The organism is Bacteroidales bacterium (assembly GCA_013141385.1).
In the GTDB taxonomy this organism is placed as follows: Bacteria; Bacteroidota; Bacteroidia; order Bacteroidales; family Tenuifilaceae; genus UBA8529.
In genome coordinates this window covers 1-52,816 of record JABFRB010000036.1, presented here as the reverse complement: position 1 = coordinate 52,816, position 52,816 = coordinate 1, and the positions used below count along the sequence as shown (strand labels likewise).

47 protein-coding genes and 1 tRNA gene are annotated in these 52,816 nt (G+C 35.2%); 33 read left to right on the top strand and 15 right to left on the bottom strand.

Annotation, left to right across the window (positions count from 1 at the left end; genetic code table 11):
• Positions 1-670 precede the first annotated feature (670 nt).
• A complete protein-coding gene (locus tag HOO91_18220) occupies positions 671-2,908 on the bottom strand; it encodes a hypothetical protein (GenBank protein ID NOU19495.1) in 2,238 nt (745 codons plus the stop codon).
• 682 nt (positions 2,909-3,590) lie between these two features.
• Between HOO91_18220 and HOO91_18215 the strand changes: the two genes are divergently transcribed.
• The 4 genes from HOO91_18215 (at position 3,591) to HOO91_18200 (ending at position 11,668) form a co-directional block, all read left to right on the top strand.
• Positions 3,591-5,048 carry a DUF4458 domain-containing protein gene (locus HOO91_18215; GenBank protein NOU19494.1) on the top strand — a complete coding sequence of 486 codons (1,458 nt, stop codon included), beginning with the start codon at positions 3,591-3,593 and terminating at the stop codon, positions 5,046-5,048.
• A 132-nt stretch (positions 5,049-5,180) separates the two neighbouring features.
• The gene (locus HOO91_18210) at positions 5,181-6,317 is read left to right on the top strand and encodes a prolyl oligopeptidase family serine peptidase (protein ID NOU19493.1); all 1,137 of its coding nucleotides are present in this window, start codon (positions 5,181-5,183) and stop codon (positions 6,315-6,317) included.
• 216 nt (positions 6,318-6,533) lie between these two features.
• A complete protein-coding gene (locus HOO91_18205; protein ID NOU19492.1) occupies positions 6,534-10,283 on the top strand; it encodes a DUF3857 domain-containing protein in 3,750 nt (1,249 codons plus the stop codon).
• Between the two features lie 953 nt (positions 10,284-11,236).
• Positions 11,237-11,668 carry a protease inhibitor I42 family protein gene (locus tag HOO91_18200; protein NOU19491.1) on the top strand — a complete coding sequence of 144 codons (432 nt, stop codon included), beginning with the start codon at positions 11,237-11,239 and terminating at the stop codon, positions 11,666-11,668.
• Between the two features lie 156 nt (positions 11,669-11,824).
• Here the strand turns inward: HOO91_18200 and HOO91_18195 are convergent, their stop codons facing one another.
• The 5 genes from HOO91_18195 to HOO91_18175 all read right to left on the bottom strand — a co-directional run bounded on the left by HOO91_18195 (position 11,825) and on the right by HOO91_18175 (position 16,902).
• The gene (locus HOO91_18195) at positions 11,825-12,802 is read right to left on the bottom strand and encodes a DUF4340 domain-containing protein (protein NOU19490.1); all 978 of its coding nucleotides are present in this window, start codon (positions 12,800-12,802) and stop codon (positions 11,825-11,827) included.
• Positions 12,795-14,306 carry a hypothetical protein gene (locus HOO91_18190; GenBank protein ID NOU19489.1) on the bottom strand — a complete coding sequence of 504 codons (1,512 nt, stop codon included), beginning with the start codon at positions 14,304-14,306 and terminating at the stop codon, positions 12,795-12,797. The genes HOO91_18195 and HOO91_18190 overlap by 8 nt, the downstream gene beginning before the upstream one ends.
• Before the next feature lie 32 nt (positions 14,307-14,338).
• Positions 14,339-15,073, bottom strand: coding sequence for an ABC transporter permease subunit (locus HOO91_18185; GenBank protein ID NOU19488.1), 735 nt, complete (start codon positions 15,071-15,073; stop codon positions 14,339-14,341).
• A 210-nt stretch (positions 15,074-15,283) separates the two neighbouring features.
• Positions 15,284-16,213: an ATP-binding cassette domain-containing protein gene (locus HOO91_18180; GenBank protein ID NOU19487.1), complete on the bottom strand. Its 930-nt coding sequence runs from the start codon at positions 16,211-16,213 to the stop codon at positions 15,284-15,286.
• 44 nt (positions 16,214-16,257) lie between these two features.
• Positions 16,258-16,902: a hypothetical protein gene (locus tag HOO91_18175; GenBank protein ID NOU19486.1), complete on the bottom strand. Its 645-nt coding sequence runs from the start codon at positions 16,900-16,902 to the stop codon at positions 16,258-16,260.
• A gap of 588 nt (positions 16,903-17,490) precedes the next feature.
• Here HOO91_18175 and HOO91_18170 point away from each other — a divergent pair.
• The 9 genes from HOO91_18170 (at position 17,491) to HOO91_18130 (ending at position 26,645) form a co-directional block, all read left to right on the top strand.
• The gene (locus HOO91_18170) at positions 17,491-17,931 is read left to right on the top strand and encodes a hypothetical protein (GenBank protein NOU19485.1); all 441 of its coding nucleotides are present in this window, start codon (positions 17,491-17,493) and stop codon (positions 17,929-17,931) included.
• Between the two features lie 3 nt (positions 17,932-17,934).
• Positions 17,935-19,002, top strand: a complete 1,068-nt coding sequence (locus HOO91_18165; protein ID NOU19484.1) for a nucleotidyl transferase AbiEii/AbiGii toxin family protein — start codon at positions 17,935-17,937, stop codon at positions 19,000-19,002.
• A 207-nt stretch (positions 19,003-19,209) separates the two neighbouring features.
• Positions 19,210-20,319 carry a hypothetical protein gene (locus HOO91_18160; GenBank protein NOU19483.1) on the top strand — a complete coding sequence of 370 codons (1,110 nt, stop codon included), beginning with the start codon at positions 19,210-19,212 and terminating at the stop codon, positions 20,317-20,319.
• 228 nt (positions 20,320-20,547) lie between these two features.
• The gene (locus HOO91_18155) at positions 20,548-21,651 is read left to right on the top strand and encodes a Fic family protein (GenBank protein ID NOU19482.1); all 1,104 of its coding nucleotides are present in this window, start codon (positions 20,548-20,550) and stop codon (positions 21,649-21,651) included.
• A gap of 10 nt (positions 21,652-21,661) precedes the next feature.
• On the top strand, positions 21,662-22,129 hold the full coding sequence (locus tag HOO91_18150; GenBank protein NOU19481.1) for a hypothetical protein: 468 nt from the start codon (positions 21,662-21,664) through the stop codon (positions 22,127-22,129).
• Positions 22,130-22,168: 39 nt separating this feature from the next.
• A complete protein-coding gene (locus tag HOO91_18145) occupies positions 22,169-23,200 on the top strand; it encodes a hypothetical protein (GenBank protein ID NOU19480.1) in 1,032 nt (343 codons plus the stop codon).
• Positions 23,157-25,427 carry a hypothetical protein gene (locus HOO91_18140; GenBank protein NOU19479.1) on the top strand — a complete coding sequence of 757 codons (2,271 nt, stop codon included), beginning with the start codon at positions 23,157-23,159 and terminating at the stop codon, positions 25,425-25,427. Before HOO91_18145 ends, HOO91_18140 begins: the two co-directional genes overlap by 44 nt.
• 16 nt (positions 25,428-25,443) lie before the next feature.
• Positions 25,444-26,046, top strand: coding sequence for a class I SAM-dependent methyltransferase (locus tag HOO91_18135; GenBank protein ID NOU19478.1), 603 nt, complete (start codon positions 25,444-25,446; stop codon positions 26,044-26,046).
• Between the two features lie 119 nt (positions 26,047-26,165).
• On the top strand, positions 26,166-26,645 hold the full coding sequence (locus tag HOO91_18130) for a hypothetical protein (protein NOU19477.1): 480 nt from the start codon (positions 26,166-26,168) through the stop codon (positions 26,643-26,645).
• A 309-nt stretch (positions 26,646-26,954) separates the two neighbouring features.
• Here HOO91_18130 and HOO91_18125 read toward each other — a convergent pair whose 3' ends face one another.
• The 5 genes from HOO91_18125 to HOO91_18105 all read right to left on the bottom strand — a co-directional run bounded on the left by HOO91_18125 (position 26,955) and on the right by HOO91_18105 (position 30,150).
• Entirely contained in the window at positions 26,955-27,539 is a 585-nt protein-coding gene (locus tag HOO91_18125) for a cysteine hydrolase (GenBank protein NOU19476.1), read from the bottom strand.
• Between the two features lie 119 nt (positions 27,540-27,658).
• On the bottom strand, positions 27,659-27,892 hold the full coding sequence (locus HOO91_18120; protein ID NOU19475.1) for a hypothetical protein: 234 nt from the start codon (positions 27,890-27,892) through the stop codon (positions 27,659-27,661).
• A 142-nt stretch (positions 27,893-28,034) separates the two neighbouring features.
• Positions 28,035-28,108: transfer RNA gene (locus HOO91_18115), tRNA-His, on the bottom strand.
• A gap of 73 nt (positions 28,109-28,181) precedes the next feature.
• A complete protein-coding gene (locus HOO91_18110; protein ID NOU19474.1) occupies positions 28,182-28,724 on the bottom strand; it encodes an acyltransferase in 543 nt (180 codons plus the stop codon).
• 142 nt (positions 28,725-28,866) lie between these two features.
• Positions 28,867-30,150 (bottom strand): oligosaccharide flippase family protein, encoded by a 1,284-nt coding sequence (locus HOO91_18105; protein NOU19473.1) that lies wholly within the window; start codon positions 30,148-30,150, stop codon positions 28,867-28,869.
• A gap of 145 nt (positions 30,151-30,295) precedes the next feature.
• Between HOO91_18105 and HOO91_18100 the strand changes: the two genes are divergently transcribed.
• From HOO91_18100 to HOO91_18070, 7 genes are all read left to right on the top strand, one after another.
• A complete protein-coding gene (locus HOO91_18100) occupies positions 30,296-30,952 on the top strand; it encodes a DNA alkylation repair protein (protein NOU19472.1) in 657 nt (218 codons plus the stop codon).
• An 80-nt stretch (positions 30,953-31,032) separates the two neighbouring features.
• Positions 31,033-31,812 carry a Bax inhibitor-1/YccA family protein gene (locus HOO91_18095; protein NOU19471.1) on the top strand — a complete coding sequence of 260 codons (780 nt, stop codon included), beginning with the start codon at positions 31,033-31,035 and terminating at the stop codon, positions 31,810-31,812.
• A gap of 122 nt (positions 31,813-31,934) precedes the next feature.
• On the top strand, positions 31,935-32,198 hold the full coding sequence (locus HOO91_18090; protein NOU19470.1) for a type B 50S ribosomal protein L31: 264 nt from the start codon (positions 31,935-31,937) through the stop codon (positions 32,196-32,198).
• Between the two features lie 125 nt (positions 32,199-32,323).
• Positions 32,324-33,520: a glucose-1-phosphate thymidylyltransferase gene (locus HOO91_18085; GenBank protein NOU19469.1), complete on the top strand. Its 1,197-nt coding sequence runs from the start codon at positions 32,324-32,326 to the stop codon at positions 33,518-33,520.
• Between the two features lie 175 nt (positions 33,521-33,695).
• Complete coding sequence (gene lon / locus HOO91_18080) at positions 33,696-36,152, top strand: endopeptidase La (GenBank protein NOU19468.1); 2,457 nt, start codon at positions 33,696-33,698, stop codon at positions 36,150-36,152.
• 74 nt (positions 36,153-36,226) lie between these two features.
• On the top strand, positions 36,227-36,706 hold the full coding sequence (gene coaD, locus HOO91_18075; GenBank protein NOU19467.1) for a pantetheine-phosphate adenylyltransferase: 480 nt from the start codon (positions 36,227-36,229) through the stop codon (positions 36,704-36,706).
• A 10-nt stretch (positions 36,707-36,716) separates the two neighbouring features.
• On the top strand, positions 36,717-38,135 hold the full coding sequence (locus HOO91_18070; protein ID NOU19466.1) for a TlpA family protein disulfide reductase: 1,419 nt from the start codon (positions 36,717-36,719) through the stop codon (positions 38,133-38,135).
• Here HOO91_18070 and HOO91_18065 read toward each other — a convergent pair.
• Positions 38,132-38,755: an NUDIX domain-containing protein gene (locus HOO91_18065; GenBank protein ID NOU19465.1), complete on the bottom strand. Its 624-nt coding sequence runs from the start codon at positions 38,753-38,755 to the stop codon at positions 38,132-38,134. The two genes, HOO91_18070 and HOO91_18065, sit on opposite strands and share 4 nt — an antisense overlap.
• Between HOO91_18065 and HOO91_18060 the strand changes: the two genes are divergently transcribed.
• Positions 38,754-39,380 (top strand): orotate phosphoribosyltransferase, encoded by a 627-nt coding sequence (locus tag HOO91_18060; GenBank protein NOU19464.1) that lies wholly within the window; start codon positions 38,754-38,756, stop codon positions 39,378-39,380. The genes HOO91_18065 and HOO91_18060 overlap by 2 nt on opposite strands.
• A gap of 84 nt (positions 39,381-39,464) precedes the next feature.
• Positions 39,465-39,878, top strand: a complete 414-nt coding sequence (locus HOO91_18055) for an SRPBCC family protein (GenBank protein ID NOU19463.1) — start codon at positions 39,465-39,467, stop codon at positions 39,876-39,878.
• Here the strand turns inward: HOO91_18055 and HOO91_18050 are convergent.
• Positions 39,875-40,618 carry a biotin--[acetyl-CoA-carboxylase] ligase gene (locus HOO91_18050; protein ID NOU19462.1) on the bottom strand — a complete coding sequence of 248 codons (744 nt, stop codon included), beginning with the start codon at positions 40,616-40,618 and terminating at the stop codon, positions 39,875-39,877. The two genes, HOO91_18055 and HOO91_18050, sit on opposite strands and share 4 nt — an antisense overlap.
• A gap of 204 nt (positions 40,619-40,822) precedes the next feature.
• On the opposite strand from HOO91_18050, the gene HOO91_18045 reads away from it, so the two are divergent.
• From HOO91_18045 to HOO91_18005, 9 genes are all read left to right on the top strand, one after another.
• On the top strand, positions 40,823-41,131 hold the full coding sequence (locus tag HOO91_18045) for a helix-turn-helix domain-containing protein (GenBank protein ID NOU19461.1): 309 nt from the start codon (positions 40,823-40,825) through the stop codon (positions 41,129-41,131).
• A gap of 300 nt (positions 41,132-41,431) precedes the next feature.
• Positions 41,432-43,069, top strand: coding sequence for a hypothetical protein (locus tag HOO91_18040; protein ID NOU19460.1), 1,638 nt, complete (start codon positions 41,432-41,434; stop codon positions 43,067-43,069).
• Between the two features lie 84 nt (positions 43,070-43,153).
• Positions 43,154-43,318, top strand: coding sequence for a hypothetical protein (locus HOO91_18035; GenBank protein NOU19459.1), 165 nt, complete (start codon positions 43,154-43,156; stop codon positions 43,316-43,318).
• A 530-nt stretch (positions 43,319-43,848) separates the two neighbouring features.
• Positions 43,849-44,028, top strand: coding sequence for a hypothetical protein (locus tag HOO91_18030; GenBank protein NOU19458.1), 180 nt, complete (start codon positions 43,849-43,851; stop codon positions 44,026-44,028).
• A gap of 446 nt (positions 44,029-44,474) precedes the next feature.
• The gene (gene rsfS / locus HOO91_18025; GenBank protein ID NOU19457.1) at positions 44,475-44,900 is read left to right on the top strand and encodes a ribosome silencing factor; all 426 of its coding nucleotides are present in this window, start codon (positions 44,475-44,477) and stop codon (positions 44,898-44,900) included.
• Between the two features lie 37 nt (positions 44,901-44,937).
• Complete coding sequence (hflB, locus tag HOO91_18020) at positions 44,938-46,980, top strand: ATP-dependent zinc metalloprotease FtsH (protein NOU19456.1); 2,043 nt, start codon at positions 44,938-44,940, stop codon at positions 46,978-46,980.
• A 1-nt stretch (position 46,981) separates the two neighbouring features.
• A complete protein-coding gene (locus HOO91_18015) occupies positions 46,982-47,188 on the top strand; it encodes a DUF2007 domain-containing protein (protein ID NOU19455.1) in 207 nt (68 codons plus the stop codon).
• Positions 47,185-48,012, top strand: a complete 828-nt coding sequence (locus tag HOO91_18010) for a phosphatidate cytidylyltransferase (protein ID NOU19454.1) — start codon at positions 47,185-47,187, stop codon at positions 48,010-48,012. The genes HOO91_18015 and HOO91_18010 overlap by 4 nt, the downstream gene beginning before the upstream one ends.
• 28 nt (positions 48,013-48,040) lie before the next feature.
• Complete coding sequence (locus HOO91_18005; protein NOU19453.1) at positions 48,041-48,703, top strand: phosphatidylserine decarboxylase family protein; 663 nt, start codon at positions 48,041-48,043, stop codon at positions 48,701-48,703.
• A 4-nt stretch (positions 48,704-48,707) separates the two neighbouring features.
• On the opposite strand, the gene HOO91_18000 is transcribed toward HOO91_18005, so the two are convergent.
• Together HOO91_18000 and HOO91_17995 are read right to left on the bottom strand one after the other, a co-directional pair.
• Positions 48,708-49,223 (bottom strand): hypothetical protein, encoded by a 516-nt coding sequence (locus HOO91_18000; GenBank protein NOU19452.1) that lies wholly within the window; start codon positions 49,221-49,223, stop codon positions 48,708-48,710.
• Positions 49,224-49,294: 71 nt separating this feature from the next.
• On the bottom strand, positions 49,295-50,218 hold the full coding sequence (locus tag HOO91_17995) for a DMT family transporter (GenBank protein NOU19451.1): 924 nt from the start codon (positions 50,216-50,218) through the stop codon (positions 49,295-49,297).
• A gap of 129 nt (positions 50,219-50,347) precedes the next feature.
• Here HOO91_17995 and HOO91_17990 point away from each other — a divergent pair, with 129 nt between their 5' ends.
• Both HOO91_17990 and HOO91_17985 read left to right on the top strand, forming a co-directional pair.
• Positions 50,348-51,448: an AI-2E family transporter gene (locus tag HOO91_17990; protein ID NOU19450.1), complete on the top strand. Its 1,101-nt coding sequence runs from the start codon at positions 50,348-50,350 to the stop codon at positions 51,446-51,448.
• Between the two features lie 48 nt (positions 51,449-51,496).
• Complete coding sequence (locus HOO91_17985; GenBank protein NOU19449.1) at positions 51,497-52,426, top strand: T9SS type B sorting domain-containing protein; 930 nt, start codon at positions 51,497-51,499, stop codon at positions 52,424-52,426.
• The last annotated feature ends 390 nt before the right edge of the window (positions 52,427-52,816 follow it).

Below are 52,816 nucleotides of genomic sequence, written 5' to 3'. Positions count from 1 at the left end.
CTCCAAAACTTCTTTTACCACATTTTTCTTGAATTCGTCCGTGTAGCGGTTTACTGTTCTCATGTTAATCCTGTTTTAAGTTGACATTTTGTTTGGTTTTTTGTCAACCTATTTTAGGACAAGACATACATTGGTTTCCTTTTACCCATTCACAGAAAATAAATCCATTCCCGATACTCAATTAGCCCTCCTTTTTAAGGAGGGTTGGGAGGTTTTTCTTTTAATTTACCCCCTGCTCCTAAAAATAGGGGGTTGAACAGATTTACGTATACACATTGGTTTCCTTTTACCCATTCACAGAAAATAAATCCATTTCCAGTACTCTATTAACTGTTTTCATTTACCCCCAACCCCCTAAAATAGGGGGCTTTAACAGATTCATGTATATTCCAAAACTTTCTTCAAGAAATTAGCCCTACCTCCAATACTCTATTAGCCCTCCTTTTCAAGGAGGGTTGGGAGGTTATTTCTCAAATTTCACCCCCTGCTCCTAAAAATAGGGGGTTGAACAGATTTTCGTATATCCCTTGATTTTTCTCCAACCCATTAACCAGAAAACAAACCCATTTCCAGTACTCAATTAGCCCTCCTTTTTAAGGAGGGTTGGGTGGTTTAATTATAAACAACCTCTACTCTCCAAACTTCCAAAAATCCAAAACTCTTATCACCACTACCTCACATACCCCTCCTTCAAATATTTCAAAGCCATTGCCTTTGCCTCGGGTCGGCTATTCATGGATTGGATAATTTTATTGTAGTAAAATATTGCTGTATCCCTCTGCTTTAGCAAATCGCAGGTTTTTCCTAGCTCTAAATAGATACTCGATTGCATATCCAACCGCTCAATAGTTGGATCGAAGCATTTTATGGCATTTTCGTAAGAGTTTTTAGCCTCAAGGAACTGGTTATTCTTTGCCTGATAATTGGCTTTCGCCTTATACCACTTCGATAGCGCTGGAGGTTTGGTTGAAATAATAGTATCGCAAAGTGCGATTATGTTGCTCCATCGCCCCTCTTTACTGTACTCTTTTTCCTTTGATGTAAAATCAATAATGCTTTTTACCCGTTTGGTTCTATAGGCCAGTAGCGAATTTGAAGGGTTTATGCCGATATTCCTCACTGGATGGGTGGTACTGAAAACAATTGTGGTAAGAGTATCTTGAATTTCCACAGCTTTGTAGGTTGTATCCACATCTGTGTAAACTGCAATATCTAAAGAGAATCTATATTTTCCTGATTTTTGATGGATGTTGCAAGTTACTTCATAATCCTTTCCTTGCCCTTTTGATGTGTAATTGAGGGTGTAAATTGGTTTTACGGTAGAATACCGCCATTGCTTAAAGAACCAATCGTAATCCTGCCCGGTTATCTCTTTAATAAGTGCCAGAAGTTCTTCATACGAGTACCGTTTCCTATCATAATTTATCTCAATAAGCTTTCGGCACATCCTTAAATAATTATCGCGCCCCATTTCGCACATCAAGTTGTAGTGCATTATCGGGCTGAGGTAGTAAACTAGCATGGGATTATTATTCAGCAATGCTCCGGGATTACTGGTGATATAAGCATAGTACTCATCCCAATACTTTGCCAATCTCTTATAAAGATTTTCATCGCCATATTTATTCTGGTAGAAAAGGGCAATGCTATACTCCGTTAACCCATGAAAAAACCAGTTCTGTTTTAGCGAGTACCACCAGTAATGTGCCATCTCGTGATCGATAATCCCCAAATTTGAAGTGATGTAATTTTCGCAATTCCAGTAAACGGGAGCATCAACAATTCTAAATGTTTTGTTGGATGGCTCACCAAATGTATTGCTATAAAAAGCTATGAGATTGCTTACCGTTCGGGTCAACGTATCGAGCATTGGCTCAGAATAATCCGTTAGGTAAATAATAGGCTTAATATTTCCAACCGATTTTATTTCATGCTTTTTCCATTTCCCATAGATAATTCCCAGATGATCACCCGCTGTGCTTTTCCATTGTTCTACCCGTTGGTTACCAATTATCTTTGAATCGGTTAGCTGCCCAAAATCAGCAATAGTGTAAAATTCCGATGGTATTGTAACCTCATAGTTCTGCTCAAAATCATCATCGCCATAAGCATTTTCGGTATTCAACCAGTATTCGGCAAGGTTATTCGCATTAGGAAGCCATGGTCTGAAGCATAGCATCCCTTCATCCTTGAGGATAAACATATAATCCTCGTCGTTAATCTTCCCTTCGTACGATATTTCTAAATGGAATATCTCTGAATTCGCAATATCATCGGGAATTGAAAGTATTAGGTTGTAGAAGCTATAGCTGTATTCAATTTTTCGATTATTCAGTAGTAATTCCTTTATTTTCAAATCTGGATAAAGGTTGAAAACGGCCTTTCGGTATCCGTTTCGCTTCCATTTAAAATTAAGAGAACATCTAACCTCAGCAAAGCTATTGGAGGGAGTAATCTTTACTTTTGTATCGTACTTAATATGATCGATTTCCCTGTTGATAAAAGAAACTTTACTAATAAATAGCGATTGATTTTTCCTTATCAGCTTATAGATTGGGCTATAGGATTCGAAAGACATTTCGATGGGTTTTGGGTTTGAGAAGTAAGGGATAAACTGTAGGTAAATTGTATCGTTATAATTTCCTAGGAGATTTACTTGAAGATTAATTCGTGAAGTGTCGCTGTACGGAATTTCATTGCATATTTTATTCCAGATATTTTTAATAATCTCAGCATCGTTTCCCGCACTACTTGATATTAAGGACGATACCGTATCGGGTTTATTGTTCTTTAAAGCGTATAGTAAAATGCCTTTTAGTTGATTAATCTGTTTGCTTTGCTCGCTCTGCGATAGTGAAACCAGATTAAACACAGTGCAAATAGATACTAGGATAATCCTTTTAATCATAGCTTTATTTTATACTAATTTTTTATAGGATCCTGATTAATTCTACTTTGCCATATTAACTTTGTACTTGATTTTCCTGCTTTTTTACCCCTTGCCCTAAAGGGAGAAAGCAGAAAAATCAACCTACACCCTTTAGGGATAGGGGTAAATTAGGTTGATTTTTCGTGTGTTTTGCTAATCTGTCAAAGTAGAATTAATACAAATTTATCAAAAAAGGTGAATGCATTACAAATGATTATTTCAAAACGCTCCATTCAATAATATCATTTTATTTATAGTAATCGCTTGTGCGACAAGAGGCATATCTACATATATTAAGAACTTAGAATCCGAAGTTCATTTGACAGTTTATAAAATGGATTATCTTTGATATAAAAATAAACTACGCCAAAATTTGGCGTGTATTTTAGAATATTCGAACAGATAAATGATTATGGGCAATATTTAATCATCATAATCCAATTTATTGTTACTTAAAAATCCCGCCTTTTATGGTAGCTCAGTAAATAAGTTTGTTATTTTTAAGTAACTAGTGACGGTTTAATTGGCTGCCAAATTTCTTAGTTTTTTGTTTTTGGAGGTTCTTTTAATTGTAGGCTAACTAACGCCTTTGGCGTTATCCTAAATATTAAAGACATCCTCTTTGAGGGTGGTTGTTTACTAACCTTAATAACTTAAAACCATGAAAAAACAAACTCTGACAATTACAGCATTAACTTGCCTAATTGTCGTCTCAACAATTTGGTACTCATGCCAAAAAGAGCCTGACAATCTTGAAAAAGTTGAAGTAAGCTTCAATGTTAGCTCTAATGGTAATGATTTAATAAAATCTCTCGGACTTAAGAGTTCCCAAACCTTTAGTTTAAATGATGCGGAAAAGGTAATTATTACTGTTCAAAAAGAGAATGGAAGTCCAACAGATTATACTTTATATGAGTTGGATTTATTTAAAATGGTTGATGCGTCAATTACAAAAAAAATAACTCTTCCAGTTGGTAATTATAAAGTAACAGAGTTTTATGTTATTGATGCTTTGGATAGTATTATTTATGCTAGCCCACTTGAAGGTTCATTAATGGCACAAAATGTCTCTGATCCCTTGCCAGTATTGTTTGAAGTAGCAGAAAAGAAAAGCAAATCTGTTAATATTGAAGTGATAAGCACTAAAAAACTTAAGCCTGAAGATTTCGGATTGATTCGATTTCCATTAGTAGAAGTTGAAACTTTCCAATTTTTAATTAATGCATCAGAATTTGGTACAGATCAATTGTTACAAGCAAATATGAATATCACCAGTGGTATTTACAGTTATACCCAAGAGCTAGACTCAATAGTTGATAATATTGCTACCGTTAAAGATGGATACACTGACTACATCCTAACTATTGAAAGCGAAGGGTATCAAACATTTATTGACACATTGACAAATAGTGAACTGAAAAAGTATGATAGTATTCCACTTATTGTGGAACTTGAAAAAACTTTATTTCCTACACAAGGATTAATAGCGCATTATCTATTTGATGGAAATCTTGATGATGAGTTGGGTAATTATAATGCTACAATGGGACCTTCGGGTAGTTTTACAAGTGGAAAAACAAATTATGGATTACATGGAAACATGGCTTGTTCTAATCAAGTAGGCGCAAGAGCAGATAGTTTCCCAAATCTCGAAACTTTTACTATCTCCGTTTGGATAAAACCAAGCTGTCCTCCCGGTACCTGGTCGCCAACTTATATAATAGCAAAATGGGGACTTCATCGTTATGGTCCAGGTTTTTATATGTGGTCACAACCAGACCCTGGTAACAGTTCAAATTATATTTTTGGATTTTCAATATCTGATGCTTTTTCGCCTCAAAAATATGTCTATACACAACAAACTTACCCATGTGATAGTTGGTATCATTTAGTTGGCACCTTAAATGATGGAAATCAATTAAAGTTTTATATAAATGGTATTGAAATAGGATCTGTTATGGATAGCGTGGGTTTAATTGCTAACTCACAACCTCTAACATTTCATGGAGCCTTACAAACCAGCTGCGATTGGGGTATGAGTGAAATATCGTTGGATGAAGTGCGCATTTATGATAGAGTTTTAAATTTACAAGAAATACAGGCACTCTATAATGAATAAATGTCAATAATATACTATAATTTCAAGCGGGTGGTAAATGTAGTTTCATAAATTTGAATAATAGAGCAATAATATTTTTCAGTACATTTATATGCCCACTTGAATTTACAACGTACAATTTGACCTTTTAAAATGAAGCACACTACCACAATCATATTATTGATATTTAGCTTAGGATTATTACAAGCTCAAGATATTGATACTCTTATTTTGAAACAAGGGGTTTCTAAAAATGATACGATTATTTATAAACGAATCATTGAGTTTAATAGGAATAGCAAACTATATCACGTAAGGGATTATTTTGAAAATGGACAAATTCAAATGGATGCTTTCTATAGCTCGTTTGACAAGAATGTTAAAGAAGATTATCAATGTAATTACCATTCTAACACAAAAGAGGGAAAATACATGGAATGGTATGATAATGGGCAGATTGAATTTACTGGAAATTATAAAAATGGATTACGCAATGGGCTATGTTTAAGTTGGTATAAAAGTGGACAAAAGGAGGCGGATGAGAACTGGTTAAATGGTCAGCTAAATGGTACAGTAAAATATTGGACAGAAAAAGGGGATTTGCAGTTTGATTTAACGTTCTACCATGGTATAAATCAAAATCCAAAGAATGTAAATTATCAATATTTATCGTACACACCGAAAGATTATAACAAGGATTCACTGAAGAAATGGCCTCTTATTATTTATTTGCATGGAGGATCACGCAGAGGAACAGATTTAACCAAATTATATGCCGATGGAATCCCAGACCAAATATACAGAGGCAGAGATTTTCCTTTTATTATCATTGCCCCACAATGCCCCGAACATATTAGGTGGTCTACAGATAATTGGTTTGAAAATCTTTATAAAGAAGTAAACGACAAGTTTAGGATTGACACCAATAGAGTTTACCTAACTGGTTTCAGTTTAGGAGGTGCGGGCACATGGTATATTGCAGCAAAGTATTCCAATAAATTTGCAGCCATTGCACCAATGAGTGGGTTTACAAGTCAAATGGATTATATAGATATTAATATTGACAGGCTAATTGATATGCCAATATGGGCTTTCCATGGGAAAATTGACATTGTTGTTCCATTTGAAGAAACTGAAAGAATAGTAAAGAAACTAGAAGGGAAAAACAAGGATTTAAAATTTTCAGTTGAGCCTAAAGCAGGGCATTGGATTAATTGGTTAGTGTATCCAAATCAAGAATTATATGATTGGTTTTTAAAATATGATAAAAGACTAAAAAAGAAAAATTAATTGCCTATAACCCTCTTCTACCCTCCCGCACTTTTCCTCATCCCACCACAATCCCAATCAATAATTGTATAACAATCATCCAAAAATCATTCTTTCAAATCGCACTAGGTGTCATTATTAAATCTTTGAGAAATTTTTTATCAATAAAATATTATCCCAATAAAAAAGCAATATTTATTTATATCTTCAATCCCTAAATATTTTAACAATTTTTATATGAAGAAACTGATTCTTTTTTCACTACTATTATTAAGCCTAAATATTCAAGCTTCAATAATTGATGATATTTATAAAGCACTAGAGACGGGGGATAGAAAACAGGCTCGTACTCTTATAGATCAAGCAATTCTTAAACCTGAATCCAAGGTAGATGCTCAGTTTATTTTAATGCTTTTGAATATAATTGATAATAAAAAAGATATTTATAAAGTGATGGAGAAAGCATACCCATCATTGTCCGATCCTTCACCTTACCTCTATTCCTTATGGTTTACCGATGCTCTAACAGGTGGTTATGGCAAAAAGGAAACCGGTAGATTGGAAACTATTAAAAAAATGCTTTTAGGGCCAAAAGCCTCGGGAAGTATTCAAGCAGCAGCTAAATACGTTATTGGAGCGCATTATCTTTTCTCGAACAATTTTGAGGAAGCTCAAAAAGTTTGGTCGGAGGTTGGTTCCATAAAAGAATGGCAAATGACAGGCCCATTCGATAATACCTCAGGGAGTGGATTTAATAAAAAGTACCCACCAATTGATCAACCACAACCCGATGCATCATTTATTTCGGCAACTAACTCAAAAATAGGCTGGTTTAGGTCAGCAGCGTTTCAAAAAGATCCTTGGACTGCAATAGGAAACCACGTTGTTGCAGGTCAGGCAATAGTTTACGCTCAAACATTTTTGAATAGCCCAATGGACATGGATGTTACCCTTAGCTTGGGAGGCAGTGGATCTTTAAAACTTTGGATTAATGATAATATGGTTATTGAAAATGAGGATGAATTTGTAACCGAACTCGACATCTATAATAGTAAAGTAAAACTTAAAAAGGGCAACAATAGAATATTAATTCAGCTTGGATACACCCAAAATACTGCATATCCAAACTATATTTTAAGAGTTGTTGATTCAAAATATCAACCAATTAAGGGTCTTACGTATTCAAGCATTTATAAGCCATACCCAAAAGCAAAGGAAGAAGTAACCAATCCAAAGATTGAACATTTTGCAGAATCATTTTTTAAGAAGAAAATAGCTGAGCAACCCAACAACATAATTAACTACATACTGCTCTCTAAGGCTTATTTCCGCAGAAGTGATGTAAATAAAGCTATTGATGTTCTCAATAAAGCGTTAAAGATTTATCCCAATAATATTCTTACCAACTATGAGCTGATATTAAACTACAATAAAATTGATAATAGAACTGAGCTGTTGAAGCAAATAGAACGATTAAGAAAGATTGATCCGAACCTCTATTTCTTTGCTGTTTATGATTATAATATCTCCTACAATAAAGGTAATTACGTTGAAGCCGAAGAACATCTTAATAAAATCAAGGAGTTATCGGGAGCATTTAATGAAGATTACATACAATGTCAAATGAAAGTTTTGGCAGCCAAGAAAGACTATCAAAAGCTTATTTCAGTTTTAAGGGATGCACTAAACAGCTACCCCGAAAATCAATATTTTACCACGGTTGGTTATTATCTAATAAAAGAGCAAAGTAAATCAACCGATGATGCTGCTAAGTTCCTCGAAGCGTACCTTGCTAAGAATTTCAATTATGAGATTCTAGAATTACTTGTAAAGGAATACGAGAACTTAGGAAAAAAATCAAAGATTGAACAGCTGCTGATTAAGCAGTACCAATTTTTCCCCGAAGAAACTAAATCAACAAATAATCTAACTTCATTTTACTATAAAAACGAAAAGTTTAAGAAAGGATTGGAAATTGTTGAGAAAGCACTACTGAATATACCCTATAGTCCATCATATTGGCACGATAAAGCCTTCTTTCAGGAAGCATTGGGGATGAAGGCTGAGGCTATCGCCGATCTTGAAAAGGCAATAAATTATAACCCTAATTTATTCGAAGCACGTGAAAAGCTAAGGGAATATCAAGGTAAGAAACCGCTTGTGTCCTATTTTAAAATTGAAGATGCATATAAAGACATCGAAAAGGCGTTGGCAGATCCTCTAAAAAGCGATGATAATTACGAATATATCTTCTACAATCAAAGCTTTGTTGTGTTCCCAGAAGGTGCTTCAGTTGAATATTCTAGCTCATCAATAAGGATGCTTAACAATAGTGGTATTGAAAAGTGGAAGGAAACTTCTATTCCGTATAATAGATCAACTGATAATCTGATTATTGAGAAAGCGGAAGTAGTAAAAAAGAATGGCGAAAAAGTTACAGCTGAGCAAAACTACAACGATCTTGTTTTCCCTTCGCTTGAGGTTGGCGATGCAATATATTACGAATACAGAATTGAACGATACACCTATGGCAAACTCAGAAAAGAGTTTTGGAACGATTTTGTTTTCAACGATTATGTGCCAACCCGCAAATCGATGTTTAAGATTTTTACACCTCAAGACTATAAATTCGAGATAAAAACCAATTTAATCGACACTAAGCCAAAAACTTATTCAGTAGATGATTACAAATGCTACGAATGGAGTTTTGCTGATCCTAAAAAATGTATTAGTGAATCATACATGCCAACGTTAAGTGAGGTTGGTATGACATTGAGTATTTCTACCGTTAAGGATTGGAAAACCATTTCGCATTGGTACAGCGATTTGGTTATGCCTATTGCCAAAGAGGATTATAACGTGAATGAAATCTACAATAAGATTTTTGAGAATAAGATTGAGCTAAGCAATTTTGAAAAAGCAAAGGCTATCTACGAATTCATCTGTACCAATATAAGATATAGCTCCGTAGATTTCCGTCAAAGTAGTTTCGTGCCTCTTAAACCAATGGTTACAGTAAGCACGCAGTTAGGTGATTGCAAGGACTTATCAACATTGTTTTTTACCCTTGCCCGAAAAGCAGGAATTAAAACAAACTTAGTGCTTGTTAATACTAGGGACAAAGGCGAGGAGGCGATAAAACTTCCATCCATTAATTTCAATCATTGTATTGTTAAAATTGATATCGATGGAAAAACCTTATTCCAAGAGCTAACCGACAACTATCTGCCATTTGGCTATGTACCAACAAAATTGCAAAACTCTCAGGCCTTAATAATACCTAACTCCGAAACGGATACCGTGGGTAACTCGCTGATACATATTCCTAATACCTCTATTGATAAGAGCAAGTATAAACGGGAAATTAACGTTAAAATTGAGGATGATCAATTAAAAGCCACTACAAAACTTACCGCTTTCGGAAATCTGGCTGAAAGCTATCGTTACGACTATTCTGGCCTAACAAACGATGAGATAAAGGAAAAGATAGTTAAAAGGATTAGTAATGAGTATTCTGGAGCACCTAAGCTAAATTCGTATAACATTGAGAATCTCGATAACAGAAACGAAACTGTAACCATTTCGAGTGATTATACCATTGAGAATAAGATAATTGAACTTGGAGGCCTTAAGGCAATTAAGCCCGTTTTCTTCGAGGATATTTTTACAACCAATGCCTTCCTTGAGGAAAAAAGAACACAACCAATTCTTTACTGGAAATACGAGGATTGCGATTACTATGAAACTGAGGTTACTTTAGAATTACCTAATGGCTTAAACTTTATGGATCTCCCAGCAAACTTTAAACTCGATAAATCTTACATAAAATACTCGCTGGAAATTGTAAAACTAGCCGGAAACAAGGTAAAACTTATAAGAAAAGTAAGTGTAAATAATGCCACTTTACCAGCAAGCATTTACACCGACTTTAAGCAAACAATGAAAGTAATATTAAAGGCCGAGGATATCTATTTGGCATTTAAATAATGTGCCCATAAAGTCAGAAACTTAAATCCAATTGAATATCGAACAAGGATTAACGATTTGAGATTTTAGAAGATTTCAGGAAACAAGCTGATTTTGCAAACATCAGAAATCGTAAATCGTTATTCCTTGTTCTTAAATCAAAAAAATATCACGTTAAAGACAAGCATTAAATAAATTCTGATTTAAGATCATTTACAGAATCACTCCTATTTCTAACATTCGGATAGGAGTGATTTTTTTAATTTTATTTAAATCTCCATATTTTGGAAAGAACCTAAACACAAGGGTATTTATAACTATCGCAAACTGCGATATATTTTTTTCTTCCTAATTACAATCAACCCCCAACCCCCTAAATAGGGGGCTTTAACAGATTTTTGTAATTTGTTTGATTTTTCCTAAATGGGAAAAGAGGGCTAATTGAGTATTGGAATTGGTGTTGTTTTTTGGTGAATGGGTGGAAAGAAAATTAATGCATACACGAAAATCTGTTTTACCCCCTATTTTAGGGGGCAGGGGGTAATTTTTTAAAAATTTAGCCGCAAAATATTATAAATTGCAAAAAGTCAATGTGTTTATACAATGAATATTACCCTTTGCGAACTTTGCAAAAACTTGGCGGTCTTTGCGTTAAAAACTCTTTTTGGTTTGTCTCTACCATAGAACCCCTCTTTAAAATCCCATTATTTTGATTTAAATGCAATCCTGTTAGCGAGGTAGAGTTATCATTATGCTTTGCTTATGGGTATTATACTGGATATGCTTAATTTATATATATCTTTAAAAAACAATAGTTCGGTAATCGTTTTGGTGTATTTTGGTGACTTGGTGATTTTGTGGCTATTATAAAACTTTGCCACCAAAACACGAAAACACAAAATATCACAAAAACAATTTGTTACAAATCAATAATAAAACTTTAACAAGCTATCGAAATATAATAATTAAAAAAAATGGAACTAAACCAGGAAGCAAACGATAAATTGGTTATCGCAATAAAAGCTGAACCAAATAAGCAAGTAGTTCAATTTGGTTATGAATCTTCAGACCAGAATAGTGCTAAGAATGTAGCAAATATTGAACTTACCATTAATAACATTTTGGTGGTAACTACAAAAGGAGTCCCCTCAACTGGATATCAGTGGATACTAAAATCGGGGTACGAAAGTGTTCTGGAATTGGCTTTTGAGGTTGTAGTTGCATCTCCAATGCCGGGTGCGGCAATGGAAAAAAGCTTTGTTTTTAAAGGAATAGCGGATGGGAGGACAGCCAATCTAAAATTTGTTTATAAAAGAGCTTGGGAAAACGTTGCACCTGTAAAGGAATATGATGTAAATGTTATATCAAAAGGTGCGTATAACGGGTCGTTTGAGTTTAAAGTTTAATCTTCGATTTATATAAAGATTTAACGCAAAGTGCACAAAGGGAAAACGCTAAGATCGCAAAGATTTTATTTAATGAATAACATCCTTTGCGAACTTAGCGAAAACTTGGCGTACTTTGCGTACTTTGCGTTAAATCTTTTTGCCTTTAAAAACTGATTACTTCTGCTTTTTCTTACCCGGCATAAATCCCTTCATACCTACAAAAACCTCCTTAAATAACCCTTTCGTATCCGATGTAAACCACGATTTTGGGTTTAGCGATGAGTTGATAACGAAATTACTATTATCCTTGGCAAACCCATCAACCGTAATATTGCTCATGTTGTTGCCCTCAATGGTTATCTGAAATTGTGAATTTCCTACTGGAGTATAATTATCATCAAAGGTAGATGCAGTCTTGTTTCCCAGCATCGCTAGGTAATTATTGAGTTTTATGGAATCAACTGGTTGATTGTTAACCGTCCATTTCTTAGCCTTTAACTCTGCAACAAAGCTGCTATCGCCCGGATATCTGAAAGTTATCTTGGTTATATCCGATTTGTTAAAGTGAACAAAGGATTGGTTACGCCAACTATTAAAGGGTTGGTTAAAACCGAATGATAAAAATCCATCAACGGCATAAACCTCTTTCTCATCGGCAAGCCTTACATAAGATGTTCCAACCACACCATTTCTCCCACTGCCAGAAGGATCACTAACCTGCTGGTAGGTGAATTTTCCGATATATAAGTTGAGTACCTCTTTCTCTCCTTCAAAAACCTTTACCCGTATTGCACTGGTATCAGTTACCTGATATTCAGCCCATTTATCCTTTGATCGCGAAGCCAATCGTTTTGGCTTAATATCAATAAGCTGATATAATAAATTCCCTAAAGTATTCTTCTGGGTTTCGGTAGTAATCTTACCATTACTTGCTTTCCACTCTTTTCCCTCCTTGGAGAATACTATCTCCATCCCCTTTTCGGACAATGGGTAGAGAAGAATTTTGCTAATCTTAACGGTATCAATTTTAACGATATCGGTTTTAAGGGTGCTTTCCGTTTTTACCGATCTGTAAAACTTTACAAAAACGAATAGTAGTATCAGCGCTGCAAAGGCAATTAGCAAATACTTATTGTTAAATTTTTTAGACATAACTTTCCTCCATGCGTTTAATACGTTTATTCCTGTTTACCTGCGATCTAACAAAGCCATAGCCCAATATCAGCAAAATTGGCAGTAGGAAGTTTAGCCATTTTAGAATGGCTTTGGTTGCATCCGATTTCTCATCGAGAGGGCGTGATGATATTCCCTTTGTTCTCAGGCCAATTAATCCAGTATCATCGGAAAGCCAATCCACGCTGTTAACCAAAAGGTTTACATTATCGGGTTGGAGTTGCTGCCGCCTTTCACCTGATCCATTTATGGCAAAATCGCCACTACCAATTACAACCATCTTTGAGTTGGAGTTACCAGACAGTTTCCCTTCGAAAATTGCTCCTAGAACAACACCCTTCTTTGGAAAATCGGTCTGTGTCCATTGGCGTTGGATGTTGAAATAAATAGGTGCCTTTTCAGTTCCCGATTTATCCGACGAAAAAGCTATTGGAGTGTAATTTATGTTTGAATCGCCTGTATAAGTTATGGTACTGGGGAATTGCATTACAACATTTTCGAGACCACTACTTATCGGATGTTTGGCAAATTTCGATACAATTGGAATGTATGGAAATTGCATACTTGTTACAAAACTAAAAGTACCCTGCTGTTGCTGCACCTGAACCGAAGCGCAATGGGCATCAACTACAACATTATCGTCAACAACAATTCCTTTATTTTTCAACCACGATTCAAGCCCAGTATTTTTAACCAATCCATTGCCATTCTGCAAATCGGCTTTTACCCTACTAATGGCAACAGCCATTTTGCCGCCTTTTGCTATGAAGTTATCGAGTTGAGCAAGATGTCGTGGTGAAATGCTATCCTCGGGACGCATAACGATAATGGTTTTAAATCTATCGGGGATTTTGGTTGTATCGGTTAGAGTCAATGGCTCAACATGATACAAAATGGATAGCTCGTTATATGCTTGGGTGATATCCCCAACTCCAGGTTCTCCATGTCCCTGCAAAAGACCGACTGTTGGTTTATCAGCAATAGAAACCTTTTTAATGGCAGTTGTAAGGGTATATTCAATTGCGCTTCCAGGTTGAATAAATGGAACAACCTCTTTCCTTTCGCCAATTGATACAACAACGCCCATGTAGGCTTTCTGCTGCTTTACCTGATCCTTCTCCCTAACGTTTATCATCACTGGGCGAACACCAGCCTGTGTAGCATCACGCTCGGAGTTTTCATCTTTATTTGGGTTGATAAATTCGTAAACAAGGTTACCCTTCGATATATTATTGTACTCAATCAGAATCTCCTTGATATCCTTTTTTCCTCGTGCCACATCGGGTGGAAGATTTTCGGAATAGTAGGCCTTAACCGTTACTGGTTCTGGAAGATTCCTTAGAATATCCTTTGTTGCTTTGCTCAAAGTGTACTGTCCATTTTGGGTAAAATCGAGTCGGACAAAAAAATCTTGCGATATCAGATTTACTATCAGCACTATCGCTACTACCAATAGTGTGGTGATATATAGTTTATTTTTCATTTTCTCCATGATTATAGATTGATTATTCGGTCTTATCCTGAAATTTTTCGTTTCGATAGCGACACCTCGGTTAGGAATAGCCCAAGGATGATAATGGATAGGAAGTAGATGATATCCTTGCTATCGACCACACCTCGTGCGATACTCTCGAAATGGGTGGAAAGGCTGAGCATACTAAAGAAATCGCCAATAAAGCCTGTTGCAGCACCTTTCAAAAGGTCAAAGATGATGTGGAAGAAGAGACCGATAAAGAGAGTTGCCAGAAAAGCAACAATCTGATTACTTGTAATACTGCTAGCGTAAAGACCAATGCTGATATAGGTTGCGCTCATCAGGATCAGCCCTAGATACCCACAAATTACTTCGCCTAAATCCAAATTTCCAATAGAAGCGATTGTAATAACGTATGGCAGTGTAAGCAGCAATGCAATACAAATCAGAAGTAACGTTGATAAAAATTTGCCAATAACAACCTGTCTGTCCGAAATTGCTTTGGTCAGAAGGAGTTCTATTGTACCCGTTTTTTTCTCCTCAGCAATTAGTCGCATAGTTAATGCAGGGATAATAAAAAAGAGTGTCCAGTATGCAACCCCAATAAATTGAGCAAGGGTTGCTTGATTTAGCATAAATACATCCGAATTACCAAATCCTCTAATCCAAGTTAGGAATCCAGTAAAGCCCAGTAAAAGAGCCAGAATTATGTAGGCAATCAGCGAATCGAAGAATGAATTTAATTCTCGTAGTGTGATTATTAGAATAGATTTCATTTTATTTACTTCTATTTAAATTTATAATTGATTTAAGAACAAGGAATAACGATTTCAGATTTTTGAAGTTTATAGAATCCTTAAAGCGAACTTTATTGTTTTTTACATCTTCATAAATCAATATTCGTTAATCATTATTCGTTAATCATTATTCGTTAATCATTATTCGTTAATCATTATTCGTTAATCATTTTTTATAAAAACACATTATTAGTTAAGAGTTAGTTCCCTGAAAATATCCTCAAGTTTGGTTTCGGATGGGGTCATTTCGGTGAGAACCCAACCATTCTTAACGCATACATTGAAGATCTCTCTTTTCGAGGAACTACCCACGCTGCTCTGAATTTCAAATCGATTTTTGGATCGATCGGTAAAATCAACAGAATCAATAGTTGATATTGCCTTTAGGGTTTTGTAGATAGCATCGGCATCTCCATCCTCAATTCGAACAGAAAGCACCTCATTGCCCTTGGCCTTTTTACGTAGCGATTCGGCTGTTCCATCGGCAACAATTGCACCGTTGTTAATAATCAAAATCCTATCGCATGTAGCCTCAACCTCCGAGAGGATATGGGTGCTTAGGATAACCGTTTTCTCCTTTCCCAGCTCACGGATCAACCGACGGATTTCAACAATCTGGTTTGGGTCAAGACCCGTTGTAGGCTCATCGAGGATTAGGATTTCGGGATCGTGAATCATAGCTTGCGCCAATCCCACCCTCTGACGATACCCCTTGCTGAGTTCGCCAATTTTTTTGTGCTTTTCGGCGTTCAACCCGCAAACTTTTACCATCTCCCTTACACGTCCGGGGATGAATTTATCCTCAATCCCTTGTAGTGCTGCGCAGAATTCGAGATAATCGATAACTGGCATATCGTTATACAGCGGGTTGCTTTCGGGCAGGTAACCAATGTGTTTCTTGATCTCCTCAGCATTGGTCTTAATCGATTTTCCACCAATTGTTATCTCACCCTCCTCGCAATTCAGGTAGTTGGTGATAATTTTCATGGTGGTGGTTTTCCCGGCACCGTTTGGGCCAAGAAAACCGACGATTTCGCCCGTCTTTACGTTGAACGAGATATTGTCAACGGCTTTCTGGTAACCATACTTTTTGGTTAGATTTTCAATTTTAATATCCATAGAAAATTGGGTTTGTATTTTGATTGTAGATTTTTAGGGTGTTCCTATACGGTAATTATCTTTTCGGTTTTTTTAATGCGATTACTATTTTGATTTTCAGGCTTAACCTTCTCTTTTGGCAATTGCTTCTGAGGAATTGTGTCATCGGGTGCAGGGATCAATGGCTGCCGATTTTGGTGAAGTTGCCTAAAGAATTGCTCCATTCTTTGCTGCTGCTGTTTTAAGATCTCCCTATAATCCTTACGAAGAAGATCGTTCGGGTTATTCCCAGAGGAAGAATCGGATGGGAACATATTACCACCCCTAAAAAACTCTTCGAATTGCTTATTAAAGTCATGTGAAAATGGATGGTTGAAAAAGGGATCATCCTCCATTGGCCAGCCAAACCCCATACCGTTGAACAATGAATCGGAATTGCTCCTAAAAAAGAAGTTTTTATTAAACCCTCTTAGTATCGAATCTACATCCGTGGGCATCTGTCCATTGCCCGACCATGAGTAGGAATAGGTTGAATCGTAGCGGGTAACATTACCCTTATCGTCAAACTGCTTGTTGACCTTAATTTTTACATCGGGTTTGTTGGGTTTTTTTGTAACCTCTTGAGCATTTATTTGCTGTGCAAAGCAGCAAAATCCTGCAATAACTATTATCAGAGCCAAGATTGCCCGAAAAGATTTTTTTGTTTCCATAGCCATTAATTTTTTCAAAAAAACAACTTCAAAACAAACTTCATTAACTAGATATACTTTACGAATAGCAAAATAAAAACAGTATTAGCCAACAATCAATAGCATTAAAAACTACTTAACAGTTTTTAACCAAGTTTAACGGATGGGGAAACTATAGTGCTAAATATTTTGAGGAGTAACATCTTTTTTCTTAACTATATATCGGCAGCAATTTATTTTTAGTGCCGATATATAGTTTTTTATTATATTTGTTCCCAAACTAATTTCAATATCGCAATCAATAAATTATATATTGACCAACTTAAAGATTATTTCAAAGATGAGAAAGTCTTTGAAACATCTGATATTAGCGTATTTTACGAAAAAATTGAACCTCAAATTAAAACTACAACCACAAATTGGAGGGTTTATAATTTAGTTCAAACCGGGATTTTAAAAAGAATTGGAAGAGGAAAATTTGCGATAGGTACGGGTAAAAAATATATCCCAACAATTTCAACCAAAATAAAATCAATTCACTCTAAACTCAAGAAGGAATTTCCATATTTAAAGATATGTATTTGGAGTACATCCTCCTTCAATGAATTTATGATTCATCAACCTGGACGCTTCTATATACTTATTGAAGTTGAAAAAGAAGCAACTCAATCCGTTTTCTTTTATTTAAAGGAGAATAAATACTCTGTATTCATTGAACCCACTAAGGATATTATTGAAAAATACTTACCTAATGAGAAAGAAACTTTAATTGTAAAATCACTGGTTTCCGAAGCCCCCGTACAGATAATAGATCGTATCAATACCCCCACCATTGAGAAAATGTTGGTCGACATTTTTTGTGATGATACAATCTTTGCTGCTCAACAGGGTTCAGAGATGAGGAATATTTTTCAGGAGGCAATGAGTAAATACGCCGTAAATGAAAACCGTATGCTACGTTATGCCGACAGAAGAAGAAAAAAAGACAGTTTAATAGAATACTTAACAACAAATTTACGGCAGCAAAACCGATTTGCTGCCAATATATAGAATATGATTGACAAAGAAAATTTAACGATTGACTGGATAAACAAGGTTTCAAAAGCAAATCGTAATGCCGATAAAATACTGGTTGAAAAGGTAATTCGTGCCCTTTTGCTATTAGAAGGGCTTGTAAAACAAGAACTGTCGTTTGTATTTAAGGGTGGTACAGCGTTAATGCTTCATTTTAATTCATACAAAAGATTATCTATAGATATTGATATCATAATACCTGAGAAACCTAACAACTTGGATAAGTTGCTGGATATACTTGCAACCGAACAAGGTTTCTTAAGAAAAGAGTTGCATCACCGAAATGCAAATTCGAAGATTGATAAAACCCACTATAAATTCTTTTACAACCCCTTACATAAGACCAGTAAAGACGAAGAATTTGTTCTGCTCGATATCCTGTTTGAGGATATACATTATCAAAACATTGTTCAAATTAATATTCAATCACTATTTGCACCTGAGGTTGGCACTCCCTTAACCGTTAAATCGCCTAGTTTGGATGATATTACAGGAGATAAGCTAACTGCTTTTGCACCGAATACCACAGGAATTCCCTACTTCAAAAACGGGGATAGCATGAGTATGGAGATTATTAAACAGCTATACGATATTGGCAACCTATTTGATAGTGTTAATGATATTGAAACAATTAAAGCAACATTTAAAAAATTTGCATCAACCGAACTTGATTATAGGGCAAACAATACCATTTTGGAACAGGATGTACTGGAGGATATTTTTCAGACTGCTCTATGCATAGTAACAAGAGGAGTAGACGGCAAAGGCGACCTCAACCAATTACAACAGGGTATTCAAAGAGTTACACGGTTTGTATTTTCCGAAAGTTACCATTTGGAAAAAGCCATAACGCATGCCTCAAAAGCAGCTTATCTTGCCACTTTAATAAAGAACGATGCCAAAACCATTGAAAAATATGGTAATCCATTACAAATGAAAGATTGGATTATAGGTGAATCCCTGAATTCAAAATTGAATCGATTAAAAAAATCAAACCCCGAAGCCTTTTTCTATTGGTATAAGATTTACGAAATTTCTAAAAATTAACTTTATTACTTACAGTCAACTATATTTCATTTTTTTGTTTAGGTTTTTGGACTGGAAGGATGAAATTAATTGGTAACTTAGTAGGTGAAATATCAAGAACTCATATACATTCTTTCAGAATGGGAGTGTTGTATGAAAAAATAATTTGTTAGCAGGCATTAAAAGGCAATTTGGCAAAGTATTATAACTACAAAAGATTACATCAAGATGAATAAAACAATCTATATCCTAGGAGCAGGTTTTTCTAAAAGCGCAAATGCTCCATTGCAATCTGAACTCATAGATGAAATATTCAAGATTAAAAATGATAAACTACCTTCTGATTATCGACAAATATTTATACAATATAGAAATGATTTTAAAAATTTCCTTTTAGATACAATGTTTATGGATGAAAATAACTTTGGGAAAATAAGTCTTGAAGATATATATACACCAATAGACAGATGTATTATTGATAATCTGGCGTTTAGAAATATTTCTCCTAAAGATTTGATTGATCTAAGGCAAAAAATTAATGGTCTAATCATTATGATGTTGAATAATAAACTTCATTTTACTCGAACAAAAGGTGGACATATTGAAAATTTCACTGACTATCTAATAACCTTGAGAAAATCACATAAAAAAAATGATCCTTTCGCATTAATATCAACTAACTGGGATATTTTAATTGATAATTCCTTTAAACGTAAAATAGAAAACTCCGAAGGCATAGTTGACTATTGTTGTTATACAACTCCATATGACAGAAACGAACAAGTAATACCTGGCTTACTTGCTTTAGGCATGGGATTATATAATATAAAATTGCTTAAATTACATGGTTCAATGAACTGGTTACATTGTAAACGTTGCCAAAGATTATTCGTAACATTTTTTGAAAAAATAGCAATTGACGAATATGTAAATAAACCTATTTGTAGAATATGTGAACGAAATTTCAGCAATGAACATACTAGTGATGGTGGCGCATTATTAGGTAGTCAATTGATAATGCCAACATTTCTAAAGGATTTAAATAATGTCCAGTTAAAATTAATTTGGCAAAATGCTGGTATTGAACTTTCGGAAGCTTCAAAAATAATTTTCATGGGTTATTCTTTCCCAATGGCAGATTTTGAGTTAAGGCAATTGTTAGCAAGAAATGTTAGGCATAATGCTAAAATTGATGTAGTATTACATTCTACTGATAAACCTAAAGACAATAAAGATAATTTATCTGCTGAATATCGATTTAAATCATTTTTTGGTAAAAGAGAAATAAATATGTTTTACGATGGAGTTGAAGGTTATATAAAGAATTTAAAAAACTAACGCCCGCTCATTATCTAGAAAGCCGATAGACAAAAAGCCTTCATAATTTATTTAAGAAAAATACAAGCACAACCAAGATGCATCAATATTCCTTATGGTCAACCATTATAAATTATTAAACCAAAGTTCACCTTGCGGAGAATAATCCTCATTTAATCCGCAAAATTTGCGGAAAATATTTTGTGATGCGGAGAATAAGGTTTATATTTACCGCATATTTTGCGGAGAATAATCATGTATATACATCAACTTAAGGATTGGCCCAATTTTACATGGAATAATGATGTTTTACTATCAACCCTAAGTAAGGTAAGAAATTTACAGGGAAAAGTGATAGGTAAAATGGAAAACCTAGGTTTTGATTTAAGGAATGAAGCCATTTTGGAAACAATGACTTTAGATGTACTTAAGTCAACCGAAATCGAGGGGGAGTTTTTAAACCCAGAACAAGTTCGTTCATCAGTTGCCAAGCATTTAGGGATGGATATTGCAGGGTTGGTAGTATCCGATAGAAATGTTGATGGGATGGTCGATTTAATGATGGATGCAACACGTAATTTTAACTCTCCCCTATCCGACGATAGATTATTTGGTTGGCATTCGGCTCTATTTCCAGCGGGAAGAAGCAGTTTGCATAAAATAACTGTTGGCAATTGGCGTAATGATTCAACTGGGCCTATGCAGGTTGTATCTGGAGCAATGGGGAAAGAAAAGGTTCATTTTCAAGCTCCTGATTCATCAATCGTTGCAAAAGAGATGGATGCTTTTATCAACTGGTTTAATGCAAATGAGCATCTCGAACCAGTAATTAAAGCTGGATTAGGACATTTGTGGTTTGTTACAATTCACCCATTTGACGATGGGGATGGAAGAATTGCACGTGCCTTAACCGATATGCTACTGGCAAGAGCAGACGAAAGTCATCAGCGTTTTTACAGCATGTCGGCTCAAATCAGAATTGAGAGAAAAAGTTATTATAATATCCTAGAAAGCACACAAAAAGGTAATTTGAATGTTACCGATTGGCTTTATTGGTTCCTAAATTGTCTGCTGAATGCACTGAATTCATCGGATACTATACTTGCCAAAGTGCTCGGGAAGGCGCAGTTTTGGAAACAACATGCAACAACAATATTTAACGAACGCCAACAACTGATAATTAATCATTTACTGGAAGGTTTTGATGGTAAACTAACAACATCAAAATGGGCGAAGATTTCAAAATGTTCTCAGGATACCGCACTTAGGGATATTCAGGATTTAATGAGCAAAAGTATACTTCGTAAGGAACCATCAGGAGGAAGAAGCACTAACTATGAACTATATAACTAAAATAAAAAAAATGACAACAAACAACAAACTCGACAAATCATTCGGTCCAATTGGAATGGTGGCAGGAATAACAATATTTGTAACAGGAATAATACTGGTATTTTTTTCCCTATCTGGACTATTCTTAATTATCCTTGGTGCATTTGTTGGGTTTAGTTCAACAAGTACGCTTATTGATTTTGATAAAAAACGGATTAAGTTCTCAAATAACCTGTTTGGAATAATCAGCGTTGGGAAATGGTTAGAAATTTCAACAGATATGAAAATTGGAATCAAGAAATCGAATAAAACATGGAGAACATATAGTCAGGGCAGTAGATCCCTTGATATATCTAATCAAGATTTTAGAATAATCCTTTACGATTCAGCCAACAAACAGATAATGCCTGTAAAAAAATCAGAAACACTTGATTCTGCCAAAATCGAAATTGAAAAATTGAGCAAACAACTAGGGCTAGGAATCATTGAACATCCTTAAAATAAAATTGCATCTTTATTTTTACCGATTAATTAAAGGATGAACCGATACCGCTTAAAAATCACCATTACATTCATTACCATACTGCTTACCAATGCTTGTAAGCATGAAACGCATCGATCATTCTATTACTGGAAATCGGTTTACCATCTTTCCCAATCGGAAAGGAAATGCTTGGAAGAGCTAAACATCTCGAAACTCTACATCCGCTTTTTTGATGTTGATTTGGACGAACCATCGGGAAAAGCAGTACCAATTGCAAAAATTCGTTTTGTTGATGATGTATTGCCACGCTACGAAGTTGTACCCGTTGTATACATCGTAAATAAAACGCTGCAAAAATCAAAATATCAAGACATTACCGATTTGGCTATAAAAATCCTAACGCAGGTTCAAAATATAGCATCAAGCAAAAATATCGCATTTTGCGAACTTCAAATGGATTGTGACTGGAGTGATAATACTCATAGCAATTACTTCGCATTACTTGATGTTCTCAGAACGAAACTGCACGAACAAGGAAAAACACTTTCGGCAACTATTCGCCTACATCAGGTAAAATATAAAAATATTACTGGCATACCGCCCGTAGATAGGGGTATGTTGATGTACTACAACATGGGCAAAATAATCCCTGATGCCTCACCAAATTCTGTTTTTAATACCATGGATGCAGCCAAATACATTGATTATCTGCCAGACTATCCCCTACCCCTCAATGTAGCCTTGCCAGCCTTTTCGTGGGGCATTCATGTTCGCAATGGCAAGGTAATTGAGCTTTTAAACAGCATGAATTCATCGGATTTTGAAAATAACGCTAATTTTACACGGTTCAATTCTTCAACCTTTACCTCTTCTAAATCGTTCTTTTTCCGAGGTTTTTACTTTATGAAAAACGATGTGGTAAAAGTTGAAGAAATCACACCATCACAATGCAATACAGCTGCTCAACAACTCAAAAGCAAACTGTCTAAACATGTAGGATCTGTAGCCATTTTTCATCTCGACTCATTAATAATATCTCACTATGAAAAGCAAGATTTCGAAAAAATTTTTGGCACTTACCATTAGTGCTGCTCTTCTAGTAACCACTGGAATTGTACTGGCTTGTACTGGTGGAGAAGATTTTAGCGATTTCTACAACTCCTTTTTTGCGCCCGAAACCAGCAATACTCCCGAATCGAAACCTTTTTACAGATCCGTGCAAAACTTCTATAGTAGCGATTATTACCGGGATGCAGTGCATATAATGGATTCAACCAATATTGAAGAGTGGAAAACCTTTTTTGCTGATAAAGTCAAAGCCAAGGATTTGAATTCAATAGTCTACAAATCAAGAATTGGTGAAATTGATACTTGCATATTCTTTCTGAGAAACAATACATTTCCCATAAAAAGTGAACTGAAAAGCAATTCACTTCTAGCATTCGATGATAAAGCATTATCCAAAGAATTTCTTTTCTACCTTGGTTTTGCAAAACGCTGCGAACCCTTTACTACTTATGCTCCCGGATGGTGGACAGATGAAAACACAATTGACCCTCGAAATGATAAGGCAACAATGGAAAAACTTTTGGTTGGTGGGAAAAAGTCAATGACCGTTACCAAATCTCCTTTTATTAAAGAACGTTACGCTTTCCAGAATACACGACTGCTTTATCAGGCAGGTTTGTACGAGGATTGTATCAATTTTTATAATCAGAATTTAAATCTTTTCACATCAAAAAATACCATTGTTTACCGTGCAATGGGATACGTGGCAGCCTCAAACTATAAGTTAAAAAATTTCAGTCAAGCCAATTACCTGTATTCCATTATATTCGACCAGTGCGAGGTGATGAAGAAAATAAGTTTCATGAGTTTTCACCCGCAAGAAGAGTCCGATTGGGAAGGTTCACTGGCATTGGCACAAAACACTCACGAAAAGGAGGTTCTATGGCATCTGCTGGGTATTTATGTTGACCCATTGCGTGCAATGCAGGAGATTTATAAACTTAATCCAAAATCGAATCTACTTGATTTGCTTCTGGTGCGTGCCGTAAATATTAACGAGGAGTATTTCATTAAAAATCAAGACTATTGGAGCAAACCCGATTCGGGCTATGCTTTGCGCACAAAAAAGGTAGATATCGATCTGCTTAATTTCTCTCAGAAAGTAGCTAATGAGGGCAATTCCAATAAACCATATCTGTGGAATTTGGTGGCAGGTTATCTGAATCTAGCACAGGGAAGTTATAAACAGTCCGAAAAATATCTGTCAAAGGCAGAATCCACCTCAAAAGGCGATGAGCTTGTCAACGAACAAATTCGTGCTTTCCGAATAATGAGTAGAATTGAACAATACACAAAACCAGAAACTAAAACAGAGGGTGAATTAGCTAAAGAGCTAATCTGGCTTGGAAAAGAGAGTCATAACCCTTCGCTACGCAGTGGGTGTATTAATAGCTGGGCATTGAGTCGCCTAAGTGAGAAATACCGCAACTGGGGCGATTCAGTAAAAGCGCAATGTTTGGATTATAACCAAAATAAACTTTTTTACGATAATCAGGAAAACATAAATTCGCTGATTGTATTAATTGACAAACCCAACAAAACAGATTTTGAGAAGTTCATCATCGGTTTGCATCCTTACTCAAGAGCTACGCTATTTACCTACAAAGCAATTCGCTTGATTTATCAATACAAGTTTCAAGAGGCACTTGATATGATTGACGCTTGTCCAAATTCCGGGAATGGTGGTTTGCAAGCCGATCCATTTATAATTCATATCAACGATTGCCACGATTGTGATTTCCGTTTGGAAAATAACGAGGTGTTCTCGCAGTACACTTTTGTACAACGATTGCTAGAACTACAAAACAAGGCGATTTCAGATCCTAAAAATGCAGCCCAATACTACTTTTTACTGGCAAATGGTTTATACAATATGACATATTATGGTAATGCCCACGATGTTTTCTCATCACCAATACTAGGTTTGTCGGTAGGATATATTTATCGTGACGAGCAAAAATCACCTAGATATAAACCATACTTCGATTGTGCAAAAGCCTTGGAGTACTACAACAAAGCAATGGAAGCATCAACCGATAAAGAATTTAAGGCAAAATGCTGCTTTATGGCTGCCAAATGTGAGCAAAACCAATATTATTCATCTGATGAATTTACCTATCGAGCATCTATACGAAGCGGAGTCTATTTTAAGCAACTACGTGACACCTATTCAAAAACAAAGTACTATCAGGAAATTATCAGCGAATGCGGGTATTTTAGAAGGTTTATTGGTCTGAAAAAATAGAATAAACATACAAGTTATGCTTAGAAGTCTCGGATTGCAATTAAGAAAACCATCGGGTTTTTTCGGAAAAATTGTGTCAGCAATGTTGATTAAGTGGAATAGAAATCGTTATGAAGTCTTGATTAACGATCTTAAAATACAACCAAATGATAAATTATTTGAGATTGGATATGGTCCGGGACTAGGGATTAATTTGATATCGAAGGAGTATGAATCATGTCAGGTTTATGGAATAGATTTCTCTGAATTGATGTACTTAAGGGCAACAAAACGGAACAAGCAATTTGTTAATAGTAATAGGGTGAACCTAATGTTTGGTGATTTTCTTGAAACCGAAATTGATGCTAGGAATTTTGATAAAGTGTTCTGTCTAAACGTTGTTTACTTTTGGGATAATCTCCAAAAGCCATTTGAAAAGGCCAATTCACTTCTCAAGAATGATGGACTGTTTTACATTTATATGGATAGTAAAGAAGATTTATCAAAAGTTACATTTGCCGAAGATGATATTTTCAACAAATATACAATTGAGCAAATTCAAGATGCTCTGAAACTGGCTGGTTTCAAAGAGGTAGGTTATTATTTTGATAATGGATATTTTGTGAAAGCCAAAAAATAACCGTTATACCAATACTTGCTAGGTTGTTACGTATTTGTACTTTCTTTTGATACTTTGGATTCGAGCATCTACAACGCAACCTTTTATCATATAAAAATATCTTATAGAAAAACAATTCTATGCAAAGTATAATAAAAACAAGGACTATCCTCTTTTTCATTTTCATCCTGAGCCTTTTAACATGCTGCTCAAAAAATGAGAATAGTAGTGGATTAGTTCAAGTCAAATATGGCACCTCGTTTGGTGAGTGCATTGGATATTGCAAAAAGGATTTGACTTTGAAATCTGGTTCTGTTTCATATAAACGCTATGGATGGACAGAAACAATAGAGCCTATTACCTTTACAGATATTTTAGAAGAAAATAGTTGGGATCTTATTAAAGGAAAACTTGATATTGCTTCATTTTCAGCACTTCCAACCACCATTGGTTGTCCCGATTGTGCCGATGGTGGTGCAGAGTGGATTGAAATAGAACTAGCAAATGGAGAAATGCACAAAGTAACATTTGAATATTACAATGAACCTAATGCGGTTAAAAATTATATTAATGATTTAAGAGAAATAATGAATAGTTTTGAGAATAGGAGTAGTAATTAACCTGTGGTCAATATAGTTTTAACACAGAGATTTTAAGTTCTGTGTCTAACAAAAATGGTCGTTTTAATAAGATACAAACATGCCATAATAATATTTATTGGCACTAAGAAACACAGAGGATACAGAGATTTTTTTTGATTTTGCATAAATGCAAAATCAAAAATGTGTAATATCTTAAACTCTTAACTCTTCAATATAACTCCTTATTTCAAACTGACGTTAATTAAAAAATAATTTCCTACCGCTCCTTGTTAATGGAGTAAAAGAATATTAGAAGACTTAAGCAATAAAACCCTTTACCTTCTAAAACTATTTTCCAGCTAGAAACTCATTGGTGCTTACAATCTTAGCGTAACTTCTTAGTGTAGATAAAGTTGAAAGATGCACCATCTTTGCTGGAATAACCTCATCACCCCATCTCAAATCGCGGGTTGCACAGGCATCATGAACCAGTGTAATTTTATAACCTAAATCATACCCTGCTCTTACAGCACCCTCAACGCACATGTGGGTTTGCATGCCACATATAACAAGGTTTTTCACACCAATACTTTTTAAATAATCGTTTAACCCTGTACCATTAAAGGAACTTATCTCACTTTTAGTGAAAATTTTCTCTCCCTCTATAGGTTTAACCGTAGATTGTATATCGGTTCGTGCATCTGCAGCATGCTTAATATGAATAATAGGCATTCCCTTTTGACGGAATGATGCAAGAAGCAATGCCGCATTATCGGCAGCAGCCTGTGGGTTAACTAATTCCATATCGCCTCCAGGAAAATAGAAATCTTGAACATCAATGATTAATAATGCTGTTTTACTAGTATCGCTATTCTGTGAATATAGGTTTTGTGCAGCTAGAGCGATGACTATAAGGGTTAGAATTTTTTTCATTTGTCCTTCAAGTTTAATATTATGCGATTGGGAAACCTCAACTTAAAAACATCAGTACCATATAACAACAAAGGTAACCAAAAAAGGTTACCTTTTCGACTGATGTTGGGCTGTATAATTTAACTTTTAAAAAAAAAGCAGGCTTTAGTCCTTCTCAGATCTTCTTCCGATTGCTCCTCAAGAAGTTTTATATCAACCTGACGGACAAACATGTCATAAAATGAAAGAAACTCTGGATTAGGTCTAATTGGTTCTTCAAGGTTAAAAAAGATCACTTCCCTATAAAAAAAGTAGGGATTATGCATCATATAACTGCTGCAAATACGATCTACTAATGTTTTTGTCTTCTTCATTGTCTGTTTACTTTCAATAGACAAATTATGAAAATAAATGTCATAATACAACTATTTTTTCATTGATTTACATCAATAAAAAAAATGATTGAGAAGACCTTTTGGTTAAAATAAAAAAAACCCCGACTTTCGTCGAGGTTTGGGTGGAGAATGGGGCTCGAACCCACGACCCTCAGAACCACAATCTGATGCTCTAACCAGCTGAGCTACCCCCACCATTTAGAGGCTGCAAAGATAATAAAATTCGAATATATTTATCAAACTGCCTACCAAAAAGTTTTAAAATGTCTTATTTGCTTGTAAATGTGGCATAACTGGCTATTTTTTTTATCACTCCCGCTGGATTCCCAGCAAGAATTTGATTCCCTTCAGGAAAAGATTTAGTAACAACTGCTCCTGCCCCAACGACAGTATGAGGGCCAATTACAACCCCTGGAAGAATAATACAACCTGTGGCAAGCAGCGAATCGCGACCAATGCATATTGGTTCTTCGCTCTTGTATTGATTGTAATTTAGCAAATCATGATTCATGCTGATAATCGAAACCTTTGGCCCAATCCAGACATTCTCCTCCAACACAATGCCATTACGACCATCTATGTAGCATCCCAATGCTGAGCCAGGTGTTTCCGTACCCCTTACAATCTTTTCATGTCCCTTTATCTCCGATGTCCAACTAACAGGCCAAGGCACATGGCTATTTATCCTCATTATCTTTTGAGCAATAAAACATTTCATAAGTCTCCTAAAAGGGAATCGATGAAAATCAAATCCGGGGTAAGCCCAACGGAAGAAAAGAATCCCGAAGATTGAAACAATAAACCTTTTCATCTGTAGCGATTTTTCAATTTTATTTAACTGTTTTTACTTGCTACTTCATTCTATATAATCATGTTAATCAAACATCTATATATTCTTAACTCTTTCAATTTCATTATTTCGCTTATTTAAAAGGCTTACATTACTTATGCATTTAACACGATGATACAATCGATTTGTTAAAATCTGTCTTTTCTATATTTATAAAACCTATATAGGCAAGCAGTATATACATAAACGCCCCACCCAAAGAGTATATTTTTAAAAGAAAGTAGACATCAAATTCACGTGCAAAAACGATCCAACCAATCGCTAATACAAGATAAACAATTTGCCAAATTAACAAAAGTTGATTTTTTTTGATGATCGAAAAAACTGTGCTGACGCACTGCGTTGCAAAACTAAATATCGTTAAAGGAAGAATAAATCGAGAAATACGTCCTGCCACAGCCCAATCGTTCCCTAGCACAAAGCAGAAAATAGCTTCGCCCCAAAATGCAATGGGGAATAGAATCAATAATGCTAAACAGAGATTTCCAAAATATGAGTAAACGTAGAACCGACGTCGATTTGCTGTTCTATTCATCTTTTCGTAAAACACACTTCCAAAGGAGGAACTAATTAAGGATAGCGGAAAATTGATAACCCTCCATGCCCGCTCATAATGACCAACCAAAGCACTTGAGGTTATTAGTGATAAAGCGAACACCAATAGGTATGTTGAAAAGGTATTTAAAATCCCCATCGGCATTAGGTATAGCGGAAAGTTAAAGTATTCACGAAAGGATTTAAATGTAGTTTTTATTGACAGGTATTTAAATCTCCAAAACTCCCTTCGGAAAAGTTGAACCACCATTGTACCCCAAGAAAGAACTTCGCCAGCAATGAATCCAACAACTTGACCCCAATGTCCATTTGAAAACATTTCTCTACATAACCTTACTCCCGTTTGTCCAGCATTTTGAATAACCCGATTAACTCCAATCAATCTAAAAGAACGTGAGCGATTAAACCAATATGTAAGACTTTTATGACTTCCAAGTAGGAATATACATAAAGGTAAAAGCCATATTATTTTTTTGTAGATATGCGCCTCAAACATTCCAGTTAGCCTGTTGAAGAATAATAATACTATCAAAAGACTAATAATCGAAAAGATTAATGTTATGGCAATACTACCAATGAGTAAATGAAATGCTTGCCCATTCCTTTTAGGCAGAACAATAGCCATATCGTACCTGCCATTCGAAGCAATTGAAAAAACATTTACCATTCCAATAAATAGGGCTACAGCACCAAATTCTTCAGGCGTGTACATTCTTGTTAGGATTGGAATCGAAACTAATGAAATGCTTTGAGCCAATGCATTTCCCGTAAAAAGGGAAAACACATTTTTAACAAATTCATTCGAAAGAATTGATTTGATTTTTGAATTCATTGGCTAAGGTGCTGTTGAAAAACGGCTAATAATAAACTTCCTAAAGGTAAAAAAATAAACAACGCTCAAATAGCCATTTATAGTACTATCCTTGTTGGGTTTTAAAAAAAGTTGTAGGTTTGCCAATCCAAATTCTGCTTATGACATGGAAGAAAAAGTAATGGACATAATCATGCAGATTAAACATCGCATGAATGGAACAGTAGTTAACTCCATGCAAGAATCAGGTATTATATATAAAGTAAACTACGGGGTTACTATACCTGAACTACAACAAATTGCTCAACCATATAAAGGGGATCACCACCTTGCCATCCGTTTATTCGAGGAGGATATAAGGGAGTGTAAGATTATTGCATCAATAATTGATACCTCTGACAAGGTAACAGGGGAGCAGATTGATAATTGGAGTAATGATTTTATAAATATCGAAATTGTTGAGCAGGTTTGTAGTAATCTCTTCTGGAAATCCGATTTTGCTTTACCTCGTAGTGTAGAATGGTGCTTAGAGGACGACAATCTTCTTCAAAAAGCCGGATTACTAATTGCAGGTAATAGAGCCTCTGATAAAACAATTAAGGATTCAATTTTTGAGCCCTATATTGATATTGTTGAAAAACTTGTTGAAACCGATGATGAATTGGTTAGCAACTCTGCAATCTTCGCTTTGCGTGAAATAGGAAAAAAAAGCGAATCGCTTAAAGAAAAAGTATTAGAAGCCGCTGAACGGATGGCAGAATCAGACTTTGGAATTGCTGCTTGGATTGGAAGTCAATTAATATTTGAATTTACCGAAGAGTAGAGTCATGTCGCTTTGTCAGTTTACAGCTAAGGCATATTATTTGAATAATTATTAACCGCAAAAACTAAAAATAAATAAATATGGATTTATTTCGTTCTTCAAACCCAGCATTCTCCGAGAAAATTTTCTCTAAAGAAAGGGTTTTCACCTCTGATGAAACAATGACTGTTCAGGGGACTATGAATAAGGCATTGTTAATGCTGATTTTAGTTGTTTTAGGCGCCGCTTTCACATGGAGAGCTTTCTTTGAAAGTATTCCTGTAGATCCGTTACATCCATCCATCCCAACTTCTGTTATAATATGGATGGCCGTAGGCGGAATTGGGGGATTTATAACTTCATTAGTAGTTATCTTTGCCCCAAAAAGTTCTCCTATCGCAGCCCCTATTTACGCTGTGCTTGAAGGCCTATTCTTAGGCGGAATATCTGCAATATTTGCTGCTCAATATACTGGCAACATAATTATTCAAGCAGTTGGGCTAACCTTTTTAACCTTTTTCTTGATGTTTACAGCTTATCGCTCAGGTTGGATTAAGGTAACTGAGAAATTCAGAACAATTATACTTGCTGCAACAGGGGCTATTGCCTTGATGTATTTCCTAACCTTTATTTTAGGATTCTTTGGTGTAAACGTTGGATTTATCCATAGCAGTGGTCCTATCGGAATTGGCATCAGCGTTGTAATTATTGCAGTTGCTGCTTTAAACCTCTTGCTCGATTTCGATTTCATCGACAGAGCATCGGCTCAGGGTGCACCAAAATATATGGAATGGTTTGGTGCTTTCGGTCTCATGGTTACCTTAATTTGGCTTTACATCGAATTCTTAAGGCTTTTATCAAAACTCTATAGTCGCGACTAAATAGGAAAAGGTTCTGACTGGCATAGAAATTTTTTCGAGGTGTGGGTTTGTTATTTTCATAATAGTTAATAACTTTGCAGCCCGATATTCGGAATTTACAGTTAAATAAACAGATACAAACAATGAAAAAGGGAATACATCCGGAAAATTATCGACTGGTGGCATTCAAGGACATGTCTAACGAGCAAGTTTTTATCACCAAGTCAACCGTAGCAACCCGGGAAACCATCACCGTTGATGGCGTTGAATATCCTGTGGTTAAAGTAGAAATTTCGAACACTTCACATCCTTTCTATACCGGTAAGATGAAACTTGTTGACACCGCAGGTCGCGTTGATAAGTACTTGAACCGTTACAAGGATCATATCGACAAAAAGAAAAAGTAGGCATTTAATATCACCTACATTGTTAGGATATTGAAAGCTCCAGGAATGGAGCTTTTTTATTTGTATATTTATAACATTTTTAAAACTTTACAGTTTATTATTTATCTGCTTTAACGGATATAGTTATGCAAAGACACCACATATTATTTGATGATTCGCGTAGGCTAAACCTACTACCTTTGACCTTCACCCGCCCTGTTGCAGAAATTCGCATAGGAATTCTGACCATTAAGGAGAAATGGGAGAAGTTTCTAAACGCTTCCTGTTCCTACTTAACCGCCGATTATCTTCGTGAAAAGTTTCATCCCGCTAATGGCGAAATGGAATCGTGTTTAATTAATGGGGGTGTAATTCCTGATCAAGAATTATTCGATTCAATAATAAAACTAAGAGTTGGTGAAGCATTGGTGTGGAAGGAAATGGTTATAGCAGCCATTCTACCATCAACTCCAAATCCATCCTACATACCTTTATTTGAAGATTTTAAAGAAAGAAAATATCTTTTAGAGAAGCCCTTTATGGTCTTAAATCCCTGGGATATCTTTTCTCAAAACAAAAAAGCAATAGAGCAAGATTTTGAGTTACTAACCAAAAATCGAATATCAGAGCCAATATCAAAAACTAATCAGGTTATAAATCCCGAGAATGTATTTGTTGAGAAAGGGGCAAAAGTTGAGTGTGCTATACTAAATGCTAATAGTGGTCCTATTTACATTGGTGCTGACTCTGAGATTATGGAAGGTTCAATTATACGTGGCCCTTTAGCACTATGCAATAATTCAATTCTAAAGATGGGTGTCAAAATTTATGGACCAACTACCATTGGCCCACATTCTAAGGTAGGGGGTGAGATTAATAACTCAGTGTTTATAGGTTGCTCAAATAAGGCTCACGATGGTTTTCTTGGAAATTCGGTTATAGGAGAATGGTGTAATATTGGGGCAGACTCAAATAACTCCAATCTCAAAAACAACTACGCAAATGTAAAACTTTGGAACTATCAAAAGAAAAGTTTTGTGGATACTGGTTTACTGTTTTGTGGATTAATTATGGGTGATCACTCAAAATGTGGTATCAATACTATGTTTAACACTGGAACAGTTGTGGGAGTTAGCGCAAATATTTTTGGTAGTGGTTTCCCCCGAAATTTTATTCCCAGCTTTTCATGGGGAGGCGCTCAAGGATTTAGTACCTATAGTATAGACAAAGCCTTTGAAACAGCAAGATTAGTTTTTGAGCGTAGAGGGTTGTCCTTTAACTCTATTGAGAAAAGTATCCTTCAACGTGTCTTTGAACTTACTGAAGAGTTCAGAAAGTTTTAATTTATCAACTAATTGTCTCTAAAAGATATTTAACTTTAACGATAAAATTATTCCAAAAACTTGGGTTAATAGCCAATTACATTTTATTGGCACATACATTGCAGACCTATACTTCCTATTGTTGAAATGCTTGAGCGTGACATGTTGTCACCTCGTTTAGATGGAGATTTTTAAGATGAGTAGAAAATTTGAAATAAAAATTGGCAACCCAATATTTATTGATTCGATAGATCAAGATTCAGATTTTATTCCAATAATAACTGATGAAAATGCACCGACCATTAAAGATGCAGACATTCCAAGAGTAATACCAATACTTGCACTTCGAAACACGGTATTATTCCCCGGAGTAGTAATTCCAATTACCATTGGTCGTTCTAAATCGGTGAATCTTATTCGTGAACTGAGTACAAAGAAAAAAATATTAGGTGCAATATCCCAGATTGATTCTAAAATTGAGGAACCCGAGACTAAGGATTTATTTAAAGTTGGTACCATTGCTCAAGTTCTCAAGGTTCTTGAAATGCCTGATGGAAGCACTTCTGTTATCCTTCAAGGTATTCGCAGATTTGAGGTTGAGGAATTTCTTGGAGAAGATCCATACTTTACAGCAAAAATAAACTTTTTAAAGGATGTCTATCCTCATGATGATGATAGAGAATTCAAAGCAATTGTAGGATCAATCAGAGATTTATCTCTAAAGGTTATCAATCTATCACCCAATATCCCACACGAAGCTTCGTTTGCGATTAAAAACATTGAAAGCAACCATTTTCTTGTAAATTTTATTTGCTCCAACGCAGATATCCAAAATACCGAGAAACAAGGGTTACTTGAGAAAAATGTTCTTAAAGAGCGCGGAGTTCAATTACTTCAATATCTTACAAGAGAGGTTCAACTGCTTGAACTAAAGAACGACATACAAACCAAGGTTAAGCAGGATATGGATCAACAGCAAAGGGAATACTTCCTGCATCAACAAATGAAAACTATTCAGGATGAGCTTGGTGGAAACCCTACTGAAAAAGAGATTGAGGATCTTAAAAAGCGTGCTTTAGAAAAAAAATGGGGGAAAGAGGTTGCAGAAGTCTTCGAAAAGGAGCTCGAAAAATTACATCGTATGAACCCGATGGCTGGTGAGTATTCCGTACAACTCAATTACGTTCAGCTACTACTTGACCTCCCTTGGAATGAATATACAACCGATAACTTTGACCTAAAACGTGCCAAAACCGTCCTTGATGAGGATCATTTTGGTCTTGAACAGGTAAAGGAGCGAATTCTTGAACATCTAGCAGTATTAAAACTCAAAGGTGACATGAAGGCACCTATTATCTGCCTATATGGCCCTCCTGGCGTTGGAAAAACATCTCTCGGAAAATCAGTTGCACGAGCACTCGATCGTAAGTATGCTAGAATTTCACTAGGAGGTCTTCATGATGAAGCGGAGATCCGTGGTCATAGGAAAACATATATCGGGGCAATGCCCGGACGTATTATCCAAAACCTAAAACGAGTAAAATCTTCGAATCCAGTATTCATCCTTGATGAGGTTGATAAGGTTGGAAAAGATTTTCATGGAGATCCGGCCTCTGCCCTACTTGAGGTTTTAGATCCTGAACAAAATAACGCTTTCCACGACAACTATCTTGAGATTGAGTACGATCTATCCAGAGTACTTTTTATTACAACAGCCAATAATATTTCAACTATTAGCTCCGCACTTCGCGATAGAATGGAACTAATTGATGTTAGCGGTTATATAATGGAGGAAAAAGTTGAAATTGCTAAGCGTCATCTCATTCCTAATCAACTTACTGAGCATGGACTAACCCCTGATAATGTTGCTTTCAGCAACAAGGTAATTGAAACAATGGTTCAAAATTACACCCGTGAAAGTGGTGTCAGGAGTCTTAACCAAAAAATTGCAAAAGTTGTTAGGCAGATAGCCAAAAAGATTGCCTTTGAAGAGAAGTTTCATAAAAATCTAACCGTTAAAGAGGTACAAACAATACTGGGTATACCTAGATATGTTAAGGATCTTTATCAAGGTAATGATTTGGCTGGTGTGGTAACTGGACTTGCTTGGACCGAAACTGGTGGCGAAATTCTATTTGTTGAAACGAGCCTTAGCCGTGGAAAAGGGAATCTTACAATAACAGGAAACCTTGGCGATGTAATGAAAGAATCAACTGTTATTGCCCTTGAGTATATTAAAGCGCATTCAGATCTATTGGACATTAAACCTGAGATTTTTGAAAAATGGAACGTTCACCTACATGTTCCTGAGGGTGCAATTCCTAAAGATGGCCCTTCGGCAGGTATCACTATGGCAACGTCAATGGCTTCGGCATATACACAGCGAAAAGTTCGTAAAGGTGTCGCAATGACAGGCGAAATAACTTTACGAGGAAAAGTTTTGCCAGTAGGGGGTATCAAAGAAAAAATACTAGCAGCAAAGCGTGCAAATATAACCGAGATTATTTTATCAGAAGAGAACAGAAAAGATATCTCTGAAATAAAAGATATTTACATCAAAGGGCTTAAATTCGTTTACGTTGAGAATATCATGGATGTGTTTAAGTATGCTCTGCTAGAGGAAAAAACAGAAAATCCTTTAACCATCGATTAGAGCAATTTCGCTCAATCGGAGAAGGGTGGTGTTTTGGACTTATTAAAGTTATCTTTTATACAAATATTTACCGAATGGAAAAGGTTGCCGTATTCCCTGGATCATTTGATCCATTCACTGTAGGTCACGAATCGATTGTTTTGCGTGCCCTTTCTCTCTTCGATAAGATAATTATTGCCGTTGGCTATAATACTAACAAAAAATCGTTCTTTTCAATAGAACAGAGGCTTGCAATTATTAGAAAGGTTTTTGATAATGAGTCACGTATTGAAGTGATAAGCTACGAAGGGTTAACGGTTGAACTCTGTAAAAGAATAAACGTTTACTACATTCTCCGTGGCCTTCGTACTTCTGACGATTTTGAGTTTGAACGTGCTATAGGTCAGGTCAATAAAGCAATGCATCATGAAATCGAATCTGTTTTCCTATTAACAGCCCCTGAGCACTCATTCATCAACTCAACAATAGTAAGAGATATCTTAATACATAATGGGGATCCATCCCTATTCTTACCCAAATCTATCAATATAAAGGATTATTTCCCACACTCATAGTAATATATCGATGATTAAAATTCTTATAAAACCCCTTATAGTCTTTTCCTTACTTTTCTTTGTTAATGCTGTATTCTCGCAACAAGCAACCATCATTGGTAATTCAAAATTTTACTCAAACGACGAAATTGTTTTTTATCGATATTCAGATCTTATCACTATGTCTGAGGAAGAAATGGGTCGTTGTAAGGTCGATGATAAAGGCAATTTTAGCTGTCAGTTCAAAATAAACGAAACAACATTTCTATTTAGCCATCTTGGAATTTACCGAGTTTACCTTTTTATTGAACCAGGGAAAACTTACAATCTTGCTCTACCTGAAAAGGAAGATAAAACTGAAGCACAAAGGTTAAACCCCTATTTTAGGGAAACCGATTTATTTGTAGGAATCACCAACATTGTTAAAAATGATATCAACTTCCTTATTAACTCTTTCGATTTATCGTTTAATGAGAAGTTTGATGCTATTATAAATGATTCTTATAAGGGCAAAAGCAATATCAATATCGATTCAATGATAAATACTATCGAGAGTCGCTACACTAACCAAAAACAAACATACTTTGACACTTATAGGTACTACCGCTATGGATTGCTTAAGCAGATTACCTATATACAAAAGGCGAAAAGCACATCGGAGCATTACTTTCTTAACAAGCCTGTTCAGTATAATAACACCGCCTTCATGGAGTTATTCAACCTCGTTTACGATAAATACTTCATCTTTTTCTCACGAACAGAGACAGGAAATGCTGTTTTCAAGAATATAACACAGGAAAAAAGTTTATACAATTTGAAGAAAACGTTAGCCACAGACAATGTCCTTGCAAACGATACGCTTAAAGAACTAGTGATTTTAAAAGGTTTGCACGATGGCTTTTTCGACGATAAATTTTCGAGATCTGCACTTCTAACAATTCTGGATTCACTTTACTTTACTTCTAAAATACCCGAACATCTTGTCATTGCTCAAAATATTCGGACAAAAGTAACACACCTTTTAGCAGGATTTGTGCCAGCACCTTTTGAACTATACGATTCTAAAAGAAGTCTCATAAAACTTGATGATTTCAAAGGGAAATATATCTACCTAAATTTTTGTACAAGTACAAGTTATACCTGTTTGCAAGAATTTACTTTACTAAAAAAACTCTACGATAAGCATAAGCAAATGCTTGAGATTGTCACAATTTGTGTTGATAAGGATAAGCAAGACATGAGCAATCTGCTAAAAAATGCTGGTTATGATTGGACATTCCTCCACTATGGAAATAAACCGGAAATTGTGAAGGATTTTGATATTAGGGCTTACCCTACATATTTTCTTATTGCACCAGATAGGAAACTTTTGCTATCGCCCGCCCCCTCTCCTCGTGAAAATTTTGAGATCCAATTTTTTAAAATACTCCGTTCTAAAGGAGAAATTTAAACTATGCCTTTAGCAATTAGAACCTCACGAATTGTATCATAAGTATTATTCAATATTTCATCTAAGCGATTTGCAGGAAACCATTTTGCTACAGAAATATCTTCTGCCTGTTGAGGAACAAGTGGTTCATTGCCACTATATAGCATGTTAAACCAATGTGTTTCCTTTAAAATAATTGAACCCCCTTGCTTGTAGGTATGGTAGGTATTTTTAATATGTTCCCCTAAAATTAAATTGGATATTCCCGTTTCTTCAGAAACCTCACGAACGGCAGCGTCTTCAATTTTCTCATCAGGCTCTAACTTTCCCTTTGGCAAATCCCATTTCCCATACCTAAAGATGAACAAATACTCCCCTTTGCTATTCTGTACAAGTCCTCCTGACGCTTTAATGATGCGGAACATTTTACAAAAGTCCTTAAGCATAGATTGAACATTCTTTCCAGAAATAAAAACATTTTCTACTTGAACCGCTGATTGAAAAAATTCGAGTATTTTTGAGAGTTCTTGTAAAGAATTGTAACTGGTGAATAACCCATTTTGACTATTAAAATTCAACTCTACACTATTTGTGAGAACAATTTTACGTTTATCAAAATAAATTGAACACTCTTTCGACATGATACAAAATTCAGTTGTGCTTAACCTTCTCCAAATTAATGCAATTAAACTAAATCCTGCAAATCCTTTTACATGGGCTTCGGGTTGGAAATCGCCAATTTACTGTGATAACCGAAAAACACTCTCATATCCAGTGGTTCGCAATCTAATCTGCGAAGGGTTTAAGCAACAGATTATAGAAAAATACCCAGATGTTGAAATAATTGCTGGAGTAGCTACTGGTGCAATCGCACATGGAATGCTTGTAGCCGATAGACTTAACTTACCTTTTGTTTACGTTCGCTCAGCACCCAAAAAGCACGGGCTTGAAAACCTTGTTGAGGGGGATGTTAAAGCTGGGCAAAAAGTGGTTGTAATTGAGGATTTAATATCAACCGGGCAAAGCAGTTTAAATGCGGTTGAAGCCCTGAGAAATGCTGGTTGTGATGTCCTTGGAATGCTAGCTATATTTACTTACGGATTCAATCATGCAGCCGACAATTTTAAAAAATCTGATGTTAAAATTGACACCCTCGCTAATTACTCTCAACTTATTGATATTGCAATAGAGCAAGGATTTGTCAGCAAAGATCATTTAAATCTTCTCAAATCGTGGCGCAATGACCCCGAAAATTGGGGAATGTAAATTGCAATTTGAATATCCTTTTTTTTACATTATTTTCAAAGTTTTTAACAGCTCATAACAAACAACCATCAACCCTAATAACCCATGACCGAATTTGAAAGTAAAATAGTTTCCATTCAAAGAACTCCACAGGATATTTTTAGAGTAATATCTGACTTTAGACTATTTACCCCTTTTATCCCCCAAGATAAACTGGAGGGATGGGAGGCAGAAGAGGATTGCTGCCGCTTTAACGTTAAAGGAATTGGGCAAACAGGATTAAAAATTGTAGAGAAAGATCCTTACAAAACGGTAAAAATTACTGGTGATGGTAAACTACCATTCGAATTCTTTCTGTGGATTCAACTTAAAGAAGCAACTCCTTACGATACAAGAATGAAACTGACTCTTAAAGCGGATCTTAATGTAATGTTTAAAATGATGCTTCAAAAGCAGCTTGAGGAAGGAATAAATATGTTGGCGGAGCAAATTGCAGCTGCGTTCAATCGGGGTATCTAAATTTCGAAGGCTATCTCTTTGAACCCAAATGATTTTTTTTGACCATCCTCCATTTCGAGGATAATTTCGCCTGTTGGTTTTATGCCAGTAATTCTGGCCTTAAAGAAGCCATCCACACTGCTATAATTATAAAAGTTCTGAAATCGATAAAGAGATTTTAAATAATCTTCAGATATTTTTTCTTTTAACCCGCATTGTAGCTGAAGATATCTCATTTGGATTGAAACAACAAGTTCACTTAGCACAACCTCAGGACGATACTGCAAACCTGTTAAAAGTGTCATTGATATAGGGTTTGGGATGTTAGAAGAAAACACAACTTGGTTCAGATTTATACCTATACCTATTATTGAGACATCTAGAAACGGTGTGCTAAAACTATTCTCGATTAAAACACCTGCTATTTTTTTCTCACCAATATAAATATCGTTAGGCCACTTAACACAGGCATCAACTTTATTATTTTTAAGCCAATCGCAAATTGATAGTGCGATTGCTTTTGAAATCATGAATTGCTCCTCAACCCTTAAAAAGTTAGGACGAAGCAGTAAACTAAATGTAAGATTCTCACCTCTTTTGCTCTCCCAAGTGTTACCCCTTTGACCTCTACCTTTCTCCTGAAAAAAAGCAGCAACTGCCAACCCCTCTTGCTCCCCTTCTTGAGCCAATTTCATACAATAGCTATTTGTTGAATCTACACTTTCGAGCCAAATATACTGAGGTTCAAATACCCTATCCATAGTAAATTTTATTTAGCAAAGGTAATGGTTGTTTAATGCTAACAACAATGATCAACCCTATTATCATTGATAAAAATATAATACTACTTATTAATTACGCCTAAGCACTTACTATTCTTATAATATATTTTAACAATTCATAGAATAAATATCTGTTTTTTTTGTTTAATTTTATATAAGATATTAGTCTAATATAAAATCATTATGGAACTCACGAAGTTTAAAACCTACATTGAACATTTAGACTCTCTAATAGGAAAGGAATGCACTGGTACCGCCGACGAGTTTGCACAAAAACTTGGGATAAGCGAACGCACTCTTCAAAACCATCTACAACAACTTCGTGGGATGGGAATAGATGTAATTTATGATCATTACAAAAGAACCTATAAGTACTCACAAAAAGGCAGGATTTTCTTTGGCTTCGATGCCAAGGAGATGTCAGAAATAAAAGGTGGCAGAAGCATTTCTCAAAATAAAATCACTTCATACTTCCAAATTCTATATAATTAATACATGTTCTACAACATCTATTTTCTCATTGAAGTGCAATGAGGTTGCACTCCTGCTCTTTAATTTTGGCTAAAACAAGTTTGTATTTAACTGATAAATGATTGACAATATATTGCATTGCAATTTTAAATTTAAACAAAATAGTTGCAATACATTTAATTTATTTAGTGACACAAATTTTGGTGTTTAATTTAGATGATTGACTATCAAGAGATCTATCTAAGATAAACAATAATGAATTGGCAATTTTCCACTCACAGATCAAATTATTATTAAATATTAACCATAAATATTCATAAAATGAAAGATCTCCTTGTATCCGTTGTCAAAATGCTTTTAAAAAGCAACAAAATTAAAATAGATTTTGAGGAGTTGGAATTTCAACTTCGCTCTCACCCTACATACCCGAGTTTACATTCCATTACAGGAGTACTTGATCATTTTTCGATAAAGAATTACGCATTAGAAGTTCCTAAAAATGCTGAAACATTAGGTCTTTTGCCAAGTAACTTTTTAGCCCTCATAAAGGAAGAGCAGTTCAATGGATTTGTATTGGTTAGTAGGCTTAACCAAAGACTTCAAATATTTTATAACGATAATAAAAAGAAGATAATATCTGAAAATGAGTTTATAGATATTTGGTCTGGAATTGTAGTGATTATTGAGGAAGATAACAAAGTAATCATCCAAGATTCAAAGAAAGAAAACTTTACGAACAGGAATATCTTAATAGCAACCATTGCATTAATCACGGTCTTCTTTGTTTATAAAAACACGTTATTTCCAACAGTTCATTTTCTTTTATCGTTAGTGGGACTTGCTGTGTGTATCCTTATACTACACCATGATTTAGGTATTAGCTCCAAAGTGCTCAGTAAATTTTGCTCTGAGGGTAATAAAAAAACAAGTTGTGATGAAGTATTAAAATCGAAAGGAGCTAATCTTTTCGGTTATTTCAAATTAAGCGATGTTGGAATTATCTATTTTGCATCCTTAATCCTATCCTGGATTTTAGTGAAAAATAGTGGCTATAGCAATTATCCCTTAATCATAATTTCTCTACTTGCGCTACCATTTACCTTCTTTTCCATTTTTTATCAATTTAAAATTGTTAGAAAGTGGTGTTTGCTTTGTTTGAGTGTTGTTTCAATTCTTTGGTTGCAAGCAATAGCTATTATTTTTAGCAATTTTCGTTTCAATGAATTACAGTTCAACCTAAACGCCATACTGATAACGACTCTTTGCTTCCTCATTTCCTTTGCTTTTTGGCGATTTATTTCACCGAAATTTAAGAAGGAACAAGAATTAAATACGTTAAGAATTGAGCATTTTAAATTTAAGCGTAGCTATAACATTTTCAAATCACTTATTGGTAACTCTAATCAAATCAATACGCGCATAAATATTACTAATGAAATTGTTTTGGGCGACAGCAAAGAAAACGCACTTCTTGAAGTTGTTGTGATAACTAATCCTTTATGCGGATTCTGTAAAGAAGCTCATCGATTAGTTGAAAAACTAATAAAAATAAAGGGAAAGAGCATAAATATCATCATCCGATTTAATGTAAAGGCCGATCTTGACTCTATTGATGCAAAAATATCATGGCGATTACTAGAAATCTACAACATTAATGGAGATCAAATTTGCCTAGATGCAATGCATGATATCTATAGCACAACACTTCCTAAAGATTGGTTACTCAAATGGGGAGAGCCCAGCAAATCTGAATATATACCCATACTAACAAACGAGAAAGGGTGGTGCGAACAGCACAATATCAACTTTACCCCAGAGATTTTAGTTAACGGGAGATCATTTCCTAGAGAATATGATAGAATTGACTTGGTAAATTTTGTCGATGATATTATTGAAGAGGAGACTGAAAAAGTCAACAATCATACACCTGAACTAAACTTAATAAATCAAGATAATTAACAATATTCTCTCGCGAGGAGTAGACACAGAACTTGAGTGTCTTTAAATGATCAGGTTATATTTTAATCTTTAATTTAATTTGTTATGAAAAATTTAAAAGAATTAACTGGCGTTAAAGTACTCGCCAAAAATGAGCAAAAATTAATTAAAGGAGGTTTGGGTTGTTCAATAGAAGATCCAACATGTCCTCCTTATTCGTATTGTTATATTTTTAATGAATACGGGGATGGTCGTTGTGTTCCCTTGTAAGTATTCTAGAAACTATCGGGCTCTTTTCCCTGATAGTTTCTTATTCAGAAAAAAACAGATTAACAGTTAAGGTAAAGAAATAACTTCTTCTCTTGCAAGGAGTAGACATAAAACCTGAGTGTCTATAAATGATCAGGCTATATTTTAATCTTTAATTTAATTTGCTATGAAAAATTTAAAAGAATTAACAGGTGTTAAAGTACTCAGTAAAAACGAACAAAAATCCATTATTGGCGGATACGCTTGTGTAGAACCAGGTTATTGGTGTCCCGAGGGTACCTATTGTTGTCATAGAGGTGCTGATTATCACATCTGTAAAGTCGAAGGATATCCTTGTTAGTAAACCAATTAAGACTCACTAGAAGTTATTTGAAAAATATTTCAGATAACTTCTTTATAAATATTTGAGATAAAGAATAATCCATTACACTTAGCGAAGATACATAAGGTATTCCCTTGAGAAGAGAAGACACAAACCCTGAGTATCTTTAAATGATCAGGCTATATTTTAATCTTTAATTTAATTTGCTATGAAAAATTTAAAAGAATTAACAGGTGTTAAAGTACTCAGCAAAAACGAACAAAAAGCCATCACTGGAGGCATTGCTTGTGATCCCGAAGATGGTTATTATTGCCCAGTAGATTCGTACTGTTGTATACAGCGTTTGTCTTGTTATACTAGAGAAACATTTCTTATATTGTGCCATTAGACAAAAATCATCAAATCAAGAATTTATCTGGCAGATAACTTCTTTTTATATTATAGAGAATAATCCATTTCGCTTAGCTAAGACATGTACAATAATCTCTTGTAAGGAGTTAGCACAAAACATAAGTACTTAAAAATGGCTTCCCTCTTCAAGTGTCAATCTAAAATTTTGGGTTAAAGTTCCACCTAACTACAAATAAGGGCAGCATTATAAGCCAAATTCCGTAATAACATGAGTTAGATATAAGCATATCATCTTGAATTTCAGCACAACATTAGATTGTTATTTTGTCATGCCAATAATAATGGCATGATATTTATGCTTCACCCCTAATCTATTCTAAATAATAAATACTCAATGAGATTTATGTGGTTTTAGAATCCTTCCAAACTTGACTAAATAAAAAAATAATTACCTTTGTCAATTAAAATGAATAAATCTATTTGATGGGGAAAAAAAGAAAAGTATTAGATGTTGAATCTCTGGTTGAATCAATAGTTGATGCAATACTAGATAAGAAGGGGAAAGAGGTTACATCACTTGCAATAGGAAAACTTCCAAATTCTGTTTGTGATTATTTCATTATATGTCATGCCGATTCTACAACACAAGTTCATGCTATAGCTGAAAATATTGAGGTTAAAATTAGCCAAAACCTTAACGAAAAAGTTTGGAAATCTGCGGGTTACGATAATTCAATTTGGGTGGTATTAGACTATGTAAATGTTGTAGTACATATTTTCCAAACTGAGTGGAGAACATTTTATAAAATTGAAGAACTTTGGGCAGATGCTCAGACTAAGCGTTACACAGATGAACCTGTGTCTGAAGTTGTCAAGCCAAAAGTAAGATCGAAAAGACTTACCAAATAAACATTCGAATTTTAACAATTTGTGATTTTTAAATATTATGGCCGAAAAAAACAATAAACAAGATAAGAATCAGGATAATAATGACCCCTTTTTTGGTGGCGATGGCGGTAGTGTGAAGAAGACCCCAAAATTCAATGTGTACTGGGTTTACATCCTAATAATTGCAGCCATTTTCTTTCTTAACTTTTTCTATAGCGGACGAAATGCCATTGAATCGAACTGGCAAGAGGTTAAAAATCAGATGTTAGCAAAGGGGGAGGTTGCAAAACTAATAGTTGTCCGCAATCAAGGAAAGGTTGAGGTTTTCATTAAAGAAAAAGACCTTACCAAATATGCTGAAAGACTTGGAAAAGGTTTTAATGCTGTTCCTAAAACAGGACCCCACTTCTACTTCACTATTGGTTCAATTGAAACATTTGAAAAGCAACTTTCTGAAGCCCAAACTACTTTAGCTGAAGCCGATAAAATATACCCACAGTACGAAGAAAGACCAAACTACTTCAGTGATATCCTCAGTTGGCTACTTTTCCCTCTGATCCTAATTGGTATCTGGATATTTATATTCCGCCGGATGAGCCGTGGCGGAGGTGGTGGTGCTGGGAATATTTTTAATGTTGGAAAATCAAAAGCTCAACTTTTCGATAGAGAATCTACCTCAAGAACAGATTTCAAGGATGTAGCAGGTTTAGAAGAAGCTAAGGTTGAGGTAATGGAAATTGTTGATTTCCTCAAAAATCCAAAAAAATACACCGACTTAGGTGGCAAGATCCCTAAAGGAGCACTACTCGTTGGACCTCCAGGTACTGGTAAAACATTACTTGCAAAAGCAGTTGCGGGTGAAGCAAATGTTCCATTCTTCAGCATGTCAGGTTCTGATTTTGTTGAAATGTTTGTTGGGGTTGGAGCATCAAGAGTTCGTGACCTTTTTAAACAAGCAAAAGACAAAGCTCCTTGTATCGTTTTTATTGATGAGATTGATGCTATTGGGCGTGCAAGAGGCAAAAACTCCAATTTCTCGTCAAATGACGAGCGTGAAAATACACTTAATCAGCTGCTCACCGAGATGGATGGCTTTGCTTCGAACCAAGGTGTAATAATAATGGCTGCAACTAATCGTGCCGATATCCTTGATAGAGCGTTATTGCGTGCTGGACGTTTTGACAGACAAATCCATGTTGAGCTACCAGACAGTAAAGAGAGACTCGAAATATTTAAAGTACACTTACGACCATTAAAACTTGAGGAAGGACTTGATATCACATTCCTTGCAAAGCAAACACCAGGTTTTTCAGGTGCAGATATTGCTAATGTTTGTAATGAGTCCGCACTTATTGCAGCAAGAAAAAACAAGCAATCGGTTCAAAAACAGGACTTCTTGGATGCTATCGACAGGATAATTGGGGGTCTTGAGAAAAAGAATAAGATTATTTCATTAGACGAAAAACGGACAATTGCGTATCACGAAGCAGGTCATGCTACTGTAAGCTGGTTACTTGAACATGCAAACCCCTTGCTTAAAGTCTCAATTATACCACGCGGTCGCTCTCTAGGTGCAGCATGGTATCTACCTGAGGAAAGACAGATAACTACCACAGAGCAACTATTTGATGAGATGTGTTCAGGCCTTGGAGGCAGAGCTTCAGAAGAAGTTACATTTAATAAAATATCAACAGGAGCACTCAACGATCTCGAAAAAGTTACAAAACAGGCGTACGCAATGATTGCCTACTTTGGTATGGGTAAAGCAACTGGAAATGTTAGTTTTTACGATTCATCGGGACAAAACGAGTACTCATTTTCCAAACCTTACAGCGAAAAAACAGCAGAATTGATTGATAAAGAGGTAAAGGAATTAATTGATAATGCTTACGCACATTCAAAAACAATACTTATTGAGAATAAAGAGGGTTTAACCAAACTCGCAGAGCTCCTTCTTGAACGTGAAGTGATATTTAGTGAAGATCTTGTAACTATATTTGGCCCGCGCAAATCTTTAAGTCGTGAGGAGGAGTTTGAAAAGGAAATTCTTCAAGCTCAAAAAGATCAAAACGGAGAAAAAAAGGAACTAGATAACAATTAGGATGGAAGATAATTGGGTGTCAATTTTCTCAAGCAATAAACCATGGCAGGCAGAAATTGCCAAACAGGTTTTGTTTGAGAATGGTATCGAAGCTGTAGTTATCAATAAACAGGATTCATCCTATACCTCATTTGGCGATGTAGAAGTTTATGTATCCCAAGATGAAGCTGAAAAAAGTAAAGAACTCTTAAAGAATATTGAAAATTGAGCAATTTTGTTTTAAGAACAATTAGTGGGATACTCTTTGTTACTAGCCTTGTTGGTGCGCTGATTATTGGGGAAATTCCCTTCCTAATCGTTATTGGAGGGATATTGATTCTCGCTATGTATGAGTTTTATAGTTTAAGTTTAAAGGCTAGAATAAAACCACAGTTTTCGCTTGGCCTCCTAATTGGCCTTACTGTTTTCATCGGAACATATTTATATGCAACAGGGCATATTGAAGCAATATATCTACTTGGATTTACACCATTGATTACCAGTGTATTTATCTTTGAACTTTACCGTAAACACAAGCAACCCTTTCATAATATAGCTTACACTCTTTTAGGAGTTTTCTATATTGCCATTCCCCTTTCCCTTTTCAATCTCATCGCTTTTAAAGCGGAGACACTTCAACATACATTCTCTTATGAAATACTTTTAAGCTATTTTATACTTATTTGGGCAAACGACACTGGTGCATATCTTTTTGGCGTAAGTATTGGGAAGCATAAGATATTTCCTAGGATTTCACCAAAAAAATCGTGGGAAGGTTTTATAGGAGGATTAATTTTCACAACAATTGTTGCGTGGATCATTTCACTTAACTATTCTAATATTAACTTTGCGCACTGGATCGCAATCGGATTACTCAGTGCCATAATAGGTGTTTTTGGTGATTTAATTGAATCGATGTTCAAACGCAGCATTGACGTAAAAGATTCGGGCAAGTTTTTACCAGGACATGGTGGAGTGCTTGATAGGTTTGATGCAGTTTTTTTATCTGCACCTATAGTTTTTGCTTACTTAAAAATAATGATGTTAATATAAATCAATCTCATAATCTAATTTTATTCTCGTGAAAGTTCACAAAGAAGGATATACAATAATTTCAGTAGCATTTTTTGCAACCCTGATTATCAATCTGATAATCTATTTCTTTTTTGGTAAGGTAGGAGTTTATGTCATACTTTTACCGTCACTATTATTACTAGGTTTTATTTTGCGCTTCTTTAGAGTGCCCAAAAGGAGTATTGAAACAAAGAATAATTGCATATATGCCCCGGCAGATGGCACTGTTGTGACCATTGAAGAGGTTGAAGAGAATGAATATATTAAATCGAAGTGTATTCAGGTTTCAATATTCATGTCGGTTTGGAATGTTCATATTAATTGGTTTCCAATAAACGGAACCGTAAAATATTTCAAATACCATCCTGGGAATTACTATCTGGCTTGGCATCCAAAGTCATCAACACACAATGAACGCACCTCTGTAGCCATTGAGCGTAAAGATGGTATGCCTCTTATGATGCGCCAAATAGCAGGTGCTGTTGCTCGAAGGATTATTTGCTATGCAGAGGAAGGTAAACCCGTCAATCAATGTGAACAGTTAGGTTTTATTAAATTTGGATCTAGGGTTGACCTTTTTCTACCCCTTGATGCCGTTATTAAAGTTAAACTTAACCAAAAGGTGACTGGTACTCAAACTATTGTTGCTGAAGTAGCGGAAAGAGTTTAGCGCTTTAATCAACGTAAGACGAAAAATCTATCTTTTTCAAAACCCCTTTTTTATCGAAAATAAAAATAAATTTTCGCATTAACTCTTTACTATACAAATTAATAGAATCTGCTTGATTAGTATTTAAATCCTTAAAGGATTTAAAAAAATTATCCCTACTCATTCCCGGAACAACTCCATTGAGCAAGGGAAACTTGTTATCGGTTATAACACCACCCAAAAGCATTTCCCTATTGAAATAAGTTTTATAGACAAACACCTCCGATTTTCGATAATAGAACTGGAATATTGTATCTACCTTCTGTGAATCGTGTTTATTTCTGCGTATCATTCGCTTAAGTTTTACATCTTTACTAAACTGTTTTTTTAAAGATGCAATAGTTTCGCTTTCACCAAATGGTTTCTCTAAAAATTGGTCCACTGCTACGGATTGCTTGCTTTCGGTTACCAAACCATTTTTTAATGATCTACAAGCAAACACAAGAGAAATAATGAGAATTAGAAATAATATCTTACGCATTTTCAGGGATTTATGATAAGCGAAGTTAACCCATTTAGGTGATGAGAACAAATTCTAAGATAAAAAACAGTTTACAGGAAAAACAACATTACCCCTCCAACAGTAATTAAAGCCCCAATCAACTCTTTTGAATTAAATTTTTCCTTAAAGATTAAAACAGCGGGTGCAATTATTATAACTGGCACTATTGACATAATGGCAGATGCCACACCCGTTGAAGTATATTTTATGGATAAAAGCGAGAACGAAACACCAAGAAAAGGGCCAAAAATAGCACCAATGGAAATTTTTGTGATTGCTTTTGAGTCTTTAATCGCGATTAGAAGTGATTTCCAACTATTTAAAAAGAAAAATATTGCTACAAAACCAATAATACCTGTTATTACTCTTATTTGAACAGAAGCTATCACATCATAATTCTGCATCCCTATTTTACTCAGGACCAGACCTCCTGCCTGTCCCACTGCACCTCCAAATGCAAGCAAAAGACCTGAGATAGGATAGTTTAACTTAAACTTTTTATTATTTGTATCGGAGACCTCCTCATCTGGATTAAATTCTCTTTTTAGAATAACAAGTGCAATACCAACAAAGGTAAGTAACATTCCTATTCCCTGCTTAGCGTTTAAATGTTCACCTAGCGCAACCCAACCAATTAGAGCCGCAATGGGTGGAGCAAGAGCCATTATCAGCATCGAAATTCTTGCGCTAATTACCTCATAGGATTTAAAAAGGAAAAGATCGCCTAAAACAAATCCTACCAACCCAGACAAGGAAAGCCATACCCATTGATAATTAGTAGCATCCGTAGGCAAAATCAATCCCCTTGAGACCCATGAATAAATACTTAGGAAAACCAAGGCCATGCAAAGTCTTATCAGGTTCACTGAAAGAGAACCAACCTTTTTACTAGCAGATTCGAATGCTAATGCTGTTACAGTCCAGAATATGGCTGTTAATAATGCTGCGTACTCGCCGATATGATTACTAAACATAATTGATTTTTAAACAACTATTAGAGAACAAAGGAGGGAACTAGTTTAGCTATCATCAAAAATAAAAAATAAAACATCCAATTTTGAAATTTAGTAGATTTGGTGTAGGTTTGAGAAAAATAGTTAGTAATGAACACTTTAGCTAAGTACATAATAATCGGTGCAATAGTAACCATTATTGGCTTTTTACTTTGGTATTTTTCGTCAATAATTGCATACATCCTAATATCGACCGTGCTTTCTCTGATGGGAAAACCTATTGTTGATCTCATCTCAAAAATAAAAATAAAATCATGGCATCCCCCAAAGGCATTTGGTGCTGCAGTTGCATTGATTGTGATTTGGATCCTATTCTATTCTTTTTTTAGAGTAATGATCCCATTGGTTATTAATCAAGCCAACGAGCTTGGAGAGGTAAATGTCTCACAGATGATCAATAATTTCTCGCAACCTATTGCGGATATAGAAAAATTTGTGCGTGAATACTTACCCTCATCCAATAATTTCGCTGTAAAAGAATTCTTATCAGATAAGCTAACGCATATGTTCAGCATATCAATGGTTTCGGACCTATTCAGTTCCACAGCAAATCTACTGATGAACCTTTTTATTGCTGCTTTTTCAATATCCTTTATCACATTTTTTTTCCTAAAGGAGGAGAAACTTTTTTTCGAAGGATTACTTATGCTTTTCCCCGAAAAATATGAGCAACAGATAGAACATGCTCTTGTTAGTGTAAACCAACTTCTTAGGAGATATTTCATCGGTATTATCATTCAGAGTTTATGTATAATGACGCTAGATACCATTGGGTTAATGATTGTTGGGATTAAATTTGATACTGCAATTGTAATTGGTTTAGTTGCAGGAATACTGAATGTTATACCATATGTGGGGCCATTGACTGGTGCAATTATGGGTGTACTAATTGGGGTTGCTACAAACCTGCAACTCGATTTCTCCACTCAACTCCTACCAATGATAGGTTATATACTATTAGTTTTTGTAGTGACTCGTATTATTGATGATATACTTTTTCAGCCACTCATCTATTCGAGTAGCGTTAATGCGCACCCTCTCGAAATATTTATTGTAATACTCATTGCTGGGAGCATTGCTGGAATACTTGGTATGCTACTGGCAATACCCGCTTATACTGTAATTAGGGTATTTGCCAAAGAGTTTTTTAACAAATTCAGGGTTGTTGAGAAATTAACTCGAAAAATTTAAATTTGGATAAATCGCTTTCACTATATTTACACAACTAAATGGCATAAAATGCAAAAGACCGGATTTCGTAGAATCACCATTCTGGTTTTAATGATCTGCTTTGGTACAAGCAATTCATTATTTGCCCAAACTGCGGCTGATACATTGGGGTTCAAGTGGAAACTTTTAGAGGTACCAGATCCAACCACTGGGGCAAAAATTCAATTTACACCTCTTATATCTGCTCCATCAGAATTCACTAGTTGGGATTTTGGTGATGGAAATACTTCAACCACCGATTCAATTGCAATTCACTCATATGGAACTGTTGATACTTTTGATGTTTCATTCAAATTCAAGATTAACTCAATTGATTCAACTATAACCCGAAAAGTTTTTGCAAACTCTGCAGCTTTTTACGATAGATTAGATACAAATACCAAAGCAACTTATGTCCGCATATTTAGAAGTGCTTTTCTATTCCCCCAAAACGACAATTTATTATTGGCTAACATGCGTTTTGAGTGGTCAGTAAATGGAGTTGTCTTGAGTAATATTGACTTTGATAGCCCTTTCGGTCAGTATCCAAATATTCGCTACACATTCGAAAGCGGTGGGATTAATACAGTAACTCTTAAAGCTTGGAATATTTTAAATCCTGCCCAAACAATATCATTTACCAGACAATTTAATATTCTACCAAATCCCGGTACAGATAAAGCTAAGTTCACAGACGTTCCAAATGTTTTTACTCCAAATGGCGATAATATCTTTGACTTTTTTGAGGTATCAACCAGTGGATTATCAAGGCTTGTATTCAAAGTTTTCTCACGATCAGGTTCTTTGGTCTATCAAAATCAATCCTACTACATTAAATGGGATGGGAAAAACGATAATGGAAAAGATCTTCCAGAGGGTATATACTATTACATAATAGAGGATCTTGATGGTTTCTACGAAAACACTAAAGGATTTGTCTATATTTTTAGGGGTAATTAGTTTCTAATAATTCAACCGCTTAACTATCTTCGGCCTTTTTATTCAATTTAACTATTTTAGATAAGTTCTTATCTCTTAATAGTACGATATTCTAATTTAACGTCAGTTTGATGTAAGGTGTCATCCTGAGCGAAGTGAAGGATATAATTATCTATAGACTAGGTGCTTAACTCTGTTCGGCATGACAAAGTAACAATCTAATGCTCTGCTTAAAATCAATATGTTATGCTTAGATCGAATTCACGTTATTTTAAAAGTCCAAAAAAAATTATTGAGGTGTTTATTTAAATACTATTATTAGATTTGCATTCTAACCATAGAACGCATGAAGTTTACAGGGGAAAACATAATAGAATTTTCAGGCAGGTTTAAAGACGACTTTTCGTGCTT

Coding starts and splice junctions, on each gene's coding strand:
- HOO91_18145 (NOU19480.1), top strand. CDS start 22,169: ATGAACCGATACCGCTTAAAAATCACCATTACATTCATTACCATACTG.
- lon (NOU19468.1), top strand. CDS start 33,696: ATGAGTAGAAAATTTGAAATAAAAATTGGCAACCCAATATTTATTGAT.
- HOO91_17995 (NOU19451.1), bottom strand. CDS start 50,218: ATGTTTAGTAATCATATCGGCGAGTACGCAGCATTATTAACAGCCATA.
- HOO91_18125 (NOU19476.1), bottom strand. CDS start 27,539: ATGAAAAAAATTCTAACCCTTATAGTCATCGCTCTAGCTGCACAAAAC.
- rsfS (NOU19457.1), top strand. CDS start 44,475: ATGGGGAAAAAAAGAAAAGTATTAGATGTTGAATCTCTGGTTGAATCA.
- HOO91_18055 (NOU19463.1), top strand. CDS start 39,465: ATGACCGAATTTGAAAGTAAAATAGTTTCCATTCAAAGAACTCCACAG.
- HOO91_17990 (NOU19450.1), top strand. CDS start 50,348: ATGAACACTTTAGCTAAGTACATAATAATCGGTGCAATAGTAACCATT.
- HOO91_18070 (NOU19466.1), top strand. CDS start 36,717: ATGATTAAAATTCTTATAAAACCCCTTATAGTCTTTTCCTTACTTTTC.
- HOO91_18090 (NOU19470.1), top strand. CDS start 31,935: ATGAAAAAGGGAATACATCCGGAAAATTATCGACTGGTGGCATTCAAG.
- HOO91_18135 (NOU19478.1), top strand. CDS start 25,444: ATGCTTAGAAGTCTCGGATTGCAATTAAGAAAACCATCGGGTTTTTTC.
- HOO91_18180 (NOU19487.1), bottom strand. CDS start 16,213: ATGGATATTAAAATTGAAAATCTAACCAAAAAGTATGGTTACCAGAAA.
- HOO91_18035 (NOU19459.1), top strand. CDS start 43,154: ATGAAAAATTTAAAAGAATTAACTGGCGTTAAAGTACTCGCCAAAAAT.
- HOO91_18170 (NOU19485.1), top strand. CDS start 17,491: ATGATTCATCAACCTGGACGCTTCTATATACTTATTGAAGTTGAAAAA.
- HOO91_18200 (NOU19491.1), top strand. CDS start 11,237: ATGGAACTAAACCAGGAAGCAAACGATAAATTGGTTATCGCAATAAAA.
- HOO91_18165 (NOU19484.1), top strand. CDS start 17,935: ATGATTGACAAAGAAAATTTAACGATTGACTGGATAAACAAGGTTTCA.
- HOO91_18150 (NOU19481.1), top strand. CDS start 21,662: ATGACAACAAACAACAAACTCGACAAATCATTCGGTCCAATTGGAATG.
- hflB (NOU19456.1), top strand. CDS start 44,938: ATGGCCGAAAAAAACAATAAACAAGATAAGAATCAGGATAATAATGAC.
- HOO91_18175 (NOU19486.1), bottom strand. CDS start 16,902: ATGGAAACAAAAAAATCTTTTCGGGCAATCTTGGCTCTGATAATAGTT.
- HOO91_18160 (NOU19483.1), top strand. CDS start 19,210: ATGAATAAAACAATCTATATCCTAGGAGCAGGTTTTTCTAAAAGCGCA.
- HOO91_18085 (NOU19469.1), top strand. CDS start 32,324: ATGCAAAGACACCACATATTATTTGATGATTCGCGTAGGCTAAACCTA.
- HOO91_18210 (NOU19493.1), top strand. CDS start 5,181: ATGAAGCACACTACCACAATCATATTATTGATATTTAGCTTAGGATTA.
- HOO91_17985 (NOU19449.1), top strand. CDS start 51,497: ATGCAAAAGACCGGATTTCGTAGAATCACCATTCTGGTTTTAATGATC.
- HOO91_18050 (NOU19462.1), bottom strand. CDS start 40,618: ATGGATAGGGTATTTGAACCTCAGTATATTTGGCTCGAAAGTGTAGAT.
- HOO91_18120 (NOU19475.1), bottom strand. CDS start 27,892: ATGAAGAAGACAAAAACATTAGTAGATCGTATTTGCAGCAGTTATATG.
- HOO91_18000 (NOU19452.1), bottom strand. CDS start 49,223: ATGCGTAAGATATTATTTCTAATTCTCATTATTTCTCTTGTGTTTGCT.
- HOO91_18065 (NOU19465.1), bottom strand. CDS start 38,755: ATGTCGAAAGAGTGTTCAATTTATTTTGATAAACGTAAAATTGTTCTC.
- HOO91_18015 (NOU19455.1), top strand. CDS start 46,982: ATGGAAGATAATTGGGTGTCAATTTTCTCAAGCAATAAACCATGGCAG.
- HOO91_18185 (NOU19488.1), bottom strand. CDS start 15,073: ATGAAATCTATTCTAATAATCACACTACGAGAATTAAATTCATTCTTC.
- HOO91_18095 (NOU19471.1), top strand. CDS start 31,033: ATGGATTTATTTCGTTCTTCAAACCCAGCATTCTCCGAGAAAATTTTC.
- HOO91_18100 (NOU19472.1), top strand. CDS start 30,296: ATGGAAGAAAAAGTAATGGACATAATCATGCAGATTAAACATCGCATG.
- HOO91_18060 (NOU19464.1), top strand. CDS start 38,754: ATGATACAAAATTCAGTTGTGCTTAACCTTCTCCAAATTAATGCAATT.
- HOO91_18110 (NOU19474.1), bottom strand. CDS start 28,724: ATGAAAAGGTTTATTGTTTCAATCTTCGGGATTCTTTTCTTCCGTTGG.
- HOO91_18195 (NOU19490.1), bottom strand. CDS start 12,802: ATGTCTAAAAAATTTAACAATAAGTATTTGCTAATTGCCTTTGCAGCG.
- HOO91_18105 (NOU19473.1), bottom strand. CDS start 30,150: ATGAATTCAAAAATCAAATCAATTCTTTCGAATGAATTTGTTAAAAAT.
- coaD (NOU19467.1), top strand. CDS start 36,227: ATGGAAAAGGTTGCCGTATTCCCTGGATCATTTGATCCATTCACTGTA.
- HOO91_18130 (NOU19477.1), top strand. CDS start 26,166: ATGCAAAGTATAATAAAAACAAGGACTATCCTCTTTTTCATTTTCATC.
- HOO91_18140 (NOU19479.1), top strand. CDS start 23,157: ATGAAAAGCAAGATTTCGAAAAAATTTTTGGCACTTACCATTAGTGCT.
- HOO91_18205 (NOU19492.1), top strand. CDS start 6,534: ATGAAGAAACTGATTCTTTTTTCACTACTATTATTAAGCCTAAATATT.
- HOO91_18045 (NOU19461.1), top strand. CDS start 40,823: ATGGAACTCACGAAGTTTAAAACCTACATTGAACATTTAGACTCTCTA.
- HOO91_18220 (NOU19495.1), bottom strand. CDS start 2,908: ATGATTAAAAGGATTATCCTAGTATCTATTTGCACTGTGTTTAATCTG.
- HOO91_18215 (NOU19494.1), top strand. CDS start 3,591: ATGAAAAAACAAACTCTGACAATTACAGCATTAACTTGCCTAATTGTC.
- HOO91_18030 (NOU19458.1), top strand. CDS start 43,849: ATGAAAAATTTAAAAGAATTAACAGGTGTTAAAGTACTCAGCAAAAAC.
- HOO91_18040 (NOU19460.1), top strand. CDS start 41,432: ATGAAAGATCTCCTTGTATCCGTTGTCAAAATGCTTTTAAAAAGCAAC.
- HOO91_18190 (NOU19489.1), bottom strand. CDS start 14,306: ATGAAAAATAAACTATATATCACCACACTATTGGTAGTAGCGATAGTG.